Annotated in this window: 53 protein-coding genes and 4 tRNA genes (1 of these 57 only partly in view); 14 read left to right on the top strand and 43 right to left on the bottom strand. The window is 70.5% G+C overall.

The genetic code is table 11. From position 1 onward, the window contains the following. The 5 genes from rplW to gdhA form a co-directional block, all read right to left on the bottom strand. Positions 1-287: the 5' portion of a 50S ribosomal protein L23 gene (gene rplW, locus G3I53_RS29460; protein ID WP_164332806.1), read on the bottom strand. Its footprint begins 133 nt before the window's first position; 287 of the gene's 420 nt are visible here — the first part of the coding sequence; it begins with the start codon at positions 285-287; the stop codon falls past the left edge of the window. After that, on the bottom strand, positions 287-946 hold the full coding sequence (gene rplD / locus G3I53_RS29455) for a 50S ribosomal protein L4 (protein ID WP_164332804.1): 660 nt from the start codon (positions 944-946) through the stop codon (positions 287-289). The genes rplW and rplD overlap by 1 nt, the downstream gene beginning before the upstream one ends. An 8-nt stretch (positions 947-954) precedes the next feature. Beyond that, positions 955-1599, bottom strand: a complete 645-nt coding sequence (gene rplC, locus G3I53_RS29450) for a 50S ribosomal protein L3 (RefSeq protein ID WP_164332802.1) — start codon at positions 1597-1599, stop codon at positions 955-957. A 16-nt stretch (positions 1600-1615) separates the two neighbouring features. Next, the gene (gene rpsJ, locus G3I53_RS29445) at positions 1616-1924 is read right to left on the bottom strand and encodes a 30S ribosomal protein S10 (RefSeq protein WP_003948644.1); all 309 of its coding nucleotides are present in this window, start codon (positions 1922-1924) and stop codon (positions 1616-1618) included. Positions 1925-2444: 520 nt separating this feature from the next. Continuing rightward, positions 2445-3803, bottom strand: a complete 1359-nt coding sequence (gene gdhA, locus G3I53_RS29440; RefSeq protein ID WP_164332800.1) for an NADP-specific glutamate dehydrogenase — start codon at positions 3801-3803, stop codon at positions 2445-2447. Positions 3804-4130: 327 nt separating this feature from the next. Here gdhA and G3I53_RS29435 point away from each other — a divergent pair, with 327 nt between their 5' ends. The 8 genes from G3I53_RS29435 to G3I53_RS29400 all read left to right on the top strand — a co-directional run bounded on the left by G3I53_RS29435 (position 4131) and on the right by G3I53_RS29400 (position 12909). Further along, positions 4131-4730 carry a TetR/AcrR family transcriptional regulator gene (locus tag G3I53_RS29435; protein ID WP_343239698.1) on the top strand — a complete coding sequence of 200 codons (600 nt, stop codon included), beginning with the start codon at positions 4131-4133 and terminating at the stop codon, positions 4728-4730. Positions 4731-4887: 157 nt separating this feature from the next. Beyond that, entirely contained in the window at positions 4888-5421 is a 534-nt protein-coding gene (locus G3I53_RS29430) for a hypothetical protein (RefSeq protein ID WP_343240709.1), read from the top strand. Then, positions 5418-6083 carry a hypothetical protein gene (locus G3I53_RS29425; protein WP_164332795.1) on the top strand — a complete coding sequence of 222 codons (666 nt, stop codon included), beginning with the start codon at positions 5418-5420 and terminating at the stop codon, positions 6081-6083. Before G3I53_RS29430 ends, G3I53_RS29425 begins: the two co-directional genes overlap by 4 nt. Further along, a complete protein-coding gene (locus tag G3I53_RS29420; RefSeq protein ID WP_164332794.1) occupies positions 6083-8092 on the top strand; it encodes a putative T7SS-secreted protein in 2010 nt (669 codons plus the stop codon). The genes G3I53_RS29425 and G3I53_RS29420 overlap by 1 nt, the downstream gene beginning before the upstream one ends. Positions 8093-8593: 501 nt before the next feature. Beyond that, a complete protein-coding gene (locus tag G3I53_RS29415) occupies positions 8594-9670 on the top strand; it encodes an ADP-ribosylglycohydrolase family protein (protein WP_343240711.1) in 1077 nt (358 codons plus the stop codon). Continuing rightward, positions 9667-10344, top strand: coding sequence for a toxin glutamine deamidase domain-containing protein (locus tag G3I53_RS29410; protein ID WP_164334726.1), 678 nt, complete (start codon positions 9667-9669; stop codon positions 10342-10344). The genes G3I53_RS29415 and G3I53_RS29410 overlap by 4 nt, the downstream gene beginning before the upstream one ends. 112 nt (positions 10345-10456) lie before the next feature. Then, the gene (locus G3I53_RS29405) at positions 10457-11422 is read left to right on the top strand and encodes a LysR family transcriptional regulator (protein WP_164334724.1); all 966 of its coding nucleotides are present in this window, start codon (positions 10457-10459) and stop codon (positions 11420-11422) included. Between the two features lie 95 nt (positions 11423-11517). After that, a complete protein-coding gene (locus tag G3I53_RS29400) occupies positions 11518-12909 on the top strand; it encodes a carbohydrate-binding protein (protein ID WP_164438950.1) in 1392 nt (463 codons plus the stop codon). A 93-nt stretch (positions 12910-13002) separates the two neighbouring features. Here the strand turns inward: G3I53_RS29400 and G3I53_RS29395 are convergent, their stop codons facing one another. The 18 genes from G3I53_RS29395 to G3I53_RS29310 all read right to left on the bottom strand — a co-directional run bounded on the left by G3I53_RS29395 (position 13003) and on the right by G3I53_RS29310 (position 34329). Beyond that, positions 13003-13356, bottom strand: coding sequence for a hypothetical protein (locus tag G3I53_RS29395; protein ID WP_239064180.1), 354 nt, complete (start codon positions 13354-13356; stop codon positions 13003-13005). A gap of 59 nt (positions 13357-13415) precedes the next feature. Beyond that, positions 13416-14342, bottom strand: a complete 927-nt coding sequence (locus G3I53_RS29390; protein WP_164334168.1) for a hypothetical protein — start codon at positions 14340-14342, stop codon at positions 13416-13418. A gap of 177 nt (positions 14343-14519) precedes the next feature. Beyond that, entirely contained in the window at positions 14520-15713 is a 1194-nt protein-coding gene (tuf, locus tag G3I53_RS29385; RefSeq protein ID WP_164334169.1) for an elongation factor Tu, read from the bottom strand. 170 nt (positions 15714-15883) lie between these two features. Beyond that, positions 15884-18010 (bottom strand): elongation factor G, encoded by a 2127-nt coding sequence (gene fusA / locus G3I53_RS29380; RefSeq protein ID WP_164334170.1) that lies wholly within the window; start codon positions 18008-18010, stop codon positions 15884-15886. Positions 18011-18049: 39 nt separating this feature from the next. Next, positions 18050-18520 (bottom strand): 30S ribosomal protein S7, encoded by a 471-nt coding sequence (gene rpsG / locus G3I53_RS29375; RefSeq protein ID WP_003998848.1) that lies wholly within the window; start codon positions 18518-18520, stop codon positions 18050-18052. Between the two features lie 2 nt (positions 18521-18522). Further along, positions 18523-18894 (bottom strand): 30S ribosomal protein S12, encoded by a 372-nt coding sequence (gene rpsL / locus G3I53_RS29370; RefSeq protein ID WP_003948652.1) that lies wholly within the window; start codon positions 18892-18894, stop codon positions 18523-18525. Positions 18895-19165: 271 nt separating this feature from the next. Then, complete coding sequence (locus G3I53_RS29365) at positions 19166-19723, bottom strand: DUF1707 and DUF4190 domain-containing protein (RefSeq protein WP_343240708.1); 558 nt, start codon at positions 19721-19723, stop codon at positions 19166-19168. A gap of 260 nt (positions 19724-19983) precedes the next feature. Next, positions 19984-23895 (bottom strand): DNA-directed RNA polymerase subunit beta', encoded by a 3912-nt coding sequence (locus G3I53_RS29360; RefSeq protein WP_164334171.1) that lies wholly within the window; start codon positions 23893-23895, stop codon positions 19984-19986. Between the two features lie 111 nt (positions 23896-24006). Beyond that, a complete protein-coding gene (gene rpoB, locus G3I53_RS29355) occupies positions 24007-27492 on the bottom strand; it encodes a DNA-directed RNA polymerase subunit beta (protein WP_164334172.1) in 3486 nt (1161 codons plus the stop codon). A 600-nt stretch (positions 27493-28092) separates the two neighbouring features. After that, positions 28093-28479 (bottom strand): 50S ribosomal protein L7/L12, encoded by a 387-nt coding sequence (rplL, locus tag G3I53_RS29350; protein ID WP_164334173.1) that lies wholly within the window; start codon positions 28477-28479, stop codon positions 28093-28095. A gap of 114 nt (positions 28480-28593) precedes the next feature. Then, positions 28594-29124 carry a 50S ribosomal protein L10 gene (rplJ, locus tag G3I53_RS29345; RefSeq protein ID WP_164334174.1) on the bottom strand — a complete coding sequence of 177 codons (531 nt, stop codon included), beginning with the start codon at positions 29122-29124 and terminating at the stop codon, positions 28594-28596. A 334-nt stretch (positions 29125-29458) separates the two neighbouring features. Further along, on the bottom strand, positions 29459-30292 hold the full coding sequence (locus G3I53_RS29340; protein WP_164334175.1) for a DUF1396 domain-containing protein: 834 nt from the start codon (positions 30290-30292) through the stop codon (positions 29459-29461). Between the two features lie 145 nt (positions 30293-30437). Next, positions 30438-31394, bottom strand: a complete 957-nt coding sequence (locus tag G3I53_RS29335) for a hypothetical protein (RefSeq protein WP_343240710.1) — start codon at positions 31392-31394, stop codon at positions 30438-30440. A 160-nt stretch (positions 31395-31554) separates the two neighbouring features. Further along, a complete protein-coding gene (gene rplA, locus G3I53_RS29330; RefSeq protein WP_164334177.1) occupies positions 31555-32280 on the bottom strand; it encodes a 50S ribosomal protein L1 in 726 nt (241 codons plus the stop codon). 82 nt (positions 32281-32362) lie between these two features. Further along, entirely contained in the window at positions 32363-32797 is a 435-nt protein-coding gene (gene rplK / locus G3I53_RS29325) for a 50S ribosomal protein L11 (protein ID WP_164334178.1), read from the bottom strand. Positions 32798-32976: 179 nt separating this feature from the next. Beyond that, positions 32977-33780: a transcription termination/antitermination protein NusG gene (gene nusG, locus G3I53_RS29320; RefSeq protein WP_164334179.1), complete on the bottom strand. Its 804-nt coding sequence runs from the start codon at positions 33778-33780 to the stop codon at positions 32977-32979. An 80-nt stretch (positions 33781-33860) separates the two neighbouring features. After that, positions 33861-34148: a preprotein translocase subunit SecE gene (gene secE, locus G3I53_RS29315; protein ID WP_164334180.1), complete on the bottom strand. Its 288-nt coding sequence runs from the start codon at positions 34146-34148 to the stop codon at positions 33861-33863. Between the two features lie 108 nt (positions 34149-34256). Further along, a tRNA-Trp gene (locus G3I53_RS29310) sits at positions 34257-34329 on the bottom strand. A gap of 271 nt (positions 34330-34600) precedes the next feature. Between G3I53_RS29310 and G3I53_RS29305 the strand changes: the two genes are divergently transcribed. Further along, positions 34601-35827: a pyridoxal phosphate-dependent aminotransferase gene (locus tag G3I53_RS29305; protein WP_164334181.1), complete on the top strand. Its 1227-nt coding sequence runs from the start codon at positions 34601-34603 to the stop codon at positions 35825-35827. Positions 35828-35971: 144 nt separating this feature from the next. Further along, positions 35972-37018: an adenosine deaminase gene (locus G3I53_RS29300; protein WP_164334182.1), complete on the top strand. Its 1047-nt coding sequence runs from the start codon at positions 35972-35974 to the stop codon at positions 37016-37018. Positions 37019-37071: 53 nt separating this feature from the next. Here the strand turns inward: G3I53_RS29300 and G3I53_RS29295 are convergent, their stop codons facing one another. The 9 genes from G3I53_RS29295 to G3I53_RS29255 form a co-directional block, all read right to left on the bottom strand. Then, positions 37072-38127, bottom strand: a complete 1056-nt coding sequence (locus G3I53_RS29295; RefSeq protein ID WP_164334183.1) for a UDP-N-acetylmuramate dehydrogenase — start codon at positions 38125-38127, stop codon at positions 37072-37074. An 83-nt stretch (positions 38128-38210) separates the two neighbouring features. Then, positions 38211-38591, bottom strand: a complete 381-nt coding sequence (locus G3I53_RS29290; protein WP_164334184.1) for a DUF3291 domain-containing protein — start codon at positions 38589-38591, stop codon at positions 38211-38213. Between the two features lie 108 nt (positions 38592-38699). Next, positions 38700-40139: a DHA2 family efflux MFS transporter permease subunit gene (locus G3I53_RS29285; RefSeq protein ID WP_164334185.1), complete on the bottom strand. Its 1440-nt coding sequence runs from the start codon at positions 40137-40139 to the stop codon at positions 38700-38702. Positions 40140-40246: 107 nt separating this feature from the next. Then, positions 40247-40822: a TetR/AcrR family transcriptional regulator gene (locus tag G3I53_RS29280; RefSeq protein WP_203591837.1), complete on the bottom strand. Its 576-nt coding sequence runs from the start codon at positions 40820-40822 to the stop codon at positions 40247-40249. A gap of 219 nt (positions 40823-41041) precedes the next feature. Beyond that, on the bottom strand, positions 41042-41470 hold the full coding sequence (locus G3I53_RS29275; protein ID WP_164334186.1) for a MaoC family dehydratase: 429 nt from the start codon (positions 41468-41470) through the stop codon (positions 41042-41044). Positions 41471-41478: 8 nt separating this feature from the next. Beyond that, entirely contained in the window at positions 41479-41931 is a 453-nt protein-coding gene (locus G3I53_RS29270) for a MaoC family dehydratase N-terminal domain-containing protein (RefSeq protein ID WP_164334187.1), read from the bottom strand. Positions 41932-42044: 113 nt separating this feature from the next. Beyond that, the gene (gene rpmG / locus G3I53_RS29265) at positions 42045-42209 is read right to left on the bottom strand and encodes a 50S ribosomal protein L33 (protein WP_003948671.1); all 165 of its coding nucleotides are present in this window, start codon (positions 42207-42209) and stop codon (positions 42045-42047) included. A gap of 88 nt (positions 42210-42297) precedes the next feature. Next, positions 42298-42370: transfer RNA gene (locus G3I53_RS29260), tRNA-Met, on the bottom strand. 46 nt (positions 42371-42416) lie between these two features. After that, positions 42417-42489, bottom strand: a tRNA-Thr gene (locus tag G3I53_RS29255). 555 nt (positions 42490-43044) lie between these two features. Between G3I53_RS29255 and G3I53_RS29250 the strand changes: the two genes are divergently transcribed. Together G3I53_RS29250 and G3I53_RS29245 are read left to right on the top strand one after the other, a co-directional pair. Further along, complete coding sequence (locus G3I53_RS29250; protein ID WP_164438949.1) at positions 43045-44301, top strand: amidohydrolase family protein; 1257 nt, start codon at positions 43045-43047, stop codon at positions 44299-44301. Between the two features lie 198 nt (positions 44302-44499). After that, positions 44500-45156, top strand: coding sequence for an SDR family oxidoreductase (locus tag G3I53_RS29245; RefSeq protein ID WP_164333293.1), 657 nt, complete (start codon positions 44500-44502; stop codon positions 45154-45156). A 48-nt stretch (positions 45157-45204) separates the two neighbouring features. On the opposite strand, the gene G3I53_RS29240 is transcribed toward G3I53_RS29245, so the two are convergent. The 4 genes from G3I53_RS29240 to G3I53_RS29225 form a co-directional block, all read right to left on the bottom strand. Then, positions 45205-45417, bottom strand: coding sequence for a hypothetical protein (locus G3I53_RS29240; protein ID WP_164333294.1), 213 nt, complete (start codon positions 45415-45417; stop codon positions 45205-45207). A gap of 165 nt (positions 45418-45582) precedes the next feature. Beyond that, positions 45583-45777: a hypothetical protein gene (locus tag G3I53_RS29235; RefSeq protein WP_164333295.1), complete on the bottom strand. Its 195-nt coding sequence runs from the start codon at positions 45775-45777 to the stop codon at positions 45583-45585. Next, a complete protein-coding gene (locus G3I53_RS29230; RefSeq protein WP_164333296.1) occupies positions 45774-46748 on the bottom strand; it encodes a hypothetical protein in 975 nt (324 codons plus the stop codon). Before G3I53_RS29230 ends, G3I53_RS29235 begins: the two co-directional genes overlap by 4 nt. A gap of 219 nt (positions 46749-46967) precedes the next feature. Next, positions 46968-47049: transfer RNA gene (locus tag G3I53_RS29225), tRNA-Tyr, on the bottom strand. 232 nt (positions 47050-47281) lie between these two features. Between G3I53_RS29225 and G3I53_RS29220 the strand changes: the two genes are divergently transcribed. Beyond that, complete coding sequence (locus G3I53_RS29220; protein ID WP_164333297.1) at positions 47282-47770, top strand: YajQ family cyclic di-GMP-binding protein; 489 nt, start codon at positions 47282-47284, stop codon at positions 47768-47770. 145 nt (positions 47771-47915) lie between these two features. Here the strand turns inward: G3I53_RS29220 and G3I53_RS29215 are convergent, their stop codons facing one another. Further along, positions 47916-48182 (bottom strand): GlsB/YeaQ/YmgE family stress response membrane protein, encoded by a 267-nt coding sequence (locus tag G3I53_RS29215; RefSeq protein ID WP_164333298.1) that lies wholly within the window; start codon positions 48180-48182, stop codon positions 47916-47918. Between the two features lie 122 nt (positions 48183-48304). Here G3I53_RS29215 and G3I53_RS29210 point away from each other — a divergent pair, with 122 nt between their 5' ends. Beyond that, a complete protein-coding gene (locus G3I53_RS29210; RefSeq protein WP_164333299.1) occupies positions 48305-49555 on the top strand; it encodes an APC family permease in 1251 nt (416 codons plus the stop codon). Between the two features lie 175 nt (positions 49556-49730). On the opposite strand, the gene G3I53_RS29205 is transcribed toward G3I53_RS29210, so the two are convergent. From G3I53_RS29205 to nuoK, 6 genes are all read right to left on the bottom strand, one after another. Next, positions 49731-50126 (bottom strand): YccF domain-containing protein, encoded by a 396-nt coding sequence (locus G3I53_RS29205; RefSeq protein ID WP_164333300.1) that lies wholly within the window; start codon positions 50124-50126, stop codon positions 49731-49733. Further along, complete coding sequence (gene htpX / locus G3I53_RS29200) at positions 50123-50986, bottom strand: zinc metalloprotease HtpX (protein WP_164333301.1); 864 nt, start codon at positions 50984-50986, stop codon at positions 50123-50125. Before htpX ends, G3I53_RS29205 begins: the two co-directional genes overlap by 4 nt. 230 nt (positions 50987-51216) lie before the next feature. Further along, the gene (locus G3I53_RS29195; RefSeq protein WP_164333302.1) at positions 51217-52716 is read right to left on the bottom strand and encodes an NADH-quinone oxidoreductase subunit N; all 1500 of its coding nucleotides are present in this window, start codon (positions 52714-52716) and stop codon (positions 51217-51219) included. Then, complete coding sequence (locus G3I53_RS29190) at positions 52713-54284, bottom strand: NADH-quinone oxidoreductase subunit M (RefSeq protein ID WP_164333303.1); 1572 nt, start codon at positions 54282-54284, stop codon at positions 52713-52715. Before G3I53_RS29190 ends, G3I53_RS29195 begins: the two co-directional genes overlap by 4 nt. A gap of 6 nt (positions 54285-54290) precedes the next feature. After that, positions 54291-56285 carry an NADH-quinone oxidoreductase subunit L gene (locus G3I53_RS29185; protein ID WP_164333304.1) on the bottom strand — a complete coding sequence of 665 codons (1995 nt, stop codon included), beginning with the start codon at positions 56283-56285 and terminating at the stop codon, positions 54291-54293. Beyond that, positions 56282-56713: an NADH-quinone oxidoreductase subunit NuoK gene (nuoK, locus tag G3I53_RS29180; protein WP_164333305.1), complete on the bottom strand. Its 432-nt coding sequence runs from the start codon at positions 56711-56713 to the stop codon at positions 56282-56284. Before nuoK ends, G3I53_RS29185 begins: the two co-directional genes overlap by 4 nt. Positions 56714-56874 lie beyond the last annotated feature (161 nt).

The raw sequence follows: 56874 nt of genomic DNA, 5'->3' as shown, positions 1-56874 counted from the left end.
ACCCCGGTGACCTTGACCGAGAAGACCGACTGCACGGCCTCCTTGATCTGGGTCTTGTTGGCCCGCGGGTCGACGAGGAACGTGTACTTGTTCTCGTCGATGAGCGCGTAGCTCTTCTCCGACACGACCGGCTTGAGCAGCACGTCACGGGGGTCCGTGTACGCCTTGCTCGCCGGGGTGACGACGGTGTTCTTGCCCTCGGCGGCGTGGCGACGCGCCTTGGCGACGCGCGCAGCCTTGGCCGCCTTGGCGGCCTTCGAGGCGATCGAGGGGTGACGGGCAGCCATCAGACCTCGCTCCCTTCGTTGTCGTTGGCCTTGTTCGGGCCGGCGACGAAGGACTCGAAAGCGGCCTTGGTGAAGACCACGTCGTCCGAGACGAGAACGTCGTACGTGTTCAGCTGGCCCGGCTCCAGGATGTGGACCTGGGGCAGGTTGCGGGCGGACAGCCACGCGGCCTCGTCGGCGCGGTCGACGACCAGGAGCAGGTTCTTGCGCTCGCTGATCTTGCCGAACAGGCTCTTGGCGGCCTTCGTGGAGGGGGTCTCGCCCTCGACCACGCCGGTGACGACGTGGATGCGGTTGTGGCGGGCCCGGTCGGTGAGGGCGTGGCGCAGGGCCGCGGCCTTCATCTTCTTCGGGGTCCGCTGCGAGTAGTCGCGCGGCTGCGGGCCGTGGACGATGCCACCGCCGGCGAACTGCGGAGCGCGGGTCGAGCCCTGACGGGCACGGCCGGTGCCCTTCTGGCGGTACGGCTTGCGGCCACCGCCGCGGACCTCGCCGCGCGTCTTCGTCTTGTGCGTGCCCTGACGGGCAGCGGCCAGCTGTGCGACGACGACCTGGTGGATCAGCGGAACGCTGACCTTCTCGACGTCGAAGATCTCCGAGGGGAGCTCGACGGTACCGGCCTTGTCGCCCGCCGGCGAAAGGATGTCAACAGTGCTCATCGGTTACCTCAGGCCCCCTTGGCCGCGGTGCGGACCAGGACGAGGCCGCCGTTCGGACCGGGAACCGCGCCCTTGATGAGCAGCAGACCCTTCTCCGCGTCAACGGCGTGGACGGTCAGGTTCTGGGTGGTGACCCGCTCGTTGCCCATACGGCCCGCCATGCGCTGGCCCTTGAACACACGACCCGGGGTGGCGCAACCGCCGATGGAGCCGGGGGCGCGGTGCTTGCGCTGCGTGCCGTGACCGGCGCCGAGGCCACCGAAGTTGTGGCGCTTCATGACGCCGGCGAAGCCCTTGCCCTTGCTCTTCCCGGTCACGTCGACCTTCACGCCGGCCTCGAAGACCTCGACGGTGACGTCCTGGCCGAGCGTGTACTCGGAGGCGTTCGCCGTGCGGATCTCGACGAGGTGACGACGGGGGGTGACGTCCGCCTTGGCGAAGTGGCCCTTGAGGGGCTTGTTCACCTTGCGCGGGTCGATGTCGCCGAAGGCGATCTGGACGGACTCGTAGCCGTCGACGTCGTTCGTGCGGACCTGGGTGACGACGTTGGGGCCGGCCTTGACGACGGTGACCGGAACAACACGGTTGTTCTCGTCCCACACCTGCGTCATGCCGAGCTTCTCGCCCAGGATGCCCTTGATCTGCTTAGCCATCTTCAGATCACCGGCCTCAGAGCTTGATCTCGATGTCGACACCGGCCGGGAGGTCGAGTCGCATCAGGGAGTCAACGGTCTTGGGGGTCGGGTCGAGGATGTCGATCAGGCGCTTGTGGGTGCGCATCTCGAAGTGCTCGCGCGAGTCCTTGTACTTGTGCGGCGACTTGATGACGCAGTACACGTTCTTCTCTGTGGGCAGCGGCACCGGGCCCGCGACCGACGCACCAGTACGCGTCACCGTCTCGACGATCTTCTTCGCCGAGGAGTCGATGACCTCGTGGTCGTAGGCCTTGAGCCGGATGCGGATCTTCTGTCCCGCCATGGCTACTTCGTAGTCCTGTCTCTCGTGAACGCTCTGGTACCCGGCGGTCCTGATGTCCACCCCTCCGACCCACGCGGTCGGGCGTGTCGCACTCCCGCTGACACAGATGTCCCTTGTTCGAACATCCCTGCGGGATTGACACGGCCCTACCAGAACCGCGGACCGGGGGCCGACGGCCCACCGGGCGCCTGGCCGGCGCCGCGCCCACGCTTCCCGGAAGATTCCCGTACGTCCGCCCCTACGCCTTCCGGCGCATTGCATGGGACGACGAGTACTGTGGGACTCGCTTCCGGTCCTCCCGGCGGGAGGCGCGCAGCATCAACACTCGACCGAGCAACTCGGACAGTCTGCCACAGCGGGTCGCGGCCTGGCCAATCGAACCGGGGAGAATACCCCGGGGGTGACGTAGGTCAAACGCGCGCCGCGCCCGCGGGCCCCACAACGACCGGCGCGCCCCGGAGATCCGGGGCGCGCCACGTGTGCGGGCCAGGCCCTGAGGGCCCCCGCCGGTCCGCCGGCGTCAGATGACGCCCTGCGCCAGCATCGCGTCGGCCACCCGCTCGAAGCCGGCGATGTTCGCACCGGTCACGTAGTCGCCGGGGGCGCCGTAGCGCTCGGCGGTCTCGGCGCACGTGGAGTGGATGTCGGACATGATCCGGGCCAGTTCGTTCTCGACCTGGTCGGCCTTCCACGAGGTGCGCGAGGCGTTCTGCGTCATCTCCAGGGCGCTCACGGCGACACCGCCCGCGTTGGCCGCCTTGCCCGGGCCGAAGGCGACCCCGGCCTGCTGGAGCAGCTGCACGGCCTCGGGGGTGGTCGGCATGTTCGCGCCCTCGGACACCGCCTTCACGCCGTGCCGGATGAGGGTGGCGGCGTCCTGCGCGTTCAGCTCGTTCTGCGTCGCCGAGGGCAGCGCCACGTCGGCCGGGACCTCCCAGACGCGCCCGCCGGGCACGAACCGGGCGGAGCCGCCCCGGCGTTCGGCGTAGGCGCTCACGCGCCCGCGCTCGACCTCCTTGATCTGGCGCAGCAGCTCCACGTCGATGCCCTTCTCGTCGACGACGTAGCCGCTGGAGTCGGAGCAGGTGACGGGGTTGGCGCCGAGGGCGGCCAGCTTCTGGATGGTGTAGATGGCGACGTTGCCGGAGCCGGAGACGACCGCCGTCTGCCCCTGGAGGTCCTCGCCGCGCACCCGCAGCATCGCCTCGGCGAACAGCACGTTGCCGTAACCGGTGGCCTCCGGCCGTATCAGCGAGCCGCCCCAGCCGGCCCGCTTGCCGGTGAGCACGCCGCCCTCCCAGCGGTTGGTGATGCGCCGGTACTGGCCGAAGAGGTAGCCGATCTCGCGGGCGCCGACGCCGATGTCACCGGCGGGCACGTCGGTGTACTCGCCGATGTGCCGGTGCAGCTCGGTCATGAAGGACTGGCAGAAGCGCATGACCTCGGAGTCGCTGCGGCCCTGCGGGTCGAAGTCGCTGCCGCCCTTGCCGCCGCCGATGCCGAGACCGGTGAGCGCGTTCTTGAAGACCTGCTCGAAGCCCAGGAACTTGATGATCCCGAGGTTGACCGAGGGGTGGAAGCGCAGGCCGCCCTTGTAGGGGCCGAGGGCGCTGTTGTATTCGATCCGGAAGCCCCGGTTGACGTGCACGCGACCGTTGTCGTCCTCCCACGGCACCCGGAAGATGATCTGCCGCTCCGGCTCGATCAGCCGCTCCACGAGCCCCGGCACGGCGTACTCGGGCCGCGCCGCGAGCACCGGCGCCAGCGTGTCCAGCACCTCGCGCGCCGCCTGGTGGAACTCGGGCTCGGCCGGGTTGCGGCGCAGGATGTCGGTGCGCAGCTGGTCGATGGCGGGCGTGGAAACGGGTCGTGAGGTCACGGAGGTCCCTTTCTGGCGCGGCTGACACCGGTTCGGGAACCGGTGATGGGCGCTCGGCGCCATTGCCGCGCGCAGGACACGACCGCCCGGGACGGCCGCCCCGGACAACAGTCGACCCTTCAGTGTTACCCATGTGTAAACGGGAAGGCCAAGGGCCCCCGTCGAAACGTCCGCCATGTGAGACCGGATGGACGTATGACGGACGTCTCCCCGCCCCCGCACGGGCCGCACGCCGTGGTGCCACTCTCCCCGCTCTGTCATCATGCGCAAGCGGAACGAGGTTCCGCCGACGACGGGCGGCGGGACGCAGGAGGAAGGAGCGGCGCGGTGAGCGACAGCAGCGACGGCGGCAGCGCCCCGGAGGGTGCCGCCGGGTCCCGGCGCAAGGATGCGCGGCGCAACAAGGCCGCGCTGCTCGACGCGGCCGCCGCGGCCTTCGTCGCCTCGGGCGTGGACGCACCGGTGCGGGACATCGCGGCCCGGGCCGGCGTCGGGCTGGGCACGATCTACCGGCACTTCCCGACCCGGTCGGACCTGATCATCGCCGTGTACCGGCACCAGGTCGAAGCCTGCGCCGAGGCGGGCCCGGCCCTGCTGGAGAGCAGCGCCTCGCCCTTCGAGGCCCTGCGGCAGTGGATCGACCTGTTCGTCGACTTCCTGGTCACCAAGCACGGCCTCGCCGACGTCCTCCGCTCCGACCAGGCCGGCTTCGAGACCCTGCACACCTACTTCCTGGACCGCCTGGTCCCGGTCTGCGGCCGGCTTCTCGACGCCGCCTCCGAGGCGGGCCAACTCCGCGCCTCCATCGAACCGTTCGCCCTTCTGCGGGGTGTCGGAAACCTGTGCATCGGCGGCGAGAACGACCCCGGCTACGACCCGCGCCGGCTGGTGGCCCTGCTGATCGGGGGGCTGGGGCGGGGGGACTGACGGGAGGCCGGCGCCCAGCCCTCCGTCAGTCCTCTGTGAGTCTGGCGTATCGATTCTGTGGGGGTCCTCGGGTCCAGTGGGGCCTGTGGTGTGAACGGGTCAAGTGGTATGCCAATGTTGGACGGTGACGGAATCCGGGGGCTACGGGAATCCGCCGGTGAGGCGTTCCCGACTTGCCGACTACGCAGAGATGACCGAGCGGCGGGCGGCCGAGCCGCCCTCGACGGCGCCGCTCGCAGCAGCCGATGAGCGCACCGGGGAGCAGGCGGACCACGCCCCCGGCGTACCGGTCCCCGAGGCCCCCTCCCCCGCCGAAGTCGCCGAGCGGCGCCGGGAGTTCACCGCGCTGCTGGAGGCCTTCCGGGACACCGCCGTCCTCGTTCCGCTGCGCGACGACGGCTGGCTCACGGCCGACTTCGGCGGCGTGCGCTGGATCCTGGCCTTCTCCGACGAGTCGGCGCTGGCCCGCTACGCGGTGGCCCGGGGCGAGGGCCACCAGGAGTGGACCTACCGGACCGTCCTCGGGCACCGACTACTGGACGTGGCCGTCCCCGAAGCGGGTGTGCCCTGCGGTGTCGCCCTGGACGCGGCCGACGGCGCCGAGCATGCGGTGCTGTTCCCGCCGGTGACCGGAGTGGTCCCCCACGCCTGCGCGGTGGACCGGCCGCACGCGTCGGGCCCGGCCCGGTGACCGCGGACGGAAACGGCCCCGACCTCGCGGCGGTCGGTCTCGACGAGGTGGCCCAGGGACTCACCCTCGCGCTCAGCGAGCTGAGGGAACTGGGGATGATCGGCGAGGCCGGGACGGGCCGCGGTTTCGGCGACATCGCGCTGTCCGGCCTGGAGCTCGGCGCGGAGGGGCTCACCGCCGCCTTCTCCTCGTTCTGCGAGCGGTGGGAATGGGGGGTGCGCTCGCTGATCAACGAGGGGAACGGCTTCGCCCTCAAGACCGGGCTCGCGGCCGGCACGTACTACGAGACCGACCAGTACGTGGAGGGCGCCCTGAAGATCGGCGTGAACTCCGTCATGGGCAACCCGTACGCCGCGGAGGAGGAGATCGCCGGCAAGGGCTGGAAGGACGTGCTGTCGAGCAACACGTTCACCCACATCCGGGACGCCGACTACAGCAAGGAGTCCTTCGACCGGGCCTGGGAGAACAGCGTCCAGGGCTGGAAGGACGCCGGCCGCGACATCATGACCTCCGACACCCTCGGCCTGCCGGGTACGGGACCGGACGTCGTGCGCGCACAGATGGGACTCTCCGAGGCCGAGTACGAGGCGTGGCTGGACGAGAAGTTCGGTCCCTCGCCCGAGGAGCGGGCCCGTATGCAGGGTGGCGGGGGCCAGGGCTGATGGGCGTACTCGACGACCTGGAGGACGGCCTCGGCAAGGTCAGGGACGGCCTGAACACCGGGCTGACCGTCATCGAGCACGGTGTCGACGCGGGAAAGAAGGTCCTCGGCGAGGGCGTCGACTGGGGTACCGACCGGCTCGGCGAGGGCCTCGACAAGGTCGGCCTGGAGGGCGCCGCCGACGCGGTGGAGGACTGGGGCGACGAAGTCGCCTCCGACCTCGGTGCCACGCCCGGGGAGAAGCAGCTCGGCCAGACCGACGAGGCCGACGAGCTGATCCACGGCAAGCCGGAGCGGATCCAGAGCAGCGTCCAGCACCTGCGCGATTTCTCGGTCGCCTTCGACAAGGTCGGCTCGGGGATGAGGAAGGTCGATTCCTCCCGCTGGCGCGGCGAGGGCGGCGACACCTTCCGCGAGAAGTTCGGCGTCCACCCCTCGAAGTGGCTGCGGGCCGCCGACGCCTGCGAGACGGCCGCGGGCGCCCTGGAGTCGTACGCGCTCACCGTCACCTGGGCGCAGCGGCAGGCGCAGGAGGCGGTCCAGCTCTACAAGGAGGGCCGGCGGGCCTCCGAGCGGGCCGCCGAGGATCACAACAAGCAGGTCGACGCCTACAACGCCAAGATCAGGGCGGGCCAGGACCCCGGTGCTGCCCCCGCCCCCTTCCGGGACCCCGGCAAGGAGAAGGTGCAGCGGGCGCGGGAGAAGCTCGCCGAGGCCCGCAAGCAGCGCAACACGGCCGCCTCCGACGCCGAGCGCAGCATCCGGAAGGCCCTGGCCCACGCGCCCGCCGAGCCGCCGCCGCTGGAGCGCCTGGGCAACAACCTGCTCGACGGCTTCATGGCGGGCAATCTGGAAGCCACCCACCTGGCCGGCGGAGTGATCAAGGGCACCGCGGGCCTGGTCAGCTTCGTCCGCGGGGTGAATCCCCTCGACCCCTACAACCTGACCCACCCCGCGGAGTACCTGCAGAACGTCTCCATGACGCTCTCCGGGCTGGTCTCCGCCGTCGCCCAGCCCGAACGCACCCTGAACAACGTGGTGGAGGGGTTCAAGAAGGACCCCTCCGAGTTCATCGGGCGTCTCGTCCCCGAACTGCTCGGCACCAAGGGCGCCGGGCTGGCCCGCTCCGGGCTCCGCGTCGCCGTGAAGGAGGGCCTGGAGACCGGCGCCCGGTCCGGCCTGCGGGACGGCGTCGAGGCGGGCGCCCGGGCCGACTCGCCGCTGGGCGGGCGCGGTACCCACACGGATTCCGTGGACGCCGGGGCGGCGCGGGACTTCGCGGACGAGACCTACGACGGACCGGGGCGGGCGGACGCATCCGGCGGCGGGTACACCTACCGGCCCGATGTGGCCGACGACGTGTGGGACGGGCTGGCGCCCGACGCACGGCACCAGGTCGCCGCCGGCGAGCTCGAACGCGGCGCCCGTTCGTTCGCGGACCCCGACGACGCCATCGCCTACGGCCGGGACAACTGGAACCGCTATGTGGACGACCTGCCCCCCGAGGCCCGTCAGGCCCTGCGGGACTACACGGGGGAGCCGCCCTACCCCGGCGCCCCCGGATACGCGACGTACCGGGAGATGAACGGTTACCTGCGGGGGGACACGGACCTGGGGACACCCGAGGTGATGAACAACATCCGGGAAGTCGACCGGGCACTCGCCGGGAATCCGTTGCGGGAAGACGTCATGGTGGTGCGGGGATCGGGCACCGCGCATCTGGACTTCGACCGGCCGGAAAGCCTCGTCGGCCGGACCATCACGGATCCGGGATACACGTCGTCGTCGCTCGGCAACCACCCGGTGCCCAGCTTCGAGGGCAAGGACGCGATCCTGCGGCTGCGGGTGCCGGAGGGCACGCCCGCGGCGTGGGTGGAGAAGGTCAGCGACTTCGGTGTCACGGAGCGCGAGCTCCTGCTCGGGCGGGGCACCAGCTACCGGGTGACGCGCTCCTTCGTGGACGACAAGGGCCAGCTGCAGATCTACGGCGAGGTCCTGCCCCGTGATTGACTACCGGCTGGATGACGGGCCGGCCGGCGCCCCCTTCGAGCACCGCACATCCGTCCCCGACGAGGAAAGTTCACCAGCATGAGTTCCGAACGCCACGACCGCCGGGTCAACCCCCGCTTCGCCGAGAGCGTCGGCGGCTACATCGTTCCGGGAGGACCGCCGCGCTATGCCCGGCACACGGGGCGCCCGGTGCGGTACGTGGCGATCGCCAACCCGGAGAACCAGGTGATCGGCTACGTATGGGCCAACGACGAGGACGACGCCGCAAGCGTGGTGTTGCACAGCACGGCGACCCCCGCCGAATCGAACATGGCCGGCGCATGGGTGTTCCACCTGCACCGCGCGAAAGAACGCGGCGAACGGCCCACCCACGCGCTGGAGGAGATGCTGAGGAACCCGTCCTCCGCGGGCGGTTCCCACATCGTCGCCGGCTCCCTCGCCGAAGCCGAGAGCATCGCCGTCCTCGACCACCTCACGGGACGGAAGTGGCGCCAGGACACCATCAAGGGCGGAGCGGTGGCCTCGATCCACGGCCTCGCCATCGGCGACGCCCTGGGCTATCCGACCGAGTTCCTCGACCTCGCGGCACTCACCCGGCGCTACGGCTCCTGGCGGCAGCTGGAGCTGCCCGTGCAGGACGGGGTGGCCCGGGTGTCGGACGACACCCAGATGACGCTGGCGGTGATCGAGGCCCTCGCGGAAGCCTCGCTGGACGGCGTCTCCGCCGTGACGGCGGCGACGGTCGAACCGGCCCTGCGCAAGCACTTCGTGGCCTGGCTGCGCTCCCCCGACAACAACCGGGCCCCGGGCCGGACCTGTCTCGACGCCTGTGCGGCCCTCGAACGCGGCGTGCCGTGGCAGGAGGCCACCGTGCTGCCCTCCAAGGGGTGCGGGGCCAACATGCGGGTCGCGCCCGTCGCCCTGCTGCCCGGTCTGACGGCCGAACAGCGGGCCGGAACGGCCCAGTTGCAGGCGGCGCTCACCCACGGCCACCCCACCGCGCTGGCCGCCAGCGACCTGACGGCGCACGCGGTGTGGCTGCTCGCCCACAACTGCCACCCGTCGGAGCTGTTGCCGCGCCTGCGCCACTACGGCCGGTCGGCACGCCGGACCTACCACGGCGACTGGCTCGGTGACCTGGCCCAACGGGCCGGCGCCTCCGATCCCGCCGCGTTCATCGCCCACGGCTGGGACGAGACCCTGGCGGCGCTGGACACGGTCGCCGCCGCCCTCGACCAGCCGGACCCGGAGCGCGACCCGTGCGAGGTGGCCGGTGCCGGCTGGATCGCCGAGGAGGCGCTGGCGGCCGCCGTCTACTGCTTCCTGCTCTTCCCCGAGGAGCCCGTCGCCGTCGTCCAGCGGGCCGCGTTCTCCTCCGGCGACTCCGATTCCGTCGCGGCCCTGGCCGGAGCGCTCGCCGGGGCCTCGGTCGGCGGACCGGCCTGGCCCGCCGACTGGGTGCGCGCCCTGGAGTACGGGGACCGTGTGCGGCCGCTGGTCGCCCCGTGGGACGCGGGCCACACCCACGCCCGCTGGGGCGGCCCGGGGCGCGGGACCGCGCCGGGGCGCCGCGCGTGAACCGGCCCGCGCGGCTGGCCACCGAATGGCTCCGGCAGACGTACGGCGGTCTGGTCGAGCTGAGCGCCCCCGACCCCGTGCACGAGACCCCGGCGGCCTGGCTGCTCGCCTGCCGGTCCGTGACGCAGCCCGGCTTCCCCCGCACGCCCATGCTGGCGGCGTCGGTCGTCGTCCACCGGTACAACGGGCTCCCCTTCCACCCCTCCCCCAGCGCCCCGCTCGCCGACCTCGATTCCGCACCTGCCTGGGTACTCGCCGACCGGCTGGTGTCCCAGCCCAAGCGGCTCAACATCCGCGGCCGGACGGTGGCCCTGCACCACCGGATCGACGGAACCGAGGCCAGTCCGCTGCCGTGGGCTCCCGGCCACGAGGCCCCGGGCTGGTGGGGGAGGCTCGTCCGGCGTTACTTCCCGGGGTTCCGGGAGACCCCGGCCGACGACTGGGACGACGTCGTCCGCGCGCTCAGCGGAGCCGGGCCGGACGCCCGGGGCCTGGTCTGGGTCCGGCGCGAACTCGGCGGCCAGGAGATCAGCGGTCACCTCGTCTATGGGCACCACAACGACGGCCGCGTGGTCTTCCTCGACGCCATGACCGCATCCCTGGCCGAGCTGGAGACCGGCGGGGTGCGCGAGCTCCGGCTGCTGCTCGCGCCGCCCGGCGACCGGAACCCCTGAGCCGGCCGCTCCCGGCGCCGGCCCGGCGCTTCCGACGGGACGGCACCCCTTCCCCGATTCTGGTACGTACCAACCCCTTGCCCCCGGCCCCGCCACGTCGCAAGCTCCCCTCATGGAGCTGGAGTTGCGGCATCTGAAGACGATCAGGGCGATCGCGGACGCGGGCAGCCTCACCCGGGCCGCGACCGAACTGGGGCTGGCGGTGCCCGCGTTGAGCGCACAGCTCAAGCGGATCGAACGGGCTTTGGGCGGTGCGCTGTTCGAGCGCGGCCGGCACGGGGTGCGGGTCACGGCACTCGGCGAACTCGTGCTGGAACGCACCCGGGTCGTGCTGCCCGCAGTGACCGAACTCCAGCAGGAGGCGGCGCGGTTCGCCCGCGCACCCCGTACGGCCGCCCTCCTCCGGCTGGGTGGCACCCACGGCCCCCTGCTGGGCGCCCTGGTGGACCGGCTGGCCGACGCGGTGCCCGACGCCCGGGTCAGCACCTGCACCTCCTGGTCCGAACGGGAGCTGGCCCGGCTGCTGGCCGAGGGTCGCCTGGACTTCGCGCTCGCCGGGACCTGCGGCTCCGCGGCCCCGCCCGGCGCAGCGGGCCTGGTGTGGCGGGAGGTCGCCGTCGACCCGGTGTTCGTGATGCTCGCCGCCGGTCATCCGCTCGCCGGCCGCGCGGAGCTGGACCTGGCCGAGCTGGCCGACGCGGAGTGGGCCTGCGTGCCCGGCGACGGCTGTTTCGGGGACTGCTTCACCGCCGCCTGCGCCCGCGCCGGGTTCACCCCCCGGCGTATGTACGAGACGGACACGGCGGCCCTGGTCCACCTCGTCCAGGTGGGCCGGGCGGTCGGCACCTGCCGGGCCACCTTCCCCACCACACCCGGTGTGATCACCCGCCCGCTCACCGGCACTCCGCTGACCTGGCGGCACCTCCTGGGCTGGCACACGGTGACCCAGCGGGACGCCCTCGCCACGACCGTCCTGGCCCAGGCGCGCATGGCGCACGCGGGGGTGGCGGCCCGCAGCGACAGCTACACCGCCTGGCTCTCCGCCCGCCGCGACCCGGCGCCCCCGGCCCTCCCATAACACCGTGCAGAGGGTCGACCGACGTCTTACGGCGGCCTGTTGACCCTCCCTACGGTTTCGGCACCTCCCCACCCGACACACCGAGGAGATGCCCCATGTCCTCCCTGCTCAGACGACACCCCCGGGCCGGTGCCGCGGGCGCCGCACTGGCCGCGACGGCCGCCCTGCTCGTGGCCGGGCTCAGCGGCTCGGCGAACGCGGGCACCGCCCCCGACGCCCGGTCCGACGGCGCGCCCTCGGCCGCGGACACCCAGCGCACCGACGCCGCCCCGCCCGCCCTGCTGAAGTCCATGGAACGCGACCTCGGCATCGACCGGAAGCAGGCGGAACGGCGGCTGGCGAACGAGGCCGAGGCCGGAGCCACCGCGGGCCGGCTGAGCCTGGCCCTCGGCACCGACTTCGCGGGGGCCTGGGTGTCCGGCGCCGACTCCGGCACCCTGACCGTGGCGACCACGGACACCCGCGACGTGGCGGCCATCGAGGCACGGGGCGCCGAAGCCACCGTCGTCCGCCACTCCCTCGCCGAGCTCGACGCCGCCAAGGTCCGCCTCGACAAGGCGGCCGCCGGCCACGACACCACCGGGGCGCCCGTCTGGTACGTCGACGTCCGCAGCAACCAGGTCGTCGTGCAGGCCGCCCGCCCGTCCGCCGCCCGCTCCCTGCTCTCCGCGGCCGGCATCGGGGCCTCCCTCGCCCGCGTGGAGAAGTCCGCCGAGCAGCCCCGCCCGCTGTACGACCTGCGCGGCGGCGAGGCGTACTACATCAACAACAGCGGCCGCTGCTCCATCGGCTTCCCCGTCACCAAGGGCACCCAGCAGGGCTACGCCACCGCCGGCCACTGCGGCCGGGCCGGCGCCGCCACCAGCGGCCACAACCGCGTCGCCCAGGGCACCTTCCAGGGCTCCGTCTTCCCGGGCCGCGACATGGCCTGGGTCGCCACCAACAGCAGCTGGACGGCCACGCCGTACGTGAAGGGCGCGGGCGGCCAGAACGTCCAGGTCACCGGCTCCACCCAGGCCCCGGTCGGCTCCTCCGTCTGCCGCTCCGGCTCCACCACCGGCTGGCACTGCGGCGTCATCCAGCAGCTGAACACCAGCGTGACCTACCCCGAGGGCACCATCACCGGCGTCACCCGCACCTCGGTCTGCGCCGAGCCCGGCGACTCCGGCGGCTCCTACATCTCCGGCAGCCAGGCCCAGGGCGTCACCTCGGGCGGCTCGGGCAACTGCAGCAGCGGCGGCACCACGTACTTCCAGCCGCTCAACCCGCTCCTGCAGAACTACGGCCTCACCCTGAAGACGACCGGCGGCGACGAGGAACCGCCCCCGGGCGGGGAGGAGCCGGGCGGCACCTGGTCCGCGGGCACCGTCTACCAGGCCGGCGACACGGTCACCCACGGCGGCGCCACCTACCGCTGCCTCCAGGGCCACCAGGCCCAGCCCGGCTGGGAGCCCCCGAACGTCCCGGCCCTGTGGCAACGCGTGTGAGCACCGGCTGACCATTCCGACGGGGGAACCGACCGGCCCAGGGCGCGCCCTGACGACGCGCCCGGGGCCGGTCGGCCGTGCAGAACGTGTTCGTCAGTCAGCGGTTCCCGACGTCTCCCCGGCCGGTGCGAAGACCTCCGTCATCGAGGTGGCGGCGATGGCCCGGGTGAGCCAGAGATCCAGCACGTCGAGGTCGTCACAGCTCTCGATGCGCTCCCGGTCCCCCTCGGTGACTTCGACGCCCCGGTGGTGCAGGAGCAGGAGAAGCGCGTTCGCCTGCCCCTCGGCCCGGCCCTCCTCCCGGAGCTTCTGCGCAGTCTGCGACTGGAAGAAGGAGAGGTCGACGGCCATGAGATGCCTCCAGAGATCCGCGGCCCGGGTCGAGCCGAGGCATTGTTCGTCCGTGCAGCCGACGCGGTCCTCGGGCTGCTCCCCGCCGTCGCCCACCGCCCCTCCACCGCCCGGTGCGACGCCCCCGGAGCCGTACGGCCGTGCAGAACGCCCTGTCAGTCAGCGCTTCCCGACACCTCCCCGGCTGCTGCGAAGACCTCCGACATCGAAGTGGCACCGATGGCCCGGGTGAGCCAGAGATCCAGCACCTCGAGGTCATCACAGCTCTCGATGCGCTCCCGGTCCCCCTCGGTCACCTCGACGCCCCGATGGCGCAGCAGCAGAAGGAGCGCGTTCGCCTGCCCCTCGGCCCGACCTTCCTCACGACCCTCCTCGCGACCCTCCTGTCGGAGCTTCTGCGCAGTCTGCGACTGGAAGAAGGAGAGGTCGACGGCCATGAGATGCCTCCAGAGATCCGCGGCCCGGGACGTACCGAGGCCTTGTTCCGTGAGTTCGATGAAGGTGCCGGCGGTGGTCTCGTCGTCGGCCGACAGGCTTTTCAGCGCCTTTGCCAACGCGTTCAGTATGGCATCGGCTTCCGGTTCGCAACGGTGAAGAGCGGCCGAGAGGATCGTGAGCGGAATGTCCCGGGCGGCTTCGTCGGGGCTGTCGATCACCGGCACGTCATTGGGCCCCAGGACCAGCGGCCGCAGGGTGAGGGAGGGCCACTGACGGGGGCCGATGTCGAACTGCTGGGCAGCCCAGGCAGCCGTCTTCCGGTCGGGGCAGACCACGAGCAGCACCGGTGGGATGCCGTACTTGGCGTACACGTGGGAGAGGTAGTAGGCCCAACTGGCCGGCTTGTCCACGCTGGGCGCGCTCTGCGACTCGACCGCCAGCACGAAACTGCCGTCCTCGGTCTCCATACGCAGCAAGGTGTCCACCCGACGCTCCAACGGCCGCGTCTCCGTGAGGTCGGTGGAGAGTTCGGACGCGGACACGGGCGGAGGGAAGGCGACGCCGAGATGCCTGGCGGCGCGTGCGAAGAGGCCCGGTTCCTGCTGGAAGATCCGGTGCAGGGCCTCATGGGATGAGCTGACCATGGCGCAAAACTATGGACGCCGACGGGTATGCCTCGCGCAGATGCGCCATCTGTCCCGCGAACGAGTGGTCCGCGGAGCAGGGAGCTGACGTCACGACGCAGGAGGGCCCGCACGACCGAAGTCGTGCGGGCCCTCCCAGGTGCTCGCAGCAGGAGCTACCAGGTCAGATCAGCAAGCTCACTTGTTGATCTTGGTGACCTGGCCGGCGCCCACGGTCCGGCCACCCTCACGGATGGCGAACTTCAGGCCCTCTTCCATGGCGACGGGCTGGATGAGCTCCACCTTCATCTCGGTGTTGTCACCCGGCATGACCATCTCGGTGCCCTCGGGGAGGGTCACGACGCCGGTCACGTCCGTCGTGCGGAAGTAGAACTGCGGGCGGTAGTTGTTGAAGAACGGGGTGTGACGGCCACCCTCGTCCTTCGACAGGATGTAGGCCTGGGCCTCGAACTCGGTGTGCGGGGTGACCGAGCCCGGCTTGATGATGACCTGGCCGCGCTCGACGTCCTCGCGCTTGATGCCGCGGAGCAGCAGACCGACGTTCTCACCGGCCTGGCCCTCGTCGAGCAGCTTGCGGAACATCTCGATGCCGGTGACCGTGGTGGTGGTCTTCTCCGGCTTGATGCCGATGATGTCGACGGTCTCGTTGACCTTGAGGACACCACGCTCGATGCGGCCGGTGACGACCGTACCGCGACCGGTGATGGTGAAGACGTCCTCGATCGGCATCAGGAACGGCTTGTCGACGTCACGCTCGGGCTCGGGGATGGACTCGTCCACGGCCTTCATGAGCTCGAGGACCGAGTTGCCCCACTCCTTGTCGCCCTCGAGGGCCTTCAGAGCCGAGACCTTGATGACCGGAACCTCGTCACCCGGGAACTCGTACTCGGAGAGGAGCTCGCGCACCTCGAGCTCGACGAGCTCCAGGATCTCCTCGTCGTCCACCATGTCGGCCTTGTTCAGGGCGACCACGATGTACGGAACGCCGACCTGGCGGGCCAGGAGCACGTGCTCCTTGGTCTGCGGCATCGGGCCGTCGGTCGCGGCGACCACGAGGATCGCGCCGTCCATCTGGGCGGCACCGGTGATCATGTTCTTGATGTAGTCCGCGTGACCGGGGCAGTCGACGTGGGCGTAGTGACGCGACTCGGTCTGGTACTCGACGTGCGAGATCGAGATCGTGATACCACGCTGGCGCTCTTCCGGCGCCTTGTCGATCATGTCGAAGGCCGAGGCCTCGTTCAGGTCGGGGTACGCGTCGTGCAGCACCTTGGTAATGGCGGCCGTGAGGGTCGTCTTACCGTGGTCGATGTGACCGATGGTGCCGATGTTGACGTGCGGCTTAGTCCGCTCGAACTTCGCCTTCGCCACTGGGGTCCTCCTGTGGAGTGGTTCTGTACGCCTTACTTCATCGGCGCCAGGTGATCTGTGCTGGGAAACCCGGGCCCGGGACGTCCCGCCACGATGGCGGCGGGACGTCCACCTGCAAGCTCCGGGGTCAAGCCTAAAGCGTGGGGACGGTGTCCGTTAAACGGAGCCCGTCACTCGCCCTTGGCCTTCGCGATGATCTCCTCGGCGACGTTCCGCGGAACCTCGGCGTAGGAGTCGAACTGCATCGAGTAGCTTGCGCGACCCGACGTCTTGCTGCGGAGGTCTCCGACGTAGCCGAACATCTCCGACAGGGGCACGAGGCCCTTCACGACGCGGGCACCGGCCCGCTCCTCCATGGCCTGGATCTGACCACGGCGGGAGTTGATGTCGCCGATGACCTCGCCCATGTAGTCCTCGGGCGTGGTGACCTCGACGGCCATCATCGGCTCGAGGAGCACGGGGCTGGCCTTGCGCGCGGCCTCCTTGAAGGCCTGCGAACCGGCGATCTTGAACGCGAGCTCGGAGGAGTCGACCTCGTGGTAGGCACCGTCGAGCAGCGTCACGCGGACACCGGTCATCTCGTAGCCGGCGAGGATGCCGAACTGCATGGCCTCCTGCGCACCGGCGTCGACCGAAGGGATGTACTCCTTCGGCACGCGGCCACCGGTCACCTTGTTGACGAACTCGTACGAGGCGTCGCCGCCCTCGATCGGCTCGATCGCGATGATGACGCGGGCGAACTGGCCGGTACCACCCGTCTGCTTCTTGTGGGTGAACTCGACCTTCTCGACCGACTTGCGGATGGTCTCGCGGTACGCGACCTGCGGCTTGCCGACGTTGGCCTCGACCTTGAACTCACGGCGCATGCGGTCGACCAGCACCTCGAGGTGCAGCTCGCCCATACCGCCGATGATGGTCTGGCCGGTCTCCTCGTCCGAGTGAACCTGGAAGGACGGGTCCTCCTCGGCCAGGCGCTGGATCGCGACGCCGAGCTTCTCCTGGTCGCCCTTCGACTTGGGCTCGATGGCGACCTGGATGACCGGGGCCGGGAAGTCCATGGACTCCAGGATCACCGGGTTCTTGTCGTCGGACAGCGTCTCACCGGTGGTGGTCTGCTTCAGGCCCATGACGGCGACGATGTCACCGGCGCCCACCGACTCGATCTCCTCACGCTTGTTGGCGTGCATGCGGTAGATCTTGCCGATGCGCTCCTTCTTGCCCTTCACGGAGTTCAGCACCTGGGTGCCGGACTCCAGACGGCCGGAGTACACGCGGACGAAGGTGAGCTTGCCGAGGTGCGGGTCGCTCATGATCTTGAACGCGAGGGCGGCGAGGGGCTCGTCGTCCGACGGCTTGCGCTCGATGACCTTCTCCGCGTCCTTGACGTCGTGGCCCTCGATGGCCTCGACGTCGAGCGGGGAGGGCAGGTAGCGCACGACCGCGTCGAGCAGGGGCTGCACGCCCTTGTTCTTGAACGCGGTGCCGCAGAACACGGGGGTGACGGTGGTGCCGCCGCCCTTGCCGGACGCGATGGTGATCCGACGGATGGCCGCGTAGAGCTGCTCCGCGGTGGGCTCGGTGCCCTCCAGGTACAGCTCCATCAGCTCTTCGTCGTTCTCCGCGACGGCCTCGAGCAGCTTGCCGCGCCACTCCTCGGCGGCCTCGGTGTGCGTGGCCGGGATGTCGACGGTGTCGTACATCTCGCCCTTGGTCGCCTCGGCGGACCAGACGAAGGCCTTCATCGTCACGAGGTCGACGACACCGCGGAAGTCGGACTCGGCGCCGATCGGCAGCTGCATGACCAGCGGCTGCGCACCCAGGCGGTCGGAGATCATGTCGACGCAGCGGTGGAACTCGGCACCGGTGCGGTCCAGCTTGTTCACGAAGCAGATACGCGGAACGCCGTAGCGGTCCGCCTGACGCCACACCGTCTCGGACTGCGGCTCGACACCGGCTACGCCGTCGAACACCGTGACGGCACCGTCGAGGACGCGCAGCGAGCGCTCCACCTCGACGGTGAAGTCGACGTGGCCCGGGGTGTCGATGATGTTGATGGTGTGGTCGATGTTCTCAAGCGGCCAGTGACAGGTGGTCGCAGCAGAGGTGATCGTGATGCCACGCTCCTGCTCCTGCTCCATCCAGTCCATGGTCGCGGAGCCCTCGTGCGTCTCACCGATCTTGTAGGAGACGCCCGTGTAGAACAGGATCCGCTCGGTGGTGGTCGTCTTGCCCGCGTCGATGTGGGCCATGATCCCGATGTTGCGGACCTTGGCCAGGTCAAGCGAAGTGGTAGCCATAAGGCTTCAGTCTTCTCTCGGTTTCGAAGGGGGTTTCGACTACCAGCGGTAGTGGGCGAAGGCCTTGTTGGACTCGGCCATCTTGTGCGTGTCCTCGCGCTTCTTCACAGCGGCACCCAGGCCGTTGGAGGCGTCGAGGAGCTCGTTCAGCAGACGCTCGGTCATGGTCTTCTCGCGACGGGCGCGGGAGTAACCGACCAGCCAGCGCAGCGCCAGGGTGTTGGCACGGCCGGGCTTGACCTCGACCGGCACCTGGTAGGTGGCGCCACCGACACGGCGGGACTTGACCTCGAGGGTCGGCTTGATGTTCTCGAGAGCGCGCTTCAGCGTGATGACCGGGTCATTGCCGGTCTTCTCGCGCAGGCCCTCCATGGCGCCGTAGACAATGCGCTCGGCGGTGGAGCGCTTGCCGTTCAGCAGCACCTTGTTGATCAGGGAGGTCACCAGAGGAGAACCGTAGACCGGGTCGATGATGACCGGGCGCTTCGGGGCGGGGCCCTTACGAGGCATTCTTACTTCTCCTTCTTGGCGCCGTAACGGCTGCGAGCCTGCTTGCGGTTCTTGACACCCTGGGTGTCGAGCGAACCGCGGATGATCTTGTAACGAACACCCGGCAGGTCCTTCACACGGCCGCCGCGCACGAGCACGATGGAGTGCTCCTGCAGGTTGTGTCCCTCACCCGGAATGTAGGCCGTGACCTCGATGCCGCTGGTCAGACGCACACGCGCGACCTTACGCAGGGCCGAGTTCGGCTTCTTCGGGGTGGTCGTGAACACACGCGTGCAGACGCCACGACGCTGGGGAGAACCCTCGAGTGCGGGCGTCTTGTTCTTCTCGACCTTGTCCTGCCGGCCCTTGCGGACCAGCTGCTGGATCGTAGGCACTACTTCTCCGGTTTCTGTGTGCCGATGGGTACAGCTAACCTGGAACGTCACCGACCCACGCGGTCGGGTGTGTCGAATCACGCGGACTCCCGCCGCAAGGCAGAAAGAATGCGCAGATTGCGGTGGCCGTTCAACAGCCCTCAATGCGGTGGAAAGGCACGCACGAAGGCCAGGGCACACCCCAGGCACAAGGTCTGAGCGTACCTATCGCATTCGCTGCGGTCAAAACAAATGGGTCACGCCCGGGCCGTCAAGCCCGGCGCCCGGTCCGTCAGCCGCCCGAGGCGGCCGCCACCACGAACGACACCATGAACAGCAGCACCCAGCCGGCCGTCGACAGCCAGCCGAGCACCAGTCCGGCGATCGCGAAACCGTCGCCCTCCTCACCGGTGCGCCGGATCTCCGAGCGCGCCGAATGGCCCAGGATGATCGCCGGAATGCCGGTGAGCCCGGCCGTGAACAGGCACAGCCCGCCGCAGACCGCCGCCGCCACCGCCTTGCCGTTGGTGCGGGTCCGGGGCGGCAACGGGAGGAAGGCCGGAGGAACCCCCACGGGGGCCGGTGCGTGCGGAACGGGGCCCTGGGGCAGGTCGGCCACCAGCAGGGCCAGCTCGCCCACCGTACGGGCCGCGTAGGCCCGCGCGACACGGCGGTCGAACTCGGTCTTCTCCAGCCGTCCCTCGCCGTAGCCGGAGCGGAGCACGTCGATGGCACGCTCCCGGTCGGCGTGCGAGGCCAGCATCGGGGAGCCGGCCTGGCCGGCCCACGGCTGCGGAACTCCGGGCCCCTGCTGCCAGGGCTGCCACTGCGGATACGGCGAATGCGACACCGAGCACCATCTCCCCCGTTGACACCGGGTCCCTCCATGATGCGCTGGAGCGGACGTTTCCGGCACTGTTACGGACGGAAACCATGCTCCGCACGGTTCCCGGCACCGCTCCGGCAGCCTCGGGCGTGAGCGGAAACACACCGGCGCACGGTGCCTTTCGCCCGCTCCGGCACACGCCGGCACACGCCGGCGCGCCCCGGACAACGCCGAGGGGCGGCCACCCCGTACGGAGTGACCGCCCCTCGGACCGAACTGCCCGCTTACTGGTTGTACGGACCGTAGTCGTAGTCCTCCAGCGGAACGGCCTGGCCGGAGCCGGTGCCGAACGGCGAGTAGTCGATGTCGTCGTAGCCGACGGCCGAGTACATCGCGGCCTTGGCCTCCTCGGTCGGCTCGACCCGGATGTTGCGGTAGCGGGACAGGCCCGTACCGGCCGGGATGAGCTTACCGATGATGACGTTCTCCTTGAGGCCGATGAGGCTGTCGGACTTGGCGTTGATCGCCGCGTCCGTCAGGACTCGGGTCGTCTCCTGGAAGGAGGCGGCCGACAGCCAGGACTCCGTCGCCAGCGAGGCCTTGGTGATACCCATCAGCTGCGGACGGCCGGAGGCCGGGTGACCGCCCTCCTGGACCACACGACGGTTCTCGGTCTCGAACTTCGAGCGCTCGACCAGCTCGCCGGGCAGCAGCTCCGCGTCGCCCGACTCGATGATCGTCACCCGGCGCAGCATCTGCCGGATGATGATCTCGATGTGCTTGTCGTGGATCGACACACCCTGCGAGTTGTAGACCTTCTGGACCTCGCCGACCAGGTGGACCTGGACGGCACGCTGACCCAGGATGCGCAGCACGTCGTGCGGGTTGGTGGCACCCACCGTGAGCTTCTGGCCCACGTCGACGTGGTCGCCCTCGCCGACCAGCAGACGGGCACGCTTCGAGATCGGGTAGGCGGTCTCGTCGCTGCCGTCGTCCGGCGTGACGACGATCTTCTTGGTCTTCTCGGTCTCCTCGATCCGGATGCGCCCGGAGGCCTCCGAGATCGGGGCGACACCCTTCGGGGTACGGGCCTCGAAGAGCTCGACGACACGCGGCAGACCCTGGGTGATGTCGTCACCGGCCACACCACCGGTGTGGAAGGTACGCATCGTCAGCTGGGTGCCGGGCTCACCGATGGACTGGGCGGCGATGATGCCGACCGCCTCACCGATGTCGACCAGCTTGCCGGTGGCCAGCGAGCGGCCGTAGCACATGGCGCAGGTGCCGACGGCGGACTCGCAGGTCAGGACCGAGCGGGTCTTGACCTCCGCGACACCGCGGCCCACGAGCTCCTCGATGAGCACGTCGCCCAGGTCCGTGCCGGCCGGGGCCAGCACCTGTCCGTCGACCACGATGTCCTCGGCGAGGCAGCGCGCGTACACGGAGGTCTCGACGTTCTCCGTCTTGCGCAGCGAGCCGTCCTGGAGGCGGTCGGCGATCCGCAGCTTCAGGCCGCGGTCGGTGCCGCAGTCCTCCTCGCGGATGATGACGTCCTGGGAGACGTCGACCAGACGACGGGTGAGGTAACCCGAGTCGGCGGTCCGCAGGGCGGTGTCCGCCAGACCCTTACGGGCACCGTGCGTGGAGATGAAGTACTCCAGCACGGACAGGCCCTCACGGAACGACGCCTTGATCGGACGCGGGATCGTCTCGTTCTTCGCGTTCGACACCAGACCACGCATACCGGCGATCTGACGCATCTGCATCATGTTGCCTCGTGCACCCGAGTTCACCATCATGAAGATCGGGTTGGTCTTCGGGAAGTTGTCGTTCATCGCCTCGGCGACCTCGTTGGTCGCCTTGGTCCAGATCGCGATGAGCTCCTGCGTGCGCTCGTCCTTGGTGATCAGACCGCGCTCGTACTGCTTCTGGACCTTCTCGTCCTGCGCCTCGTAGCCGTGGACGATCTCCTTCTTCGCCTCGGGAACGACGACGTCGGAGATCGCGACGGTGACACCGGAACGGGTGGCCCAGTAGAAGCCGGCCGCCTTCAGGTTGTCGAGCGTCGCCGCCACGATGACCTTCGGGTAGCGCTCGGCGAGGTCGTTGACGATCTCGGAGAGCTGCTTCTTGCCGACCTCGTAGTCGACGAACGGGTAGTCCTCGGGCAGCAGCTCGTTGAACAGCGCCCGGCCCAGCGTGGTGTTCAGCCGGAACGGGTCGCCCTGCTGCCACTCCGCGCCGCCGACGGGCTCGCCGTCCTCGCCGGCCGGCGGGGTCCAGCCGCGCGGCGGGATGGTGCCGACCGGGAAGCGGACGTCGATCTTCGACTGGAGCGACAGCTCGCCCGCGTCGAAGGCCATGATCGCCTCGGCGACCGAGGAGAAGGAACGGCCCTCGCCCTTGAGGTCGCGCATCTCGCCGTCGGTGGTGAGGAAGAACAGACCGAGGACCATGTCCTGGGTCGGCATCGTCACCGGACGGCCGTCGGCCGGCTTGAGGATGTTGTTCGAGGACAGCATCAGGATGCGGGCCTCGGCCTGCGCCTCCGCGGACAGCGGCAGGTGCACGGCCATCTGGTCACCGTCGAAGTCCGCGTTGAACGCGGTGCACACGAGCGGGTGGATCTGAATGGCCTTGCCCTCGACCAGCTGCGGCTCGAAGGCCTGGATGCCGAGGCGGTGCAGCGTGGGCGCACGGTTCAGCAGAACCGGGTGCTCCGCGATGACCTCTTCCAGCACGTCGTACACGACCGTGCGGCCGCGCTCGACCATGCGCTTGGCCGACTTGATGTTCTGCGCGTGGTTCAGGTCGACCAGACGCTTCATCACGAACGGCTTGAACAGCTCCAGCGCCATCGCCTTCGGCAGACCGCACTGGTGCAGCTTCAGCTGCGGACCGACGACGATCACGGAACGCGCGGAGTAGTCCACGCGCTTGCCGAGCAGGTTCTGGCGGAAGCGGCCCTGCTTGCCCTTGAGCATGTCGGACAGCGACTTCAGCGGACGGTTGCCGGGGCCCGTCACCGGGCGGCCACGACGGCCGTTGTCGAAGAGCGCGTCCACGGCCTCCTGGAGCATGCGCTTCTCGTTGTTCACGATGATCTCGGGCGCGCCGAGGTCGAGAAGCCGCTTCAGGCGGTTGTTGCGGTTGATGACACGGCGGTACAGGTCGTTCAGGTCGGAGGTCGCGAAGCGGCCACCGTCCAGCTGCACCATGGGACGCAGGTCCGGCGGGATGACCGGCACGCAGTCCAGCACCATGCCCTTGGGGCTGTTGGAGGTCTGCAGGAACGCGGAGACGACCTTCAGGCGCTTGAGCGCACGGGTCTTCTTCTGGCCCTTGCCGGTGCGGATGATCTCGCGGAGCCGCTCGGCCTCCTCGTCGAGGTCGAAGGACTCCAGGCGCTTCTGCAGCGCCGCGGCACCCATCGAGCCGTCGAAGTACGTGCCGAAGCGGTCACGCAGCTCGCGGTAGAGCAGCTCGTCGCCCTCGAGGTCCTGGACCTTGAGGTTCTTGAACCGGTTCCACACCTCGTCGAGGCGGTCGATCTCGCGCTGCGCACGGTCGCGCAGCTGCTTCATCTCGCGCTCGGCACCCTCGCGCACCTTGCGGCGCACGTCGGCCTTGGCGCCCTCGGCCTCCAGCTCGGCCAGGTCGGTCTCGAGCTTCTTGGCGCGGGCCTCGAGGTCGGCGTCACGGCGGTTCTCGATCTGCTGGCGCTCGACGGAGACGTGGGCCTCCAGCGAGGGCAGGTCGCGGGTGCGGCGCTCCTCGTCCACGTACGTGATCATGTACGCGGCGAAGTAGATGACCTTCTCGAGGTCCTTCGGAGCCAGGTCGAGCAGGTAGCCCAGCCGGCTCGGGACACCCTTGAAGTACCAGATATGCGTGACGGGCGCGGCGAGCTCGATGTGGCCCATCCGCTCACGGCGCACCTTGGCGCGCGTGACCTCGACGCCACAGCGCTCACAGATGATGCCCTTGAAGCGGACGCGCTTGTACTTGCCGCAGTAGCACTCCCAGTCCCGGGTCGGACCGAAGATCTTCTCGCAGAAGAGTCCGTCCTTCTCCGGCTTGAGGGTGCGGTAGTTGATGGTCTCGGGCTTCTTGACCTCGCCGTGGCTCCACTGACGGATGTCGTCAGCGGTGGCCAGGCCGATCCGGAGCTCGTCGAAGAAGTTGACGTCGAGCACTATGCGTCAATCCCTCTCAGGGTCGTAAGTCGTGGGGTCTGAAACGGGGGTCCTGGGGCCGGCCGGAGGTTCAGGGATCCTCATCGCTGAACCTCCGTGCCGCGGCTCCCGTCAGACCTCTTCGACGCTGCTCGGCTCGCGCCGCGACAGGTCGATGCCGAGCTCCTCCGCTGCGCGGAAGACGTCCTCGTCGGTGTCACGCATCTCGATGGACATACCGTCGCTGGACAGCACCTCCACGTTCAGGCACAGGGACTGCATCTCCTTGATGAGCACCTTGAAGGACTCGGGGATGCCGGGCTCGGGGATGTTCTCGCCCTTGACGATGGCCTCGTAGACCTTCACGCGGCCGGTGACGTCGTCGGACTTGATGGTCAGCAGCTCCTGGAGCGCGTAGGCGGCGCCGTACGCCTCGAGTGCCCACACCTCCATCTCGCCGAACCGCTGGCCACCGAACTGAGCCTTACCGCCCAGCGGCTGCTGGGTGATCATCGAGTAGGGACCGGTCGAGCGGGCGTGCAGCTTGTCGTCGACCAGGTGGTGCAGCTTGAGGATGTACATGAAGCCGACGGAGATCGGCTCCGGGAACGGCTCGCCGGAGCGGCCGTCGTACAGCCTCGCCTTGCCGGACGGGAGCACCATGCGCTCGCCGTCGCGGTTGGGGATGGTGTGCTGCAGCAGACCCGCGAGCTCGTCCTCGCGCGCACCGTCGAAGACGGGGGTGGCGACGTTGGTGCCGGGCGCGACGTGGTCGGCGCCGATGGCCTGGAGCCGCTCCGCCCACTCCTCGGCGAGGCCGGAGACGTCCCAGCCGCGGCTGGCGAGCCAGCCGAGGTGGATCTCCAGGACCTGTCCCGGGTTCATCCGGGACGGGACGCCGAGCGGGTTGAGGATGATGTCGACCGGGGTGCCGTCCTCCAGGAACGGCATGTCCTCGATCGGCAGGATCTTGGAGATGACGCCCTTGTTGCCGTGGCGGCCGGCGAGCTTGTCACCGTCGGTGATCTTGCGCTTCTGCGCGACGTAGACGCGCACCAGCTGGTTCACACCGGGGGGAAGCTCGTCGCCCTCCTCGCGGTCGAACACGCGGACGCCGATGACCTTGCCGGTCTCGCCGTGCGGCACCTTCAGCGAGGTGTCACGGACCTCACGGGCCTTCTCGCCGAAGATCGCGCGCAGCAGGCGCTCCTCGGGGGTCAGCTCGGTCTCACCCTTGGGCGTGACCTTGCCGACGAGGATGTCACCGGCGATGACCTCGGCACCGATGCGGATGATGCCGCGCTCGTCGAGGTCGGCGAGGACCTCCTCGGAGACGTTCGGGATGTCCCGGGTGATCTCCTCGGGGCCCAGCTTGGTGTCCCGGGCGTCGACCTCGTGCTCCTCGATGTGGATCGAGGAGAGGACGTCGTCCTGCACGAGGCGCTGCGACAGGATGATCGCGTCCTCGTAGTTGTGGCCCTCCCACGGCATGAACGCGACGAGCAGGTTCTTGCCGAGCGCCATCTCGCCGTTCTCGGTGGCCGGACCGTCGGCCAGGACCTGGCCCTCGATGATCCGGTCGCCCTCGTTGACGATGACCTTCTGGTTGACCGAGGTGCCCTGGTTGGAGCGGGCGAACTTGTGCAGGCGGTACGTGATGTACGTGCCGTCGTCGTTGGCGGTGGTGATGTAGTCCGCGGAGACCTCCTGGACCACACCCGCCTTCTCGGCCTTGACCACGTCGCCGGCGTCGACGGCGGAGCGGTACTCCATGCCGGTGCCGACGAGCGGGGACTCGCTCTTGATGAGCGGCACGGCCTGGCGCATCATGTTCGCGCCCATGAGGGCACGGTTGGCGTCGTCGTGCTCGAGGAACGGGATCATGGCGGTCGCGACCGACACCATCTGGCGCGGCGAGACGTCCATGTAGTCGACGTCCTCGGGGCTGACGTAGTCGACCTCGCCGCCCTTGCGGCGGACCAGGACGCGGGCCTCGGCGAAGCGCAGGTCGTCGGTGAGCGGCGCGTTGGCCTGGGCGAGGACGAAGCGGTCCTCCTCGTCGGCGGTCAGGTAGTCCACCTGGTCGGTGACCTGGCCCTCGAAGACCTTGCGGTACGGGGTCTCGACGAAACCGAACGCGTTGACCCGGCCGTAGGTGGCGAGCGAGCCGATCAGACCGATGTTCGGGCCTTCGGGCGTCTCGATCGGGCACATGCGGCCGTAGTGCGAGGGGTGCACGTCACGGACCTCGAAGCCGGCCCGCTCACGGGAGAGACCACCCGGGCCGAGCGCGGACAGACGACGCTTGTGCGTCAGCCCGGACAGCGGGTTGTTCTGGTCCATGAACTGGGACAGCTGGCTGGTGCCGAAGAACTCCTTGATGGAGGCGACGACCGGCCGGATGTTGATCAGGGTCTGCGGCGTGATCGCCTCGACGTCCTGCGTGGTCATGCGCTCGCGGACGACGCGCTCCATGCGGGCCAGGCCCGTGCGGACCTGGTTCTGGATGAGCTCGCCGACGCTGCGCAGGCGGCGGTTGCCGAAGTGGTCGATGTCGTCGGTCTCGACGACGACCGGCTGGCCGTTGTCACCGACGGTCTCGATCTCACCGGCGTGCAGCTTCACCAGGTACTTGATCGTCGCGATGATGTCGTCGACGGTCAGGACACCGGCGTCGAGCTGCGTGTCCGTGCCCAGCTTCTTGTTGACCTTGTAGCGGCCGACCTTGGCCAGGTCGTAGCGCTTGGGGTTGAAGTAGAGGTTCTCGAGCAGCGTCTGCGCGGCCTCACGCGTGGGGGGCTCGCCCGGACGCAGCTTGCGGTAGATGTCGAGCAGCGCGTCGTCCTGGCCCTGGGTGTGGTCCTTCTCCAGGGTGGCGCGCATGGACTCGTACTCGCCGAACTCCTCGAGGATCTGCTCGGTGGTCCAGCCGAGCGCCTTGAGCAGGACGGTGACGGACTGCTTGCGCTTGCGGTCGACGCGGACGCCGACCATGTCGCGCTTGTCGATCTCCATCTCCAGCCAGGCACCCCGGGACGGGATGATCTTGGCGGAAAAGATGTCCTTGTCGGACGTCTTGTCGATGCTGGAGTCGAAGTACACGCCGGGCGAACGGACCAGCTGCGACACCACGACACGCTCGGTGCCGTTGATGACGAACGTGCCCTTGTTCGTCATGAGCGGGAAGTCGCCCATGAAGACGGTCTGGGACTTGATCTCGCCGGTCTCGTTGTTGGTGAACTCGGCCGTGACGAAGAGCGGGGCGGCGTACGTGAAGTCGCGCTCCTTGCACTCGTCGATGGCGTTCTTCGGCGGCTCGAAGCGGTGGTCGCGGAAGGTCAGCGACATCGACCCGGAGAAGTCCTCGATCGGGGAGATCTCCTCGAAGATCTCCTCCAGACCGGACTTGGTGGGGACGTCCTGACCGTTGTCCAGAGCCTGCTCGACGCGAGCCTTCCAGGCATCGTTGCCGAGCAGCCAGTCGAAGCTCTCGGTCTGGAGCGCGAGAAGGTTCGGAACCTCGAGGGGCTCCTTGATCTTTGCAAAGGAGATGCGCAGCGGGGCGGTGCTGGCGCCGTTGTTCGTATTCGCGGTCGAGGCAGTGCGCGAGGCGGCCAAGAGGGGGTCCTTCCGAGGGCTCGGACTCACTACGCGCGTACCGGCCCCCCACTGTGCACGGAGGCGGAGCCCCCTGAGACGGCCCCAAAAGGCCGGGTCAGAGACGGTCCGTTCATCTGTGCTCGAGCGAGGGCATGCCCCTGGTGACGGGCAGGGGACAGCTAACAGGCAGCGCAAAGGGTCAGTGTAGCCACTTGGCACACTGATGTCCAGTGCGGGTTTTCGAGACCCTCGGAGGCCCTCGTTGTTCTCAACTCCTGCGACAAGGCGCTGCCCTCAACGCACCGTGATACTGCCCTCTTCGCCACCGATCCATGCCTCGGATTCGGATCCTTGTGACGACGCGTCCTGAGAATTGCGCGCTGCGTGCCGTTCGTCAAGGCCCCCCTCGCCCGGACCGCCTTCCACCGGGCGACCCGTCGCGGCCTGTTGAGGCACATCAATGATCACCATACCCCCCGCCGTCCCGGGCGCAAGGCAGTCGCCGCCGGGCCCCTCAGACACCGAAGAGCGACCACCCGGATGGATGATCGCTCTTCCGTGCTTACGCGTTACACATCCCGCGGGACGTGCTGCGGATCCGGCCGGATCCGCGAGGTCTTACTTGACCTCGACCGAGGCGCCGGCGCCCTTGAGGGACTCGGCGGCCTTGTCGGCCTGCTCCTTGTTGACCTTCTCGAGGACCGGCTTCGGGGTGCCGTCGACGAGGTCCTTGGCCTCCTTCAGACCCAGGGAGGTCAGCTCGCGCACGACCTTGATGACCTGGATCTTCTTGTCGCCGGCGCCGGTGAGGATGACGTCGAACTCGTCCTTCTCCTCCTCGGCCGGGGCAGCCGGGCCGGCCTGGCCCGGGCCCGCGACGGCCACGGCCGCGGCGGCGGCGGTGACGTCGAACTTCTCCTCGAAGGCCTTCACGAACTCGGAGAGCTCGATGAGGGTCATCTCCTCGAACTGGGCAAGCAGCTCGTCCTGGGTGAGCTTCGCCATGATGGCGGTCCTTCCACTAAATCGGCAGGTGCCGGATGTACTGGGTGAGGCGGGCGTACGTCGGGCCCGCAACGACCCTCACCACACGCGGTGAGGATCGGTCAGCGAGCCGAATTACTCGGCACCGCCCTGCTCGTCCTGCTTGGCACGAAGCGCGTCCACGGTGCGGACCAGCTTCGACGGGAGCGCCTGGAACACCTGGGCAGCCTGGGTCTGCTTGCCCTTGAAGGCACCCGCCAGCTTGGCGAGCAGAACCTCGCGGGACTCGAGGTCCGCGAGCTTCTTGATCTCGTCGGCGGACATCGCCTTGCCGTCAAGGACACCGCCCTTGATGACGAGATTCGGGTTGTCCTTGGCGAAGTCACGAAGACCCTTCGCCGACTCCACCGGGTCACCGGTGACGAAGGCGACTGCCGTCGGACCGTTGAACAGGTCGTCCAGCGTCGAGATCCCGGCCTCGTTGGCCGCAATCTTGGTCAGCGTGTTCTTCACCACGGCGTACTGGGCGTTCTCACCGAGCGAACGGCGCAGCTGCTTGAGCTGAGCCACGGTGAGACCGCGGTACTCGGTCAGCACGGCAGCGCTGGAGTTGCGGAACTGGTCCGTCAACTCGGCCACTGCGGCAGCCTTGTCGGGCCTCGCCATAGAGCCTCGGCCTCCTTCCGGGTGATTCGGACCGCGCGGACCCGAAGGAGGACTGGGGAAAACGAAACGCCCCGGCGCAGGCGCACGGGGCGAGACTCGACCGGTTCCGGCACGGCCTTGCGGCAGCGTCGACGTCCGGGAGTTCTTCCACAGTCACCTGCGCGGGTCGTCCGCAGTTCAGCGGATCCTTCGGCCACCGCGCCCTCTTACGAGCGCACGGCAACGACCAGCGGTCTTTGGCTTCCTCAGGAGAGTACGGGAACGGATCGCCGGGAGGCAAATCCGCTCCCGCGTCCCTGCAGGCGACGCGCGACGGGCGGCGGGACCCGGCGGATCAGCTCTCCCCGAGGCCCGCCATCAGCTCCGCGAGGTCGGCGGTCTCGGCGGCCGGCGGGGCCTCGACGGTGACCGGCTCGTTCACGTCGTGGAAGGTGATCGTCATGTCCAGCGGGCCCTTGTCGGCGTCGCCGCGCATCCGGAACCGCTTGGTGTGGTCGTCGCCGTCCACCCACATGTCCATGGTGAGCTTGTCGACGCCCATGCGTTCGTACCGCTCGATGTTCTTCTCGCGGCGCTCGGCGGCCGGTCCGCCCTTGCCGTCCTTCAGCGAGGCGCGCAGGTCGTCGAGGGTGAGGGTGCCCGTGTAGTGGGTGGTCTCGACCCCGTCGATCCTCTCCTTGCCGACCTTTTCCACGTCCTTGGCGTCCTTGAGGAACGTGGACTCGGTCGCCGGGTTCTGGTCGGCCTGCTTCGCGGCGCCCAGCTGGTTGAGCTCCTCGTCGCCGCCCAGGGCGGCCAGGTCGAACTTCAGCCAGCTCTTGCCGTCCATCTCCTTGGCCATCTCGGCGCCCCCGCCGACGTACATGACCTTGTCGACGAGCCGGAACTCGGCGGTGCCCTCCTCGCCGCGGTCCAGCGCCGTCATCTTCATGCTCATCGCGATATCGGGCTTGACCTGCATCGACGCCTCGGCCTCCACCCGGCCCTGCTCGGGCACCTTGCCGGTCATGGTGTACCGGAAGGACGTGAGGTCCTCGCTGCTCTTCGCCGCCCTGGCCACGGCCGCGACCGGGGACATGGAGGGCGACTCGGAACCCTTGGAACAGCCGACGGCGCCCGCGGCGAGCACCAGTGCGGCCAGGCCGGCGGCGGGTACGGACGATCTCATGAATCCCCCCAGGATTCGGGTCCCCCGACTGCAGCTCCCCCCGGGGAACACATGACTGACGCTCTGTGAGAGGGGGAGACTATCCCACCGGTATGACAGAGACGTTCGAATTTCTCCGGGGTGCAGCGCCGGCGGGGGGTGCGCGTCAGGAGACGCCGCCGGGGCCGCCCTGGTCGCCCACCAGGTCCTTGAAGTCCTTGGTGTCCGCGGCGGGCGGCGCCTGCGTCGTCACGTCCACCCCGTAGCCGGAGTAGTAGGCGGTCTGGGTCAGCTCGCCCGACGACGTGACCGCCTTCTCCGCCTTCTTCACCAGCAGGCCGCGGCCGTCGACCCAGACGTCGACGGTCTGGGTGGTGACGCCGGCCCGGGTGAGCCGGTCCTTGAGGTCGGCCAGCTCGGCGGCGCCGAGCCCGGAGTCACGGGGCGCCAGGGCGGCCACGTCCACCGTGCCCCGGTAGTGCGTGGCACGGTCGCCGCGCACCCGCTCCTCACCGACCCGCCTGGCGTCCCCGCAGGCCAGCAGCAGCTTCACGGAGTGGTGCGGCGCGGTGTTGCGCATCTGGTCGCCCAGCTGCGCCCCGGCCCCGTCCGCGAGCCGTTCCAGGTCCTGGTAGGCGTACCGGAGCCAGTGCCTGCCGCCCGCCTGCGCGGCGAAGGCGTCGCCCATGCGGGCGTAGTAGGCGTCGGGGAGGTAGCGGGCCTCCATCGAGGTGCTGCCGAGCCGGCGCATGGCGTCGGCGACGCTGCCGCCGGTGTAGGTCAGGGTGAGCGTGCCGGTGAGTCCGTCGCTCCAGGACAGGACTCCGGTCGCCTTCATCGACATGAGCGAGCCCATGGTCGTCGTCGACTCGACCCGGGCGGAGTCGGCCGCGCCGGTGGCGCGTTCCGCGGACTTCAGGGCGGCGACGGACGCGGGGTCCGTCCCGCCGTCCTGGCGCCCGGCCCCGCCGTCCGCGCCGGCGGACCGGGAGGGGGACGCACTGGCCCCCTGGGACGGGCTCGTCGCGTCGGAACCGGCCGTCGTGCAGGCGGACAGGGCGGTGAGCCCGGTGAGGGCGGCCGCCACGGCCAGGGCGAGGCCCGTACGGCGCACTGAGGTGATCGTCGTCGGTCCCGGTCCCACCCCTGCGCCCCCGCCTTCTGTTGTGCTGGCCCCGTGTCGGCACCGTAGCGCAGACGGCCTCCCGGCGGGCCGGAACGGGGACGGGCCCCGCACCTGAGCAGGTGCGGGGCCCGTGAACCGGTTGAGGTGAGCCGTGGGCTCAGACCGCGGCCGGGTCCTCCTCGACGAGGAGGTTGCGGGTGCGGTTCGGGTCGACCGGGATGCCGGGGCCCATCGTGGTGGCGATGGCGGCCTTCTTGATGTACCGGCCCTTGGCGGCGGACGGCTTCAGACGGAGGATCTCGTCCAGCGCGGCGCCGTAGTTCTCCACCAGCTTGGAGTCGTCGAAGGACGTCTTGCCGATGATGAAGTGCAGGTTCGAGTGCTTGTCGACGCGGAACTCGATCTTGCCGCCCTTGATGTCGTTGACAGCCTTGGCGACGTCCGGGGTCACGGTGCCGGTCTTGGGGTTCGGCATGAGACCACGGGGACCGAGCACGCGGCCGAGGCGGCCGACCTTGCCCATGAGGTCCGGGGTGGCGACGACGGCGTCGAAGTCCAGGCGGCCCTTCGACACCTCGTCGATCAGCTCGTCGGCGCCGACGATGTCGGCGCCCGCGGCACGCGCGGCCTCGGCACGGTCGCCGGTCGCGAAGACCAGGACCCGGGCGGTCTTACCGGTGCCGTGCGGGAGGTTCACGGTGCCACGGACCATCTGGTCGGCCTTGCGCGGGTCGACACCCAGGCGGAAGGCGACCTCGACGGTGCCGTCGAACTTGGTCGTGGAGGTCTCCTTGGCGAGACGGACGGCCTCGAGCGGGGCGTACAGCTTCTCCCGGTCGATCTTGGCGTCCGCAGCGCGGAGAGACTTGCTGCGCTTGCTCACTACTTGCTCCTGTGGGTTCTTAGGAGTCGTGGTGCGGGCCGAGCAGGCCCTGCCACTTCTGCTGGTCTGACGGGGGTGGAGGTCAGCCCTCGACCGTGACGCCCATGGAACGGGCGGTGCCGGCGATGATCTTCTCGGCGGCGTCCAGGTCGTTGGCGTTCAGGTCGGGCATCTTGGTGGTGGCGATCTCGCGAACCTGGTCACGCGTGATCTTCGCGACCTTGTTCTTGTGCGGCTCGCCGGAGCCCTTGTCCACACCCGCGGCCTTGAGGATCATCTTGGCGGCCGGCGGCGTCTTCGTGATGAAGGTGAAGGAGCGGTCCTCGTAGACCGTGATCTCCACCGGGATGACCCAGCCGCGCTGCGACTCGGTCGCGGCGTTGTAGGCCTTGCAGAACTCCATGATGTTGACGCCGTGCTGACCCAGCGCGGGGCCGACCGGCGGGGCCGGGTTCGCGGCACCGGCCTGGATCTGGAGCTTGATGAGCCCCGTGACCTTCTTCTTCTTGGGAGGCATGGCTCTCCGGGTCCTTTCCATTCGGGTCCTGCCCGCGGCCGGGAAACCACCCGGACGCAGGCATACCGCACAACGATAGCGGGTATGTATGTGCGGCCAAAAACCGCGCAGGTCAGACAAACGCGCGGAGCGTTCGCCTGACCTGCGCGGAAGCTGTGTACCAGCCGGTCCGAGAAGTTCTAGTTCTTCTGGATCTGGTCGAAGGAGAGCTCCACCGGCGTCTCCCGGCCGAAGATCTCCACCAGGCCCTTGACCTTCTTGGAGTCGGGGTTGATCTCGTTGATGGTCGCCTGCAGCGTGGCGAACGGGCCGTCGGTGACGGTGACCGAGTCGCCGACCTCGAAGTCCAGCACCTGGACCTCGACCTTGCGCTGCGGGGCCGGCTTGCCCTCGGCCTCGGCGGCCTCGCGGGCGGCCTTCTCCTCGGCCTCCGGGGCGAGCATCTTGACGATCTCGTCCAGCGTCAGCGGGTACGGGTCGTAGGCGTTGCCCACGAAGCCGGTGACACCGGGGGTGTTGCGGACGACGCCCCAGGACTCGTTCGTCAGGTCCATGCGGACCAGGACGTAGCCCGGGAGCTTGTTCTGCTTGATGGTCTTGCGGTCGCCGTTCTTGATCTGGACGACCTCTTCCTGCGGCACCTCGGCCTGGAAGATGTAGTCCTCGACGTTCAGCGAGACGGCGCGCTGCTCCAGGTTGGTCTTCACCCGGTTCTCGTAGCCCGCGTAGGTGTGGATGACGTACCACTCGCCGGGCAGCGTCCGCAGTTCCTCGCGGAGCTTCTCGACCGGGTCGCGCTCGTCCTCGGCCTCCTCGGCCGCTTCCTCGCCCTCGGCTCCGCCGTCCTCGCCCGGGGCGGCGTCGGCAGCCTCGGCCCCGGCGGAGGCCTCGGTGTCCTCGCTGTCCGCGCCGTCGACGGTGGCGAGCTCGTCCTCGACGGACTCGGCCGGCTCGATGGCGTCGTTCACGTTCGGGTCAGACACGGTGGCTGCTTCTTCCTGGATACATAGGGGTGGAACATGCGAAAGGAGCGCCGGGTACCTCGGCGCTCTTCGCTTGCGGCTCAGCCGAAGACGTATTTGGCGGCGTGACTGAATCCATAGTCGATCCCGGTGATCAGTCCGATCATGAGGACGACAAAGATGATCACGGCGGTCGTGTACGTCGTGAGCTGGTTGCGGGTCGGCCAGACCACCTTGCGGAGTTCCGCGATGATCTGCCGGTAGAAGAGCGCCAGGCGCCCCAGCGGACCCTTCTTGGCCCGCTTGCCGCCCTTGCGGGTCTTCTTCTTGGAGTCCGGAGCCTCGTCTTCGGCATCAGGCATGTCGATGGAGCCCACGGCGTCCGTCACTCGTCCTCACCTGATTCCGGGTCGTGGCCGTGCCGCGCCCGGTCTGAGCCGCACGGCGGTGCATTGCTGTACGTACATGCGCACACATCCTGGCGAAGGAGTGTGTAGCAGGGCCGGAGGGACTCGAACCCCCAACCGCTGGTTTTGGAGACCAGTGCTCTACCAATTGAGCTACGACCCTTTGTGCGTTCCCCAACGTACCGCATCCCACCGGTTGCTTGGTGTGCACCGGTCGTCGCGGGCCGTCGGAGGCCAACGAGGTGAGAGTGTACGTGGTCCTGGCCCGGGCGTCGAACAGAAAGCGCCCGTGGGGGCGTCGCCGGCCGGAGACCGTCCTGTCCGCACGGGCCGCCGGCGGGCCGATCCGGACAGGTGTTCCGGGGTCCGCCCCGTCCTGTTCAGTCTGTGAAACCCCTGTGCCGCCCGGGTTTCCGGTCTGGAACGATGGGTGCATGAGCGCTGCTACCCCTCCGACCGAGCGCCGGGTCTCCGCCCGCATCGGCGCGATCTCCGAGTCCGCCACCCTCGCGGTGGACGCCAAGGCGAAGGCCCTGAAGGCCGCCGGGCGTCCGGTGATCGGCTTCGGTGCAGGTGAACCCGACTTCCCGACTCCGGACTACATCGTCGAGGCCGCGATCGAGGCCTGCAAGAACCCGAAGTTCCACCGCTACACCCCGGCCGGCGGCCTCCCCGAGCTGAAGGCCGCGATCGCCGCGAAGACCCTGCGCGACTCGGGCTACGAGGTGGACGCCTCCCAGATCCTGGTCACCAACGGCGGCAAGCAGGCCATCTACGAGGCGTTCGCCGCCATCCTCGACCCGGGCGACGAGGTCATCGTCCCCGCCCCGTACTGGACCACGTACCCGGAGTCGATCCGGCTGGCGGGCGGTGTCCCGGTCGAGGTGGTCGCCGACGAGACCACCGGCTACCGGGTGAGCGTGGAGCAGCTGGAGGCGGCGCGCACCGAAAAGACGAAGGTCGTCCTCTTCGTGTCCCCGTCGAACCCGACCGGCGCCGTCTACAGCGCCGAGGACGCCGAGGCGATCGGCCGCTGGGCCGTCGAGCACGGGCTGTGGGTGCTCACCGACGAGATCTACGAGCACCTCGTCTACGGCGACGCGACCTTCACCTCGCTGCCGGCGATCCTGCCCGAGCTGCGCGACAAGTGCATCGTGGTCAACGGTGTGGCGAAGACGTACGCGATGACCGGCTGGCGGGTGGGGTGGCTCATCGGCCCGAAGGACGTCGTCAAGGCCGCCACCAACCTCCAGTCGCACGCCACGTCGAACGTGTCCAACGTCGCCCAGGCGGCCGCGCTGGCCGCGGTCTCCGGCGATCTGGACGCCGTGGCCGCCATGCGCGAGGCGTTCGACCGGCGCCGCCGCACCATCGTGCGGATGCTGAACGAGATCGACGGCGTGGTCTGCCCGGAGCCCGAGGGCGCCTTCTACGCCTACCCGTCGGTGAAGGCGCTGATCGGCAAGGAGATCCGGGGCCGGCGCCCGCAGGACTCCGTGGAGCTGGCCGCGCTCATCCTGGAGGAGGCCGAGGTCGCGGTGGTGCCGGGCGAGGCGTTCGGCACGCCCGGGTACCTGCGGCTGTCGTACGCCCTGGGCGACGAGGACCTGGTGGAGGGCGTGAGCCGGATCCAGAAGCTGCTGGCGGAGGCCCGGGACTGACCCGGCACCGATCCGTGCGCCGTGAGCGGGCCGTCTCCCCCCGGGGAGGCGGCCCGCTCGCCTGCGGGCGCACTCACGTGCGAGCAAGACCACGTTCCGGGAAAGCGCTACCGGGGCGGCCGGGACGTGCGGCACGATCGGGCAATGGAACGTGTACGTGATGTCTCCCGGCTGCCGAAGGCCCATCTGCACCTGCACTTCACCGGGTCGATGCGCCCCACCACGGTGCTGGAGCTGGCCGACAAACACGGTGTCCGTCTCCCGGAGACGCTGACCGACGCACTGACCAGCGGCAGGCCGCCCGAGCTGCGGGCCACCGACGAGCGGGGCTGGTTCCGCTTCCAGCGGCTGTACGACGCCGCGCGCTCCTGCCTGCGGGAGCCGGACGACATCCGGCGGCTGGTGCGCGAGGCGGCGGAGGAGGAGCTGCGGGACGGCTCGGGCTGGCTGGAGATCCAGGTGGACCCGACGTCGTACGCGCCCCGGCTGGGCGGGCTGATCCCGGCGCTGGAGATCATCCTGGACGCCGTGGAGACGGCGCAGCGGGACACCGGGCTGCGGATGCGGGTGCTGGTGGCCGCGAACCGGATGAAGCACCCGCTGGACGCGCGCACCCTGGCCCGGCTGGCGGTGCGGTACGGGGACCGGGGCGTCATCGGCTTCGGCCTGTCCAACGACGAGCGGCGCGGGATGGCCCGTGACTTCGACCGGGCGTTCGCGATCGCCCGCGACGGCGGCCTGCTGTCGGCACCGCACGGCGGTGAGCTGACCGGCCCGGCGTCGGTGCGGGACTGCCTGGACGACCTGGGGGCGAGCCGGATCGGGCACGGGGTCCGGGCGGCGGAGGACCCGTGGCTGCTGAAGCGGCTCGCCGACCGTCAGGTGACGTGTGAGGTGTGCCCGGCCTCGAACGTGGCGCTGGGGGTGTACGACAAGCCGGAGGACGTGCCGCTGCGGACGCTGTTCGAGGCGGGTGTGCCGCTGGCGCTGGGCGCGGACGATCCGCTGCTGTTCGGCTCCCGGCTGGCGGCGCAGTACGAGATCGCGCGGGAGCACCACGGGTTCACGGACGCGGAGCTGGCGGAGCTGGCCCGGCAGTCGGTGCGGGGGTCCGCGGCGCCGGACGACGTGAAGGCGGAGCTGCTGGCCGGCGTGGACGCGTGGCTGGCGGAGCCGCCGGCGGCCGGCTGATCCGTCTCTTCTGCCGGGCCCGGCGGTCCCCTCGGGGGACGGCCGGCCCCGGCTCAGAGGTGCACGCCCACCGTCACCGGTTCGTTGACGAGGGTGATGCCGAAGGTGCGGTGCACACCGGCGACGACCTCCCGGGCGAGGGCCAGCAGGTCCTCCGTCGTCGCGCCGCCGCGGTTGGTCAGCGCGAGGGTGTGCTTGGTGGAGATGCGGGCGGGGCCGGTGCCGTAGCCCTTGGTGAACCCGGCCTTGTCGATCAGCCAGGCGGCGGACGTCTTGGTCCGGCCCTCACCGGCCGGGTAGGCGGGCGGCTCGGCGTCGGGGCCGAGGTGCTCCCGCACGCGCGCGCGGAACGCCTCGAACGCGTCGGCGGTGAGGATCGGGTTGGTGAAGAAAGAGCCCGCCGACCAGGTGTCGTGGTCCTCGGGGTCCAGGACCATGCCCTTGCCCGCGCGGAGCTTGAGCACCGCCTCGCGTGCCATGCCCAGGGGGACGCGGTCGCCCGGTTCGACACCGAGGGTGCGGGCGGTCTCCGCGTACCGGAGGGGCCCGGACAGGCCGCCCGCGTCCTCCAGGGCGAACCGGACGCGCAGCACGACGTACCGCTCGGGGTCGGCCTTGAACCGGCTGTGGCGGTAGGAGAAGGCGCAGTCCTCGTTGGCGAGGGTGACCGTCTCGCGCGCGGTGCGGTCGTAGGCGACCACCTCGGTGATCGTCGAGGAGACCTCCTGGCCGTACGCCCCGACGTTCTGGATGGGGGTGGCGCCCGCCGAGCCGGGGATGCCGGCCAGGCACTCGATCCCGGCCAGCCCGGCCTCCACGGTCCGGGCGACGGCGTCGGTCCACACCTCTCCGGCCGCCAGTTCGAGGCGGGTGCCGTCGAGCGTGAAGCCCCGGGTGGCGACGACGAGTGCGGTGCCGTCGAAGCCCTTGTCGCCGATGACGAGGTTGGAGCCGCCGCCGACGATCAGCAGGGGCGTCCCGGTGTCGTCGGCCTCGCAGACGACGGAGATCACCTCGTCGTCGGTCGTCGCGGTCACCAGCCGGGCGGCGGGACCGCCCAGCCGGAGGGTGGTCAGCGGGGCGAGGGGAGCGTCGTGGAGTTCCTGCACGCGCCCAAGACTACGGCCCCCGCCGGCCGGTCCGGCGGGGGCCGTGCGTGCGGTCACGGGGACGCGGGCACAGCGGCGGCGCATCAGGTCAGACGGCGCTGTACCTCGGTCCAGTCGACCGGCAGATCGTCGCTCCTGGCCGGCCAGGAGACGAACTTGGAGTCCCGCATGTGCGCGGAGAGCTTCCGCGCGGCCGGCCCGTGCGGGCGGCTCCGGGCGAAGGCGGAGAGCGCCTTCGGCGACTCCCAGGCGGACAGGGTCCAGAAGGTGCGGCGCAACGGCTCCGCCTTGAGCGACGCCCCGTACGCGCCGGGTGCCCGGCTCACCTGCCACCAGATGGACGGGGTCTTCAGGAAGAACCGCAGGGCTCCCCAGAGGCTGCGGGTCTCGAAGCGGGAGGCGAAGACGTGCACCTCGGTGTGCGGCGGCGGGGTGTTCGGGACGGTCCAGGGGAGGGTGGGCATGACGGGGTCCTTCCTGCTTGCCGGGGCCGGGTGCCGGGTGTGGACGGTGCGTGCGTCGGTGCCGGGTGTCGGGGGTGCGTGGCTCGGGGGCCCGGGGGCCTGCGGCCGTCAGGGCACCTTGTCCAGGACGGGTGCGGCTGCCGGGGCCGCCGGTGGTGCGGCGGGGCCGCCGGTCCTGCGGGCCGGGATGAGCAGTGCGGCGACTCCGGCGAGGGCGACGGCCGCGGAGCCCGCCACGAGGGCCGGCCGCATGCCGTCGACGAAGGTCTGGCCTGACTCGTAGCCGCCGCGGGCCGCGAAGATCGAGGCCATCACCGCGATGCCGAGGGCGCCGCCCACCTCCCGCAGGGCGTTGTTGGCACCGGAGGCGATGCCCTGCTCGGTCTTGCGGACGCTGGACATGACCAGGTTGGCGGCCGGGGCGAAGAACAGGCCCATGCCCACGCCGCTGATGATCAGGGCGGGCAGCTGGGCGGCGTAGGGGACGTCGGTGGTCACCACGACCGCGAAGTACCCGAGGCCGAGGGACTGCAGGAACAGCCCTGCGGCCACGACCGGGCGTCCGCCGATGCGGTCGGAGAGGATGCCCGCGACCGGCGCGACCAGCATGGGCATGCCCGTCCAGGGCAGCATCCGCAGGCCCGCCTCGGTGGGCGAGTAGCCGAGCACGTTCTGCAGGAACTGGGCGAGCAGGAAGATCGAGCCGAACATGCCGAAGAACATCAGCAGGCTGGCCGCGTTGATGCCGGCGAAGGCCCGGGAGCGGAACAGCCGCATGGGCAGCATGGGGTTCCGGGCGCGGGTGCTGTAGAGGACGAAGCCGACGAGCAGCGCCGTGCCGGCGAACAGGCCGGTCAGGACGGCGGGGCCGGTCCAGCCGTCGGCGGGCCCGCGGACCAGGCCGTAGACGATGCCGAAGAGTCCGCTGCTGGCGAGCAGGGTGCCGGGGACGTCGAGCGGGGCCCCGGTGCCGTAGGACTCGGCGAGGCGCAGACGGGCGAGCGGGATGAGGGCGAGGCCCAGCGGCACGTTCAGCCAGAAGATCCACTCCCACGCGATGTGCTCGGTGAGGCTGCCGCCGACCAGGGGTCCGGAGGCCACGGCGAGTCCGTTGACGGCGCCCCAGATGCCGTAGGCGGCCCCGCGCCGCGCCTCGGGCACGGCGGCGGTGAGCAGGGTCAGCGTCAGGGGCATCATGACCGCCGCGCCGGCGCCCTGGACCGCGCGGGCGGCGATGAGGGCGTCGATGCCGGGGGCGAGGGCCGCGGCCGCGGACGACGCGGTGAAGACGGCGAGGCCGGCGATGAAGAGGCGCCGGCGGCCGAAGCGGTCACCGAGGGCGGCGCCGAACATCAGCAGCACGGCGAAGGTGAGTGTGTAGGCGCTCACGGTCCATTCGAGGTCGTGCAGTGCGCCGCCCAGGTCCTCTCGGATGGAGGGCAGCGCGGTGGTGACGACGAGGTTGTCCAGGGCCGCCATGAAGCCGGCGACGCTGGTGATGACGAGGGCCCAGGCGGCTCCCCCGCGACGTTCGGTGTGAGGTGACATCGCTCCCCCAGGAGGTGATCGCACTCGATGTTGATTAGTAATCGATGACTAACTTTCGCGGCCATGAAAGAACGGCCCCGTCCTGGGGACGGACGGATCCCCAGGACCTACGGCGACGCCGGCTCCTGCCCCTCCTCCGGTTCCGGCAGGGCGAGGCCCTCCCAGACACGGTGCTCCGGCGGGAACCCCATGGCGACCAGGCAGTTGATGAGCATGCCGTAGGCCATGAAGGTCGTCGTCTCGCGGACGTCGGCCCCGAGGGCGAGGTGCACGGTGTCCCACAAACGCGTCCAGCCGTCTCTCACCGTGGCACCGAACTCGTGGTCGCCCTCCCGCTCGGCGGCCGCCACCGCGAGATACATCTGCATCTGCATCTGGAGCTGTTCGGGCTGTTCCGCGATGGTCCTGTTGTAGGCCTGCGCCATGGCGCGCAGCGCCTCCTCGCCCTCCAGACCTTCGGAGGCCTCCGCGAAGGCGCGGATGGTGTCCTCCACGCACTGTTCCGCAGCCGCGAGGAAGATCGCCTTCTTGCTCGGGAAGAGCCGGAAGAGATACGGCTGCGAGACGCCGACCCGCTTGGCGATCGCCTCGGTCGAGGTGCCGTGGTAGCCGCCACGCGCGAACTCGGCCGTCGCCGCGCGGATGACACTCCGCCGCCGCTCCTCCGCACTCATCCTGACCATGAGACGTAAGTTAGTACTCAATCACTAACTACGTCAAGAGGGATTCCGATTCCGGGACGGACCCGGGGAGGGCAGCGGTAAGGGGCGCCCTCCAGGGAGGAGCGCCCCTTACCGGCCTGCATCGCCGGCCCTGCCGACCCCGGACCGATGTCGGCACCGGAGCGGCAGGCCGGGCGGACCCGGGCCCGGACTCGGACCCGAACGCGACTCGGATCCGGCTCAGGCGAGCCGCACGACCGCGCGGGACATGCCGAGCACCTTCTGCCCCGCACTGGTCACCGTGAGGTCCACCCGGACCGTGTTGTCGTCGAGCTTGGCCGCGACCTTGCCGCTCACCTCGATGGTGGCGCCCTGGTCGTCGTCAGGGACGACGACCGGCTTGGTGAACCGGACGCCGTACTCGACGACCGCGCCGGGGTCCCCGGTCCAGTCGGTCACCACGCGCACCGCCTCGGCCATGGTGAACATGCCGTGCGCGATGACGTCGGGCAGGCCGACCTCCTTGGCGAACCTCTCGTTCCAGTGGATGGGGTTGAAGTCACCGGAGGCGCCCGCGTACTGGACGAGAGTGGCGCGGTTCACAGGGAAGGTCCGAGCGGGCAGCTCGGTGCCGACCTCGACGTCGGCGTAGGCAATCTTCGCCGTCATGGTGTTCGTCACGCCCCCTCGGCCGCGCGGGCCACCAGCTTGGTGCGGGCGGTCACGACGTGCTCGCCGGCCTCGTCGTACACGTCCCCGCGGATGTCCAGGAAGTCGTTGCCCGCCATCGACTTGATGCCCTCGATGGTGGAGACGACGGAGAGCCGGTCACCGGCCCGGACCGGGCGGGTGTAGGAGAACTTCTGGTCCCCGTGCACCACCCGGCTGTAGTCCAGCCCGAGCTGCGGGTCGGCGACGACCTCACCGGCGGCCTTGAAGGTGATCGCGAAGACGAAGGTCGGCGGGGCGATCACGTCCGGGTGGCCCAGCGCCTTGGCGGCCTCCACGTCGGTGTACGCCGGGTTGTCGTCCCCGACCGCCTCGGCGAACTCACGGATCTTCTCCCGGCCCACCTCGTAGGGCGCGGTGGGCGGATACGTCCGCCCCACGAAGGACTGGTCCAGCGCCATGCGCGCGGCACCTCCTGTGTCGGCTGTTGACGGGCATCGTCGACGTGCAGTGCGGTGAAACGACGCGAGGCCGCCCCCAGTGGTTCGGGGACGGCCTCGTGTACGAGCCTGTTTTATCGCGTTTCGCGGTGCGCGGTGTGCGCATTGCAACGCGGGCAGTGCTTCTTCATCTCAAGACGGTCCGGGTTGTTACGCCGGTTCTTCTTGGTGATGTAGTTCCGCTCCTTGCACTCCACGCAGGCCAGCGTGATCTTCGGGCGGACGTCGGTGGCAGCCACGTGAGTGCTCCTTGACGAACGGATTGACTGAATTAACGCAGGAAGAGTAGCCGATCGAAGGACCGACCCCGCAATCGGCTACTGTCTGTAGCGGTGACCGGACTTGAACCGGTGACACAGCGATTATGAGCCGCTTGCTCTACCGACTGAGCTACACCGCTGAGATGCGATCGGGCCCCGCCTCGCGACGGGAACCTCCCACACCAGAGCCCCAAAACGGAATCGAACCGTTGACCTTCTCCTTACCATGGAGACGCTCTGCCGACTGAGCTATTGGGGCGAGCGAGGAAGACATTACACGCTCCGCGGCCGATCGCCCAAATCCGATTCGCGGGTCCGATCCACTCGGAACCGTCGGTCCGCGTCACTCGGAACCGAGGGTCCACGTCACTCGGAACCGTCGGTCCGCGTCAGTCGGAACCGAGGGTCCGCGTCACCCGGATCAGCCGGTCCGGCTCCCTCGGCACCATCGGTCCGCGTCACCCGGAACCATCGGTCCGCCCGCTCGGAACCGCTCCTCTCCCCCTCCTCTCCCCCTCTCCTCCCGCGCCCTCCCGCGCCCTCGCCGTCCTCCCCGATCGCTGCCCGAGGTCCTCTCCGCCCTCCCGGCCACGGGCAGTTCGCCGCGCCGCCCGCCTTCCACCGCGCCGCTCCGGGCGCACTGCCCGCCCGCGCACCACCACGCCGGTACGACTATTGCGCTCCTCCCGGCGAGGGACGGGTCGCCGCCCTAGGCTCTACTCACTCTGCGTGATCTTGCCTCTGAGTGACCTTGTCACTGCGCGGTCTGCGGGTCCTCGGGTCCTTCGCGCGCAGCCCGAGCCCCTGGAGTGCGATGCCCGACAGCCAGCCGCAGCCGCCGTCCTCCTCCTCGTCCTCCGGCGCGGCCGTCCCGCCCCCGCTCCTGCTGTGCGGCGCCCGGCTGACCGACGGCCGGATCGTGGACGTGCGGCTGGGCAGCGGGCGTATCGAGGCGGTCGGCACGTCCGGCAGCCTCGCGGCGGACGGCTCCCGCGCGTGCGGCACCCGGGTCGACCTCACGGGCCACCTGCTCCTGCCCGCCCCGGCCGAGCCCCACGCCCACCCCGCCACGGCGCTGTCCGCCGACATCGGCGGCCCGGTGCCCTACGACCCCGAGGCCGTCCAGCGCCGGGCGACCGAGGCGGTGCTGCTCCAGCTCGGACACGGGGCCACGGCGCTGCGCGCCCACGTGCGGGTGGGTGACGTGGCCGGTCTCGGTGCGCTGACCGCGGTGCTCCGGGCGGCGCGGTCGCTGCGCGGGCTGGCGGAGCTGACCACGGTGGCGATGCCACGGGTGCTGACCGGAGTGGCCGGCGCGGAGGCACGGGCGGTCCTGCGGGACGCGGTGAAGATGGGCGCGGCCGTGGTGGGCGGCTGTCCGGACCTGGACCCCGACCCCACCGGGTACGTGGAGGCGGTGCTGGAGGTCGCCGCCGAGCACGGCTGCCCGGTCGACCTGCACACCGACGCCGCCGAGCCGGCCCTGCTCACCCGCCTGGCGGCGATGGTCGGCGGGCTGCGCCCCGGGGTCACCCTCGGTCCCTGCGCCGGCCTCGCCCGGCTGCCCGCCGACCAGGCCGCCCGTACGGCGGACCGGCTCGCGGCGGCCGGGGTGACGGTCGTGTGCCTCCCCCAGGGCGGCTGCGGTGCCACGGACCGCCGGGGTGCCGCTCCGGTACGGCTGCTGCGTGCGGCCGGCGTCCGGGTCGCCGCGGGAAGCGGAGCCCTGCGGGACGTGTCGAACCCCGTCGGCCGCGGTGACCCGCTCGAGGCGGCGTATCTGCTGGCCTCCGGGCACGGCCTGTCCCCCGCCGACGCCTACGCCGCGGTGAGCGCGTCGTCGCGGGCGGCGCTGGGCCTGCCCGAGGTGCGTGTGGAGGCGGGTTTTCCGGCCGAGTTGCTGGCGGTGCGCGCGGACAGCCTGCCGGGCGCGCTGTCCCTGGCGTACAGCCGTGTCGTGGTGCACCGGGGCCGGGTGGTGGCCCGCACCAGCGCCGTGCGCGAGTACTGCGGTTCGGCCACGACGGCGGAGCTGGGCCTGCCGCGCCAGGGACGCGGCGGAACCCCGTGAGCGCCGGTGGGCGTGCCGAGCCCTCGACTCCCGCCCACCGTCGGGAAGTTGCCTGACGCTGCGGCGGTGCACGGCAGCGGGCCGGACCCCGGCACGGGCCGAGCGTACGGACGTTCCCGCGGCGGCGAATGCCGCAATCCGGAGTGGCGCATGCGCGTGGTGCGGCGAACGAGGGCCGCCCGGCGTACGGTCGAAGACATGCGCATTGTCATCGCTGGTGGTCATGGTCAGATCGCGCTGCGGCTCGAGCGGCTGCTCGCGGCGCGCGGATACGAGGCGGCGGGCATCATCCGCAAGCCCGAACAGGCGGACGACCTACGGCGGCTGGGTGCCGAACCGATCGTCCTCGACCTGGAGTCGGCGAGCGTGGAGGAGGTCGCACAGGCGCTGGAGGGAGCGGACGCGGCGGTGTTCGCGGCCGGAGCGGGCCCGGGCAGCGGGGCGGCGCGCAAGGAGACGGTGGACAAGGCGGCGGCGATCCTCTTCGCCGACGCGGCCGTCCGCGCGGGCGTGCGCCGCTTCGTCGTCGTGTCGTCGATGGGCGCCGACGCGTCCCACCAGGGCGACGAGGTCTTCGACGTCTACCAGCGCGCCAAGGGCGAGGCGGACGACTACGTGCGCGGCCTGGACGCCCTCGACTGGACGATCCTGCGGCCCGGCATGCTCACCGACGACGCGGGGACCGGCCTGGTCCGCCTGGAGGCCCACACCGGACGCGGTCCGATCCCCCGCGACGACGTGGCCGCCGTCCTGGCGGAGCTGGTGGACACCCCGGCGACGGCCGGGCTGACCCTGGAGCTGATCAGCGGGCAGGCCCCGGTGTCGGTGGCGGTGAAGTCGGTGGCGGGCAACTGAGCCGCGGCCGGGGCGCAACGGCGGGCAGGCGCGTACGCCCGGGCGCCCTCAGAACAGCGGCATCTGACCGGGGAACTCCGGCAGGACGTAGCCGTCCAGCCCCGGCTGCTCGGCCCCGGGGCGGGCCTGCCGCCGTGAACCGGGGCACGACGTGAGCTCCCCGCTCTGCCGTGCGCCGGGCGGATCGTGACGCGCGTACCGCCCGGCGACGACGGCGATCTCACGACGGCACTCGGGACACGTTCTGCGACGGGACGACATGACGCCAGTGTGCCCGTGCCCGGTCCGAGCCAGAGCGAGAGGAACCCCTGCGCGCCGCGGAAACGCGGAACGGAGGGGTTCCTCTTACTGGTGTCCGTGCGGCGGCCTGCCACCGCGCCCGTACCCGTACCCGCACCCGGGACCGGCCGTCGGGGCGTCAGGGCGTCAGGGCCTCGGATCTCGCTCGGTCCGGCCCCGGCCGGCCTGTCGGCGCAGGACGGCCGCGCCGCCCAGCGTGGCCGCCAGGAGGACCGCCACCAGGGCGAACGTCGCCCACACCGGCGGTTCCAGCGCCCGCAGCACCAGCGCGCAGACCACACTGACGACCGCGACCGTCAGTGCCGCGGCGCTGTTCCTCACGAGTACTTGCAGTTCTTGTCGCTGACGATCTTCCACTTGCGCTTGGAACCGAACTTGTTCTGGTAGCACTTCTTCGACTTGAGCTTCTTCACCTCGGCCCACGTCGGGAAGAGCACCTTGCCGCCGACCGCGAGACCGCAGGCGGTGCCGAGGATCAGCTTGGCCTTGCCGCAGATGTAGGCCAGTCCGACCTCCACGCCGAAGCCCACGGCGAGGGCGGCGGCGCCGAGCTCGTGTCCCCACATGTTGATGTAGACGCCCCAGCCGAAGGTGATCTTCGGGTCGGCGACCACCGGGAACGCGGTGTTCTCGTTCGTGTCGATGTCCTGGACGAGGGTGTGCCCCTCGGCCGTGTAGCGGGTCGGCACCGGGCGGCCCTGCGCGTCCTTCGCCCAGGGGGCGGCGACGGAGCCGGCGACCGTCTCCTCCCCGCCCTCACCCTGCTCGACGATGTCGAAGCCGCCGCCGTCGTTCGGGCGCAGCGAGGCGCCGTCCGGGAGGTCCAGGTCGAACCGGTGCCGGGTGGGCGCGGCGCTGTCCTTGAGGGTGACGAGCGTCCGGACGGACCCCTCCACCGTGGGCTGCACGGCGAGGTCCACGGAGGGCGCGGCCCCCGGGTAGACGACGGTGCCGCTGCCCGCCCTGACTCCGTTCACGTCCTTGGCGCCGGCCAGGCGCAGGGTGAGGCGGTCACCGTCGGTGCCGCCGACCTCCACGGGGCCGTTGGCCGTGGCCGGGGCGGTGATGGTGACCGACTCCGCCTCGCGCTCGACGGTGGCCTCGGCGGAACCGTCCGCCCGTTCACGGGACGGAGCGAGGTCGGCCGCGCCCGTGGCGCGTTCCACGACGGCCGCGGCCTGGGCCACGGAGTTCGACGACGGTCCGTCAGCAGCGACGGCCGGAGCGATGGTCCCCACCAGAGCGGCGGCGGTGATCGCCGCGATACCGGCCAGCGGACGCCGGTACGACATTGCCCGAAGCAACGTTTCCCCCAGTTTTCGATTGTTCTATCGGTCGTTCCCGCCGGCATGGTCGGTGCCGGCGGCGGAGATGATCTTCCGTGTGTTTCCAGCCGTTGTAAAGCCGGGGTGACGGGGCTCACTGACAGGGTGGGGAGACTGTGCTTCCAGGCATGACGAAGGGCCCGTGACCTGCTTGAACAGCAGGTCACGGGCCCTTCGTTTCCCGTGTGGCGGCGCCAGGATTCGAACCTGGGAAGGCTGAGCCGGCAGATTTACAGTCTGCTCCCTTTGGCCGCTCGGGCACACCGCCGGGGTTGCTGCCCATGACCGCCTTGCGGCGGTGCTCCGTGGCAACGACGTAAACAATACCCGATGGGCAGGGGTGCTTCGCCACCCGATTGATCGCCACCCGGGGCGCGCGGGGTGGCTAGGCTTGTGCGGATGCGGCCCGGGACCGTTGCGGGGCTCGGTGGCCGCCCACGTTCGCCGGTACGGATGCGGTTCGCAGCCGATGCGCACCCCGATACAAGGAGCCACAGGACATGGCCGACTCCAGTTTCGACATCGTCTCGAAGGTCGAGCGGCAGGAGGTCGACAACGCCCTCAACCAGGCCGCCAAGGAGATCTCGCAGCGCTACGACTTCAAGGGCGTGGGCGCCTCGATCTCGTGGTCCGGGGAGAAGATCCTCATGGAGGCGAACTCCGAGGACCGGGTGAAGGCTGTCCTCGATGTCTTCCAGTCCAAGCTGATCAAGCGCGGCATCTCCCTGAAGGCCCTGGACGCCGGTGAGCCGCAGCTCTCGGGCAAGGAGTACAAGATCTTCGCGTCGATCCAGGAGGGCATCTCCCAGGAGAACGCGAAGAAGGTGGCGAAGATCATTCGCGATGAGGGGCCCAAGGGCGTGAAGGCCCAGATCCAGGGCGAGGAGCTGCGGGTCAGCTCGAAGAGCCGGGACGACCTGCAGACGGTCATCGCGCTGCTCAAGGGCAAGGACTTCGACTTCGCCCTGCAGTTCGTCAACTACCGCTAGAGCACCGCGCGGTGGGTCCGTGGCGGGCCCGCCCCGCAGTCGCCGCCGGGCGGCTGACGCAGCGTGAGACAAGGAAGGGTGGGCACCTCGCCGGTGCCCGCCCTTCCTTCGTGTCGTCCGTGTCGTCCTCCGTCGGCGGGTCGCGTCAGCGGCGTGAGTGGCCGAACAGCAGGCGGTAGGCGATCAGGAGGACCAGCGAGCCGCCGATGGCGGCGACCCAGGTGGTGCCGTCGTAGAAGTCCTTGGTGATCGGTTGGTCCAGCCAGCGGGACGAGATCCAGCCGCCGATGAACGCGCCGGCGACTCCGATCAGGGTCGTGCCGATGAGGCCGCCCGGGTCACGGCCCGGCAGCAGGAACTTCGCGATCGCCCCGGCCAGCAGGCCCAGGATGATCCAACTGATGATCGTCATACTCCGAGCCTGCCCTTTCGCTCCGCGCCACACCCTCCCGTTGCCGGGTGTTCATGCCGTTGTGACGGTAAGGACGCCGTGGATACGCCCGATGGTTGCAACGGTCAGTAGCGTGCAGCCTTATGACAGCACCTTCCGGCCCCGGTCTCCGCCGCACCCTCGGTGTCGGCGACGCCGTGGTCATCGGTCTCGGTTCGATGGTGGGAGCCGGGATCTTCGCGGCCCTGGCACCCGCCGCCCGCGCGGCCGGATCCGGGCTGCTCCTCGGGCTGGCGGTCGCCGCCGTGGTCGCGTACTGCAACGCGGCGTCCTCGGCCCGGCTGGCCTCCCGCTACCCGGCGTCCGGCGGCACGTACGTCTACGGGCGCGAGCGGCTCGGCGAGTTCTGGGGCTACCTCGCGGGCTGGGCGTTCGTGGTCGGGAAGACGGCCTCCTGTGCGGCCATGGCGCTCACGGTGGGTGCCTACGTCTGGCCTGAGCAGGCGCACGCCGTGGCGGTGGCGGCGGTGGTGGCGCTGACCGCGGTGAACTACGGCGGGGTCAAGAAGTCCGCGCGGCTGACGCGGGTGATCGTGGCCGTCGTGCTGGCCGTCCTCGCCGGGGTGGTGGCCGCGTCCCTGTCGTCGGGGCAGGCCGGGGCCGGGCACCTGTCCCTCGGGGCGTCGGGCGGTGTGAGCGGGATCCTGCAGGCGGCGGGGCTGCTGTTCTTCGCCTTCGCCGGCTACGCGCGCATCGCGACGCTCGGCGAGGAGGTCCGCGATCCGGCGCGGACGATCCCGCGCGCGATTCCGCTCGCCCTGGGCATCGCGCTGGCCGTGTACGCGGCTGTCGCTGTCGCCGTCCTCTCCGTGCTGGGGCCGGACCGGCTCGGGGAGGCCGTGGCTCCGCTGGCCGACGCGGTACGGGAGGCCGGGGTGCCCTGGCTGGTGCCGGTGGTGCGGATGGGTGCGGCGCTGGCCGCGCTCGGGTCGCTGCTCGCGCTGATCCTGGGGGTGTCGCGGACGACGCTGGCCATGGCCCGGGACCGGCATCTTCCGGTCGCGCTGGCCGCCGTGCATCCGCGGTTCCAGGTGCCGCACCGGGCCGAGCTGGCCGTGGGTGCCGTGGTCGTCGTCCTGGCCGCCACGGTGGATGTGCGGGGCGCGATCGGGTTCTCGTCCTTCGGGGTGCTGGTGTACTACGCGGTGGCCAACGCGTCCGCCTGGACGCTGGACCCGGGACCGTGGGCGCGGGTGGTCCCGGCGGTCGGGTTCGCCGGCTGCGCCGTGCTGGCGTTCTCGCTGCCGGGGGGCTCGGTGGTGGTCGGCGCCGGGGTGCTGGTGGTGGGCGCGCTCGTGTACGGAGCGCGGCGGGGGACGGCCTCCCTGCGGTAGGGGCCGCGGGGCGTACCCCGGTCCGTGACAACCACCGGCTGCGGATGCGTGATGCGTCCGTGCTGCCGGGGGACCCGACGGGTGGCGGAGCCAGGGCCTCTCGTCTGGATCATGCCGGGCTCGCGGGCCCCGTCCCCTGATCCGGCCTGATCCGGCCTGATCGAAACGAAAGACCCTAGTAGGTCGAGGTGAACGGGCGGTCCGTGCGGACGATCTCGCGGCCCATCGGGAGCAGCGACACCGGGATCAGCTTGAAGTTCGCGATGCCGAGCGGGATGCCGATGATCGTGAGGCACAGGGCGATGCCGGTGGCGATGTGGCCGAGGGCCAGCCACCAGCCGGCGAGGACCAGCCACAGGACGTTGCCCACACAGGACGGGGCGCCCGCGTCCCGGCGTTCGACGGCCGTGTACCCGAAGGGCCACAGGGCGTAGACGCCGATGCGGAAGGCGGCGATCCCGAACGGGATACCGATCACGGTGATGCACAGCAGCACACCTGCGAGCAGGTAGGCGAGGAAGAGCCAGAAGCCGCTGAGGACGAGCCAAATGACGTTCAGGATGGTCTTCACTGGGTGCGACCTGCCATCTTCTCGAGCCGGGCGATGCGTTCGGCCATCGGCGGATGGGTGGAGAACATCTTCGACAGCCCCTGGCCGGGACGGAACGGGTTCGCGATCATCATGTGGCTCGCCGTCTCGATCCGGGGCTCGGGGGGCAGCGGGAGTTGCTTGGTGCCTGCTTCCAGTTTGCGCAGGGCGGCGGCGAGTGCGAGTGGATCGCCGGTGAGCTGGGCGCCGGAGGCGTCGGCCTCGTACTCGCGGGAGCGGCTGATGGCGAGTTGGATCAGGCTGGCGGCGAGGGGGCCCAGGATCAGGATCATCAGCATGCCGAGGATGCCGGGGCCGTCGTCGTCGTTGGAGCGGCCGATCGGGATCAGCCAGGCGAAGTTCACCAGGAACATGATCACGGAGGCGAGGGCGCCCGCGACCGAGGAGATCAGGATGTCGCGGTTGTGGACGTGGCTGAGTTCGTGGCCGATGACGCCGCGCAGCTCACGCTCGTCGAGCAGGCGCAGGATGCCTTCCGTGCAGCACACGGCGGCGTTGCGGGGGTTGCGGCCGGTGGCGAAGGCGTTGGGCGCCTCGGTGGGCGAGATGTACAGCCGGGGCATGGGCTGGCGGGCCTGGGTGGAGAGCTCGCGGACCATGCGGTACAGCCCCGGTGCCTCGAACTCGCTGACCGGGCGGGCCCGCATCGCGCGCAGGGCGATCTTGTCGCTGTTCCAGTACGCGTAGGCGTTGGTCCCCACGGCGACGACGACGGCGACGACGAGGCCCGTGCGGCCGAAGAAACTGCCGATGAGGATGATGAGTGCGGACAGTCCCCCGAGGAGGACCGCGGTCCTGAGCCCATTGTGCCGGCGGTGCACGGTACGCCCTCCAAATCCTGCGGCAGGGGGACCCTTGCGCTTGCTTGCTGATCTTCCGTCCGACCTGTGACGCCACGGGTGTGCGGTGTCACGTCCAGTGGACCCTTCCCTTTCGGTCAACGCCAGGCGGGGAGCACTAGTTCCCTTGTGCGCCCGGCGGCACGGGGCAGCCGTCCGGGTGAGGGCGGGCCCGGGCAGCGGCCGGTGCCCCCGCCGGCCCGGGCCCCGGCTCAGAAGAGACCGGTGCCCGTGAACCGCAGGATCAGCTGGGGCGCCCCGGACAGGGCGATGCCGAGGACGCCGGTGACGGCCAGGGCGGCGGTCAGCGGGGCGGGGACGCGGTGCCCGGCCGGTGTGCCCTCGGGGGCGCGGAACAGCAGGGCCGTCCACTTCAGGTAGTAGACGAGCGCGATGACGACGTTGACGGCCATGACGACGGCGAGCCAGCCGAGGCCGGCGTCGACGGCCGCGGCGAAGACGGTGACCTTGGCGAAGAGGCCGATGATGCCGGGCGGCAGTCCGGCCAGGCAGAGCAGGAAGAAGCCCATGAGGAGGGCGGTCACCGGGTTGGTGGCGTAGAGGCCCCGGTAGTCGGAGACGCGGTTGAGGCGGTGGCCGCGGCCGACCAGGGCGGCGACGGCGAACGCGCCGAGGTTCACGGCCGCGTACATGAGGGCGTAGGCCACGGTGGAGCCGATGGACCCCTCGGCGTCGTCGGAGTACGCGGCGGCGGCGATCGGGACGAGGAGGAAGCCGGCCTGGCCGATGGACGACCAGGCGAGGAGGCGGACGGCGCTGTACGCGCGGGTGAGGCCCTGCCGGAGCGCGCCGACGTTCCCGACGGTCATGGTGAGGGCGGCGAGCGCGGCGAGCGCGGGCCCCCACACGTCGGCGTAGGAGGGCAGGGCGACGACGGTGACGAGGATGAGGCCGGTGAAGCCGACGGCCTTGCCGATGACCGACAGGTAGGCGGCGATCGGCAGGGGCGCTCCGACGTAGGTGTCGGGCACCCAGAAGTGGAAGGGGGCGGCGGCGGTCTTGAAGGCGAAGCCGACGAGGGTGAGGACGACACCGGTCTGGGCGAGGGTGACGAGCTGGCCGTCGACGTCCTGGACGCGCTCGGCGAGGCGGGTCAGGTGGAGGGTGCCGGTGGCGGCGTAGAGGAAGCTGACGCCCATCAGGCTGACCGCGGTGGCGGTGACGGACGAAAGGAAGAACTTCAGGGCCGCCTCGGAGGACCTGCGGTCGCCGTACCGGAGGCCGACCAGCGCGAAGGCGGGCAGGGAGGCGACCTCCAGGGCGACGATCAGCGTCGCGAGGTCGCGGGCGGCGGGCAGCAGGGCGGCGCCGGCGGCGGAGGACAGCAGCAGGAACCAGTACTCGCCGTCGGGGAGCCGCCCGCGGTCGTCGCCGAGGGCGGTGACGGACAGCAGGGCCGTCAGGAGGGCGCCGCCGAGGACCAGGAACTGGATGACGAGGGTGAAGCGGTCGGCGGTGTAGCTGCACACGCCGGTGTCGCCGACCAGGCAGAAGGTGCTGCGGTCGGCGTCGAGGAGCGGCAGCAGCATGAGCGTGGCGGCGGCGAGACCGGCCACCGCCGTCCAGCCGAGGAGCGGTTTGCGGTGCTCGGGGACGAACAGGTCCGTGACGAGGACGACGAGTCCGGCGACCGCGGCGAGGGTGGGCGGCGCGATGGCCAGCCAGTCGACGGACTGGACGAGGGAGCTCATCGGATGCCTCCTGCGAGGAGCTGCTGCACGGCGGGGTCGGTGAGTCCGAGGAGGGCTCCCGGCCACAGCCCGGCCACGACGGTGAGGACGACGAGCGGCGTCCAGGCCGCGAACTCGTAGCCGCGCACGTCGGTGAGTTTCGGCGTGTCGCCCGGGGCGGCGCCCATGCAGACGCGGCGGACCACGACGAGCAGGTAGGCGGCGGTGAGCAGGGTGCCGAAGGCGCCGATCGCCATGAAGGTGAGGAAGGCGGGCCGGCTGAGGCCCTCGGCGGGGTCGAAGGCGCCGAAGAGGGCGAGCATCTCCCCCCAGAATCCGGCGAGGCCGGGCAGGCCGAGGGAGGCGACGGCGGCGAAGGCGAGGAGGCCGCCGAGGCGCGGTGCCCGGCCGTAGAGGGCGCCCGTCTGCTCGGCGAGGGTGTCGAGGCCGGTGCTGCCGGTGCGGTCCTTGATGGCGCCGACGAGGAAGAAGAGCAGGCCGGTGATCAGGCCGTGGGCGATGTTGGCGAAGAGGGCGCCGTTCACTCCGGTCGGGGTCATGGTGGCGATGCCGAGGACGACGAAGCCCATGTGGCCGACGGAGGAGTAGGCGATGAGGCGTTTGAGGTCGCCGTTCGCACCCGTCCGGGCGAGGGCGAGGCAGGCGAGGGACCCGTAGATGATGCCCACGACGGCGAAGGCGGCGAGGTAGGGCGCGAAGGTGCGGAACCCGTCGGGGGCGGCGGGCAGCAGGATCCGGACGAACCCGTAGGTGCCCATCTTGAGCAGGACGCCGGCCAGCAGGACCGAGCCGACGGTGGGGGCGGCGGTGTGGGCGTCGGGCAGCCAGCTGTGCAGGGGCCACATCGGGGTCTTGACGGCGAGCCCGATCCCGATCGCCAGAACGGCGATGACCTGCACGGATGTGGTCAGCGACCGGCCGTTGTCAGTGGCGAGTGCCACCATGTCGAACGTGCCTGCCTCGATGCCGAGCAGGAGCAGGCCGAGGAGCATGACCACGGAGCCGAGCAGCGTGTAGAGGATGAATTTCCAGGCGGCCCCGGCCCGGCCCTCGCCGCCCCAGCGGGCGATGAGGAAGTACATCGGGATGAGGACCATCTCGAAGGCGAGGAAGAACAGGATCAGGTCGAGGACGGCGAAGGTCGCCAGGGTGCCGGACTCGAGGACGAGCAGCAGGGCGACGAAGGCCTTCGGGGACGGTCCCGCGGACGGCTTGAAGTACGAGTAGAGGGCGCTGAGGAAGGTCAGCAGGGCGGTCAGGACCAGAAGGGGGAGGGAGATGCCGTCGGTGCCGAGGTGGATGCGCACGTCGAGCGCGGGGATCCAGCTGATGTCGGTCGTGGCCTGCATCTTCGACGGCTGGTCGTGGTCGAATCCGGCCGCGAGGGCGATCGCGGCCAGGAGGACCGCCCCGGTGACCGTGACGCCGTGCCGGAGCACGGCCTGGTCGGGGGACTTCCCCTTCAGCCCGGGCGGTGCGGGCAGCAGAGCGGCGGCGGCACCGAGGAGCGGGCCGACGACGAGGAACGCCAGAAGGAACTGCATCACGGACTCGCTGATATCGATCACGCCTGCTCACGCTCCCATGGCGACGAGGACGGCGGCGACCGCGAGGACGACGGTGCCGGCGAGCAGCGCGCTCACATAGGTCTGCACATTGCCGGTCTGGGCGCGGCGTACGGCGGTTCCGAGCCAGCGGGGCAGCGTGCCGGCACCGCGTACGTAGGTGTCGACGACCTCGCGGTCGAGGAACCGGACGAGTCCGGCGCCGGCCCGCACCGGGCGGACGAAGAGCGCCGTGTACACGGCGTCCAGGTGGAAGCCGGCGGCCGCGTGCCGGTGCAGCGGGCCGAGCAGCAGCCGTCCCGGATCGGACGGGTCGGGGGCGCCCGCGATGTCTCCGTAGGCGGGCCGGTGGCTGGCGATGGCTTCCGCCTCCACCTCGCCCGCGTCCGCCTCGGGGTGGGCGGCCACGGCGCCGAGCGGTACGCGGGCCGCGTGCGCGGTGGTGTGCCGCCAGGTGGCGTAGGTGACGATCCCGCCGACCAGGGCCACGCCCGTGCCGAGCACGGACGTGGTGAGGGTGGGGGTCAGGTCGTGCCCGTCGAACCAGTCCGGCAGCACGCGGAACGCGAGCCCGCCCAGGGCGAGTGACGGGACGGCGAGCACCCAGAGCACGGCGGTCATCGTCAGCGGCTGCCTGCCGTGGTCGGGCGCCTCGGCGCCGTGGCCGCGGAAGGCCAGCAGCCACAGGCGCATCGCATACGCGGCGGTGAGCAGGGCGGTGACCAGGCCGGCGAGGAGGACGATCCAGCCCGCGGCGGCGGGAGCGTGTTCCGTGTGGCCGGTGACGACGTGCTCGGCGACGCCAAGGACGGCCTCCTTGGAGAAGAAGCCGCTGAACGGCGGGATGGCGGCGAGCGCGAGCAGCGCCACGGTCATCGTCCAGTAGGCGTCGGGCACGCGGTCCCGCAGGTGCCCCATGCGGGACATGGCGGCCAGCGAGTTGGTCCCGGCGGCGTGGATGACGACACCGGCCGCGAGGAACAGCAGCGCCTTGAAGGCGCCGTGGGTGAGGAGGTGGAAGACGGCGGCTCCGCGGTCGGCGACGGCGAGGGCGCCGGTCATGTAGCCGAGCTGGCCGATGGTCGAGTAGGCGAGGACCCGTTTGATGTCGTCCTGGGCGAGCGCGGCCAGCGCCGAACCGGTCATGGTCACGGCGGCCATGACGGCGAGGACGGTCATCGCGGCCCCGGACGCCTCGAAGAGCGGAAGGAGACGGGCGACGAAGTAGACACCGGCGGCGACCATCGTCGCGGCGTGGATCAGCGCGGAGACGGGGGTCGGGCCGGCCATGGCGTCGGGCAGCCAGGTGTGCAGCGGGAACTGCGCCGACTTGCCCGCGACACCCGCCAGGAGGAGCAGCGCGATCACCGTCGGGTGTTCGATGCCGCCGCTCGCCACGGCGCCGAGGATGCGGGTGATGCGGAAGGACCCGGCGTCGTGGGCGAGGGCGAACAGGCCGATGAGGAAGGGGACGTCACCCAGCTTGGTGACCAGGAACGCCTTGAGGGAGGCGGCGCGGGCCTCGGGGGTCTCCCAGTAGTGGCCGACGAGGAAGTACGAGCAGATGCCCATGACTTCCCAGCCGACGAGCAGCACCATCAGGTCACCGGAGTAGACGACCAGGAACATCGCGGAGGTGAACAGGGAGACCAGGGCGGCGTAGGAGGGGTAGCGCGGGTCGTTGCGCAGGTAGCCGGTCGAGTAGACCTGCACGCAGGTGGCGACGGCACCGACCAGGACGGCGGTGAGGGCGGCGAAGCCGTCGATGTGCAGGGCGAGTTCGACGGGCACGGAGCCGGTCGGGGTCAGTTCGGTGGCGGCGTCGACGGCCCGGCCCCCGCCCTGGCGGGCGGCGACGGTCGCGGCGAGCACGAGGGAGGTGAGGGTCGGCAGGACGGCCAGCGGGCGGACGAAACCGGGGGCGGTGCGGCCCAGCAGCAGTCCCGCGATCGCGCCGAGGAACGGCAGGAGGGGGACGAGGACGGCGAGAGTGGTCGTGGTCACGCGGTGGCCTCAGCCTTCTCGGCGGCCGGCCCGGTCGCCTGGGCCGCGGGAGCGTCGCTGTCGGGTGCGCCGTCGGAGCCGCCCGGGCCGTCGGGTTCGTCGGGGCCGTGGCCCTCGGCGGTGTCGCGGAGCTTGTCGATGTCCGCGGTGCCCCGGTTGCGGTGGACCGCGAGGACGATCGCCAGCCCGATGCCGATCTCGGCCGCGGCGATGGCGATGGTGAACAGGGTGAGCGCCTGACCGGAGTGCAGGGTCTCCTCGGCCGCCCGGCTGAGCCACACGTCGAACGCGACCAGGTTCAGGTTGACCGCGTTGAGCATCAGCTCCACCGACATCAGGACCAGGATCGCGTTGCGGCGGGCGAGGACCCCGTACAGGCCGGTGCAGAACAGCAGGACGGACAGCACGGCGGGATAGGCGAGATGCATCAGCGGTCCCCTTCCGTGTCGCCCGGCACGGCGTCGCCGGCCGGGGGAACCGCGGGGCCGGCGGCCGACGGCTCGGACGGGCCGGAGGGAGCGGAGGGAGCGGGCGCGGCGGACCCGGCGGAAGGAGCGGGCTCGGCGGACCCGGCGGAGGCAGCGGGCTC

The organism is Streptomyces sp. SID14436 (assembly GCF_010548465.1).
Taxonomy (GTDB): Bacteria; Actinomycetota; Actinomycetes; order Streptomycetales; family Streptomycetaceae; genus Streptomyces.
Note: the sequence above shows the minus strand (reverse complement) of the source record. Positions and strands in the feature narration are given on the sequence as shown.

What these genes read in the sequence shown, in the direction of transcription:
- rplD (WP_164332804.1), bottom strand. Translation starts at nt 946, where the DNA reads ATGAGCACTGTTGACATCCTTTCGCCGGCGGGCGACAAGGCCGGTACC.
- rplC (WP_164332802.1), bottom strand. Translation starts at nt 1,599, where the DNA reads ATGGCTAAGCAGATCAAGGGCATCCTGGGCGAGAAGCTCGGCATGACG.
- rpsJ (WP_003948644.1), bottom strand. Translation starts at nt 1,924, where the DNA reads ATGGCGGGACAGAAGATCCGCATCCGGCTCAAGGCCTACGACCACGAG.
- G3I53_RS29420 (WP_164332794.1), top strand. Translation starts at nt 6,083, where the DNA reads ATGGGCGTACTCGACGACCTGGAGGACGGCCTCGGCAAGGTCAGGGAC.
- G3I53_RS29405 (WP_164334724.1), top strand. Translation starts at nt 10,457, where the DNA reads ATGGAGCTGGAGTTGCGGCATCTGAAGACGATCAGGGCGATCGCGGAC.
- G3I53_RS29400 (WP_164438950.1), top strand. Translation starts at nt 11,518, where the DNA reads ATGTCCTCCCTGCTCAGACGACACCCCCGGGCCGGTGCCGCGGGCGCC.
- G3I53_RS29390 (WP_164334168.1), bottom strand. Translation starts at nt 14,342, where the DNA reads ATGGTCAGCTCATCCCATGAGGCCCTGCACCGGATCTTCCAGCAGGAA.
- fusA (WP_164334170.1), bottom strand. Translation starts at nt 18,010, where the DNA reads ATGGCTACCACTTCGCTTGACCTGGCCAAGGTCCGCAACATCGGGATC.
- rpsG (WP_003998848.1), bottom strand. Translation starts at nt 18,520, where the DNA reads ATGCCTCGTAAGGGCCCCGCCCCGAAGCGCCCGGTCATCATCGACCCG.
- rplL (WP_164334173.1), bottom strand. Translation starts at nt 28,479, where the DNA reads ATGGCGAAGCTCACCCAGGACGAGCTGCTTGCCCAGTTCGAGGAGATG.
- rplJ (WP_164334174.1), bottom strand. Translation starts at nt 29,124, where the DNA reads ATGGCGAGGCCCGACAAGGCTGCCGCAGTGGCCGAGTTGACGGACCAG.
- G3I53_RS29340 (WP_164334175.1), bottom strand. Translation starts at nt 30,292, where the DNA reads ATGAGATCGTCCGTACCCGCCGCCGGCCTGGCCGCACTGGTGCTCGCC.
- rplK (WP_164334178.1), bottom strand. Translation starts at nt 32,797, where the DNA reads ATGCCTCCCAAGAAGAAGAAGGTCACGGGGCTCATCAAGCTCCAGATC.
- G3I53_RS29305 (WP_164334181.1), top strand. Translation starts at nt 34,601, where the DNA reads ATGAGCGCTGCTACCCCTCCGACCGAGCGCCGGGTCTCCGCCCGCATC.
- G3I53_RS29300 (WP_164334182.1), top strand. Translation starts at nt 35,972, where the DNA reads ATGGAACGTGTACGTGATGTCTCCCGGCTGCCGAAGGCCCATCTGCAC.
- G3I53_RS29290 (WP_164334184.1), bottom strand. Translation starts at nt 38,591, where the DNA reads ATGCCCACCCTCCCCTGGACCGTCCCGAACACCCCGCCGCCGCACACC.
- G3I53_RS29285 (WP_164334185.1), bottom strand. Translation starts at nt 40,139, where the DNA reads ATGTCACCTCACACCGAACGTCGCGGGGGAGCCGCCTGGGCCCTCGTC.
- G3I53_RS29280 (WP_203591837.1), bottom strand. Translation starts at nt 40,822, where the DNA reads ATGGTCAGGATGAGTGCGGAGGAGCGGCGGCGGAGTGTCATCCGCGCG.
- G3I53_RS29275 (WP_164334186.1), bottom strand. Translation starts at nt 41,470, where the DNA reads ATGACGGCGAAGATTGCCTACGCCGACGTCGAGGTCGGCACCGAGCTG.
- G3I53_RS29270 (WP_164334187.1), bottom strand. Translation starts at nt 41,931, where the DNA reads ATGGCGCTGGACCAGTCCTTCGTGGGGCGGACGTATCCGCCCACCGCG.
- G3I53_RS29250 (WP_164438949.1), top strand. Translation starts at nt 43,045, where the DNA reads ATGCCCGACAGCCAGCCGCAGCCGCCGTCCTCCTCCTCGTCCTCCGGC.
- G3I53_RS29245 (WP_164333293.1), top strand. Translation starts at nt 44,500, where the DNA reads ATGCGCATTGTCATCGCTGGTGGTCATGGTCAGATCGCGCTGCGGCTC.
- G3I53_RS29240 (WP_164333294.1), bottom strand. Translation starts at nt 45,417, where the DNA reads ATGTCGTCCCGTCGCAGAACGTGTCCCGAGTGCCGTCGTGAGATCGCC.
- G3I53_RS29230 (WP_164333296.1), bottom strand. Translation starts at nt 46,748, where the DNA reads ATGTCGTACCGGCGTCCGCTGGCCGGTATCGCGGCGATCACCGCCGCC.
- G3I53_RS29220 (WP_164333297.1), top strand. Translation starts at nt 47,282, where the DNA reads ATGGCCGACTCCAGTTTCGACATCGTCTCGAAGGTCGAGCGGCAGGAG.
- G3I53_RS29215 (WP_164333298.1), bottom strand. Translation starts at nt 48,182, where the DNA reads ATGACGATCATCAGTTGGATCATCCTGGGCCTGCTGGCCGGGGCGATC.
- G3I53_RS29210 (WP_164333299.1), top strand. Translation starts at nt 48,305, where the DNA reads ATGACAGCACCTTCCGGCCCCGGTCTCCGCCGCACCCTCGGTGTCGGC.
- G3I53_RS29195 (WP_164333302.1), bottom strand. Translation starts at nt 52,716, where the DNA reads ATGAGCTCCCTCGTCCAGTCCGTCGACTGGCTGGCCATCGCGCCGCCC.
- nuoK (WP_164333305.1), bottom strand. Translation starts at nt 56,713, where the DNA reads ATGCATCTCGCCTATCCCGCCGTGCTGTCCGTCCTGCTGTTCTGCACC.